This window comes from Enterocloster sp. (genome assembly GCF_057861365.1).
Genome location: NZ_DBMACH010000005.1, coordinates 57,672 through 115,342, shown reverse-complemented (window position 1 = coordinate 115,342; position 57,671 = coordinate 57,672). Strand labels below are relative to the sequence as shown.

Genomic DNA, 57,671 nt, shown 5'->3' with positions numbered 1-57,671 from the left:
AGAAGGGAAGCAGCTCCTGCGACCATGGGAGCTGCCATAGAGGTACCGCTCATATAGGCGTAGGTATCGGAGGGTACGGTGCTCAGGATATAGGTTCCCGGAGCGGCCAGGTCTACGTTTGTCTGCCCGTAGTTGGAGCTTTCATCCAGATGACCGTTAAAAAGCAGGTTTCCTACAGTGATAATATTATCATAAGGGAAGCTTGCGGGGTAAACCGGATGTGCGTCAATGTTATAGCCGATTTCGTACTGATTGCCGTTTCCGGCTGCGGCTACAAAAAGCATATTGGAATCCCGGATTGCAGCCTCAAATTCTGGGGAGGTCTGTCCGGAGCCGAAGCTTAAATTGCAGATCTGGGCGCCGTTGGCCTCTGCATAGCGGATTGCCTGGATGACGTTTTCGGGAGAACCCTTTCCTTCTTCGCCTCCCAGAGCCTTTAATACCATGATTTTTATATACCGGCTGTCTCCGATGCCAGCTACTCCGCCGTTTCCCTTTGCAGCCGCAATGGTACCGGCCCCGTGGGTGCCGTGGGTATCCTCATCGCCTGCGCAGAGCTGATTATTATTTGAAATAAAATTCCAGCCGTTTACATCGTCAACATAACCATTTCCGTCGTTGTCAATGGAATCTCCGGGGATTTCATCCTCATTGACCCAGATGGCGTCTTTTAAATCCTTATGGGAGGTGTCGATTCCTGTGTCGATTACAGCCACAGTGACAGGGCGTTTATTGGATTCCTGCTCATAGAGCTGCCAGGCTTCTTTTATGTTGATATCAATTCCAGCTACAGCGTCTGTCTGAATGGCGTCATAGTTACTGGGGCCAAGAGGCGGCAGGGCGATGCCGTCGACTCCGTTTTCGCCATAGTGTACATAGATGCTGTCTAAGGTTCTGATATTTAGTTTTCGCTCAGTTCTCTGCAGACGGCCTGTATTATGCAGTGCCCACTGATATTCCGAATATTCATCACCTGAAGAAACAGCTTCTACGCCGGGTCCACTGAAAAAAAGAGAAAATTCCCGGCTGTTTTCCTTTGCTCCCCAATAGGAAAGAGGGGAGGAAACGGCTGCTATAGAAATGGAAAGCACCGCTGAAAGGGCGGCTGCCGTAAAATGCTTCATATCTGAAATCTCCTTTCCTGAGGCTGTATTATACCATATTTTTAAGATATATGCCAAGATGGGTTCATCTGAACATTTTGTGAAAAATTCGCAGAAGCATAAGTCTGTGACAAGCTCACTTGACAAAATGGCAGAAATCAGAGTATAAAAGGAGTACACTTTAGGATTGGAGGTTATTTATGGGATTTACACTGGATGTAAGCATATCTGCGGTAACTGTATTTTTACAGGGATTGTTAAGTTTTTTTTCGCCCTGCGTACTGCCGCTGCTTCCCCTTTATATCGGCTATCTGTCCGGCGGAACAGCCGTAAAGGGCGAAGATGGAAGAATGCACTATAAACAGAGCAAGGTGCTGCTTCACACGGTTTTCTTTGTGACAGGGGTCAGCTTTGCCTTTTTCCTGCTGGGGCTTGGCGTGTCCGCAGTGGGTGGATTTTTCCACAGCTATCAGGCCATGTTTGCACGGACCGGAGGTATCCTTGTCATGCTGTTTGGCTTGTATCAGATGGGAATATTTGGAATATCTTCCGTTTTGGGAAAAGAGCACCGCCTGCCCTTCAGGCTGGATCGTTTTGCCATGTCGCCGGTTACAGCGCTGCTTATGGGCTTTACTTTCAGCTTTGCCTGGACGCCCTGCGTAGGACCGGCTCTTACAAGCGTCCTTTTGATGGCCGCATCTGCAGCGACCAAGGCTCAGGGCTTTGTTCTGATCGGCGTTTACACTATGGGCTTTGTTCTGCCCTTTCTGTTTGTGGGCCTCTTTACTACTCAGCTTCTGGAGCTCTTTAAGAAATACAGAGGTGTGGTGCAGTATACAGTAAAAATTGGCGGTATCCTCATGGTGCTGATGGGAATCCTCATGTTTACCGGGAAAATGAATGATGTGACCGGATATTTATCCCGTATTTCCGGAACTCAGGTGAGTCAGACAGAGAGTATGGAAGAAAGCACTGCGCCGGAGAAAGCAGAAGCAGATAACGAAGGCGGAAGTACAGAGCCCGGGACAGGCGGGTCTGAAAGCACAACTGCAGAGGAGGCTTCCGGTGAAACGGCAGCCGATGCGCGTCCCGTGATCCCGGCAGTTGATTTTGAACTGGAGGATCAGTACGGAAATATCCACAGACTGGAGGATTACAGAGGGAAGACGATTTTTCTGAACTTCTGGGCAACCTGGTGTCCGCCCTGTAAGGCTGAGATGCCGGATATTCAGAAGCTGTATGAAAAGTCCTCCACAGAGGGAGAGGATGCAGTAATTGTTCTGGGCGTTGCTGCGCCCAATATGGGACAGGAAGGCTCTGAGGAAGAAATTGCCGCATTCATGGAAGAAAAAGGATATACTTACCCGGTACTGATGGATACAGAGGGAGAGCTGTTTGCCTCTTATGGTATCATGTCCTTCCCAACCACCTTTATGATTGACAGAGATGGAAATGTATTTGGATATGTGAGCGGTATGCTGTCAGCGGATATGATGGACAGCATTGTGCGTCAGACGCTGGACGGGAAGATGGATCAGAGATAAAATATCTGCGGGAAAAGTATATACAGAAGCTATTCTGGATGTTGGGGCATAGGATTACAGGGATGCTCCAGCATCCTTTTTTTGTATTTTCCAGGCGTCATATTATATTTGTTTACAAAAAGCTGGTAGAAATAGCCTTTATTATGGTAGCCTACCTGTTCGGAGATTTCGGATATTGTTAATTCTGTTTCAATCAGAAGACGTTTTGCCTGTTCCAGACGGATGTTTTGAAGATATTCCGAATAGGTCATCCCTGTTTTTTTGCGGATCAGCCGGTTGAAATAATCTCTTTGAAAATGAAACCGTTCCATCAGTTCATGGGTTGTGACGGATTGATAGTGGGTCTGGATATAGCTGCATATTTCTTCAAAAACAGTCCAGTTTATATTTTTTTGCCGTTCTCTGGTAAGGGAAAAATCATAATGCGTGCTTAAAATTCTGAAAATACGCAGAAGAAGCCCGCGGCAGATGTGGGTGGAACCGATTTTATTTTCATACAGCTCTGTCAGGAGGAGGGAAAGGCAGGGCTCGATCTCTTTTCTGGCATCCCTTGTGGGGTGGAAATGAATATACTGTTGCAGATCGCTTTGTTTCATCAGTGCAGTTTGAAGAAAGGATATAATTTTGCCGGTTGTAATATGTTCATTCATTACCTCTTCAAACATGCTGTTTTCAATTCCGAAAAACAGTACAATGGAATCCTGGCAGGACAGATAATCCTGATGAATACAGTTTTTGTCAATCAGGCAGACGTCACCTTCTTGAAATATAATATCTTTCCCGGAAATTTTCTGTTTGAAGTTACCTTTTACAACGTATCCCAGTTCAATGTAGTCATGGGTGTGGAGCTGCGTTTTTACTCCGTCTTCAAATGTAAAGCAGCAGCAGAACCTGTCAGGTGCGGGATACATGGCGGCACGAAGCTGATTTCTGCCGCAGAAATCCCAGCACAGGAAGAAGATCCGCTGGGAAGAAAGCAGGGGATATGTTTTGATTTCTTTTGCAGATTTGGAATATTCGAATGAAATCATTCTGGCTCCAAGAGGATGACCGGGCTGCAGGTTCCTCCGGGCAGTGGATATAAGCTGTCTGCATGTTTCTAGCAGATTCAAAATTTTCACCTCGCATTTTGTGTTGACTTTCTGAATGTTTGATTCTGATATCATAAAATTATATCGTATTTTGGGAAAATAACAATGAAAAATGATCGAAATAGGTAACTTTAGAATAAGAGTGGCAAGATTATGGAATTGTACCGCTGATCCCTGTTTTGTAAAATAGAACCAGATCTTTATAATTTTATGCAATAGATGAAATGAAACATATGATATTTTACAGGTGACTGTTAAAGGAGGGCAGGAAATTGGAAGAAATCAGGATAGAGGACATAAAAAAACGGATTCAGTCAGGAAAAACGGTTTTGGGAATTGAACTTGGTTCCACCAGAATCAAGGGCGTTCTTCTGACAGAAGAGGGAGAATTGATAGCGGATGGCAGCCACCAGTGGGAAAACAGGCTGGAAAACGGGATATGGACCTATTCGATGGAAGCAGTCTGGAAGGGAATGCAGGAGTGCTATGGCGATCTTAAAACAAAGGTAAGAGAAGCATATGGGGCAGAGATAGAAACCATTGGCGGAATTGGAATCAGCGCCATGATGCACGGTTATCTGGCATTTGATGGAAATGATGAACTTCTGGTACCATTCCGCACATGGAGAAATACCATAACGGAGCAGGCGTCACGGGAACTGACAGAATGTTTCAATTACCCTATCCCCCAGCGCTGGAGTATCGCTCATCTGTATCAGGCGGTGCTGAACGGAGAAGCTCATGTAAAAGATATTAAATACATCACCACGCTGGCAGGCTATGTGCACTGGATGCTTACCGGAGAACGGGTACTGGGTGTGGATGATGCGTCGGGAATGTTTCCTGTTGACGCAAAAACAGGAAACTATTATACGGATATGCTGGACTGTTTTGACCAAAAGATTTCAGACCGGTCGTTTCCATGGAAAATCAGGGAAATCCTGCCCCGGCCTCTTCTGGCAGGGGAGCAGGCAGGCGTTCTTACAGAGGAGGGTGCAGGGCTTTTAGATCCGGAAGGAACATTGAAGGCCGGAATCCCCCTGTGCCCCCCGGAAGGAGATGCGGGAACAGGGATGGTTGCAACAAACAGCGTAAAGGCGCGCACAGGCAATGTATCCGCAGGAACCTCCATATTTTCCATGATTGTACTGGAAAAAGAGCTTTCAAATGTATATTCTGAAATTGACCTTGTGGCAACGCCTCAGGGGGCTCCGGCGGCTATGGTACACTGCAACAACTGCACCTCAGACCTGAACGCCTGGGTGAATATTCTGAAGGAATTCAGCGATACCTTTGGCTTTCATATAAGCGGGGATGAGCTGTATGGAGGGCTTTTCCGAAAGGCTCTGGAGGGCGATAAGGACTGCGGAGGACTGGTGGCCTGCAATTATGTTTCAGGAGAACCGGTTGCCGGCTTTGCAGAAGGCCGTCCGTTGTTTGTGCGCCGGCAGGACGGCCGGTTTAATCTGGCAAATTTTATAAGGACCCATTTATATGCAGCCTTTGGTACTCTTAAGATCGGAAATGACCTGCTGTTTGACAAAGAGGGCGTGAAGGTAGACGTGATATGGGGCCACGGAGGCATCTTTAAAACGGAGGGAACGGCTCAGAAAATCCTTGCGGCCGCTTTGAACACTCCCGTATCTGTTATGAAATCAGCCGGAGAAGGGGGCGCCTGGGGGATTGCAGTTCTGGCACTGTATATGATAAATAAAAAAGAAGGGGAAGCTTTAGAGGATTATCTGGAAAAACGGATTTTTCAAAAGGCAGAGAGCGTAACAGCAGCTCCGGAACCGGAAGATATAGAGGGCTTTAATCAGTTTATGGAAAATTATAAAAAAGGGCTGATGATTGAAAAAGCGGCTGTAGATGCATTATAAATAATAAAAATGCCGGCACCTTAACCTGTAAAATTACAAGCTAAGGCGTCGGCATTCTTTTATGCTCTGCTCTGGCGGAAAATCGTATATTTATAACGCTCCAGTATAGCTAAGAGGCCATTTCCCAGAACCCCAACGGCCAAAATCTCGCCAATCCCTACGGTGAGCATCATAAAAGGGATCAGATCTGGGGAACCGTAGGCATACCGCAGCACCCAGGGGATGATCAGGGTATTTGCCAGGATAGGGGGGAGGCATACCAGCCTCTTGTGATGCCGAAGGGCATAGGAGCCTGCTGCACCGATTAGTGTGGCAATACTGCCACAGATCACATCCATGAGCACGGCTGTACCTAAGAGGTTAGAGATCAGGCATCCTAAAAAGAGTCCCGGAACGGCTGCCGGTGTAAAGAAGGGAAGGATGCACAGCGCTTCAGAGATGCGAAACTGCACCGGTCCGAAGCTGATGGGAGCGAACATCATAGTCAGCGCCACATACACGGCTGCGATCAATGCACCGTGTACCAGAAAATCTGTTTTTTTCCTGTTCATATTTAGTTGTCTCCTTTAGTTTTGTTTTACGAGTGGAAGGTCTCGAACACTCGATTCATTTTACGCCGGAAATCGGCGGAAAGCCCCTTTAGACCTTATTTTTGGGCTTTACAGCGTCTCCTAGTTTAGCATGAGTTGCAGAGCAGGTCAAGAGGAATGTTTTAGTAACAGTTCAGCATTACATGTTTTATGGTATTCTCACAGCAAACTATGTTTTTTAATATGTTTATGATAAAATAGGATGAACAAAGGCAGCAGTATCTTCATCCTTTGGGATTGCTGCTGTGCCGGAGCATGACATTTAAAGATCTGGCCGATAAGGTGGATCAGATGCTGTATGAAATAAAACGCGGCAGTAAAAAGGCTATCGGGTATATGGAATGCTTTTATAATTTCATATGACATTTCCGGCGGACTTTGATATAATTATAAGGAAAGCAGACAAATACATACCGTATCACAGGGAAAGGGAATAATATATGTATCAGATAGATTTTGACAAACCGGAACACATTCACTTTATTGGGATCGGAGGCATCAGTATGAGCGGGCTGGCAGAGATCCTGCTGGACGCCGGATTTACCGTATCTGGCTCTGACGCCCATGAAACGGAGCTTACCAGACATCTGACAGAGAAGGGGGCGCGGATTTATTACGGCCAGCGGGCCGCCAATATTGAACAGGAGCCGGGGATTCAGGCCGTGGTTTACACAGCGGCGATCCATGGCGACAACCCGGAGCTTATGGCAGTGCGGGCAAAGGGGCTTCCGGAGCTTACCAGAGCGGAGCTTTTAGGGGAACTGATGCGTAATTATAAGCAGTCCATAGCCATAGCCGGTACGCACGGAAAAACGACCACTACCTCTATGCTGACAGATATTCTGTTAGCCGGCGGCACAGACCCTACGATTTCTGTAGGCGGTATCCTGAAGGATATCGGCGGAAATATACGGGTAGGCGGGCCTGAATTCTTTGTCACAGAGGCCTGTGAATATACAAACAGCTTTTTATCCTTTTATCCCACTATTGAGGTGATTTTAAATATTGAAGAGGATCATCTGGATTTCTTTAAGGATATCGCGGATATCCGTCATTCCTTCCGTCTGTTTGCAGAGAAGCTTCCGGCAGGAGGCCTTCTGGTGATCAACAAAGATATTGACCGGGTGGAGGAAATTACCCGGGGACTGAACTGCCGCGTAATCACCTTCGGAAAGGATCCGTCCAGTGATTATACAGCCGGAAACATTACATATGACGAACTTGGCAGACCGTCCTATGACCTGATTGTGCAGGGAGAGGTAGTAAACCGGATTTCTCTGGGAGTAACAGGGGAGCATAACGTATACAACTCTCTGTCAGCCATTGCTGTCGCTCTGGAATTAGGTGTAGGCTTTGACGGCGTAATTGCAGGCCTCAGAAAATTTACGGGAACAGACCGGCGGTTTGAGAAAAAGGGAGAGATCGGCGGAGTAACGGTGATTGATGATTATGCCCATCATCCACAGGAGATCAGTGCTACTCTGAAGGCGGCAGAGAATTATCCCCATAAGCGCCTCTGGGTAGTATTTCAGCCCCATACCTATACCCGTACAAAGGCATTTCTGGATGAATTTGCTCAGGCTCTGTCAGGTGCTGATGAGGTGATACTGGCAGATATCTTTGCAGCCAGAGAGACGGATACACTGGGAGTCAGCTCAAGGGATATTGCAGAACGGCTGGAAAAGCTGGGTACAAGCGTCCATTATATTCCGTCCTTTGATGAGATTGAAACATTTATTCTGGAACATTGTATACACGGGGATCTGTTGATAACTATGGGCGCCGGAGATATTGTAAAAGTGGGAGAAAAGCTCCTTGGGCTGTAGTTATCCACAATATCCACATAGTTTTCAACACGAAACAGAGCTAAAAACTGTGGATGAATCATCTGATATGAAAGGATGATAGGAGATTTGGAAAACCACGGTTTTATGCGGAAAATTGACAGCTTATGGGGGAATGAGACCAGATGGGGGATGGTTTTTCCACAATATCCACATTATCCACAGAATGAGCAGTGGAAAGAAGGCCCTATTTTCTTTTAGCAGTGGATATGATATACTGTCTGCAAACATTTCCCGGACAGAAAAAGGGAAAATGCAGCAAGGAGTGGTGAAAATGAGTATGAACTGGAAGGACCGCTGGAGCATAGGGGCTACCATGGTGGCAGATGCGTTTATAGATGAATATATGGCCGGTGCCAATGGGGAATATGTAAAAGTATATCTTTATATTCTGCGTCATCAGGGTGAAGAGCTTACCGTGGAGTCTATAGCGGATGCTCTCGATCATACGGAATCCGATGTGCGGCGTGCTGTAAGCTATTGGGAAAAACTGGGGATTCTTTCCGGGGCAGAAGATGAGAAAAAGCAGGAAGGGGAGCTTCCTTGGGCTGCGGATCCGGCTGCTTCCTGCGCAGAGGCTAAGGAGGAAACGGCTGCCAGCGCAGATCGTGCTCCGGTGTATTCTGCGGCTCAGGTAAACCGGCTTTGCGGAGATGAGGAGTTTTCCCAGCTTCTTTATATTGCGCAGAAATATTTAAATAAAGTTTTTACACCAAGAGACTGTCAGGTATTTGCATGGCTCTATGAGGGCCTTGGAATGAGCAGTGAGCTCCTGGAATATCTTGTGGAATACTGTGCCCAGAACGGCCACAGTTCGGTTCGGTATCTGGAGACGGTAGCAGTGAGCTGGCATGAAAAAGGGATTAAAACATCTCAGGAGGCACGGGAGCTGGGAGCAGCTTATTCGAAAGATTCCTTTGCGGTCATGCGGGCCTTTGGAATTAACAACCGCAAGGCAGCGCCTCCTGAGCAGGCCATGATCGACAAATGGTTTAAGGAGTACGGGTTTGCCAGAGAAATCGTTTTAGAGGCCTGCAGCCGGACCATTACCGCCATCCACAGCCCCAGCTTTCAGTATGCAGACCGTATTTTAAGAGACTGGAAGAAAGCCGGCGTAAAGAAAATGGAGGATGTCCGTGTTTTGGATGCCAGACGTCAGGCTCTGGTACAGGAAAATGGCGGAGATAAGGAAAAGCGGCTTCAGCGCTATAACAGCGCATCAAAGGATGGGGGAGGGAAAAAGAACTCTCAAAACCAGTTCCATAATTTTAAACAGAGGGATACAGATTACGATGCCCTGATGTTGAAACAGGTAAAGGAATGGGTGGGCGGAGGAAGACCCCGTACATAAGGAACCGCCCCGGGAGGGCGTTACAGACTGGAAGGAGAACAGGAGATGGCACTGAGTAATTCCCAGTACGACGCAATCATGCGGGAATATGGCAGGCAGCAGCTTGAAAACCAGCATCAGCTGGAAGCACGAAGAAATGAAATTTACCGGGTGATTCCGGCAGTCCGGGAACTGGAAGCGGAGATTGCCAGCCGTTCTGTGGCCGGGGCAAAGCGGCTTTTGGCCGGGGATACGGGAGCGTTAGCGGAGCTTAGAGAAGAACTGGCAGATTTAAGGGAGCAGAAGGCTATTTTAATTCGCGCCAAAGGATATCCGGAGGACTATCTTACGCTTCATTACAGGTGCCCGGACTGTGAGGATACAGGCTGGCGCCAGGGCCGCAAATGTCACTGCTTTCTCAGGGCTCAGATGAAGCTGCTCTATGCCCAGTCCAATCTGGATCATGTGCTGGATCAGGAAAATTTTTCCAGATTATCGTATGACTATTATGACAGCAGTGAAATCATTCCGGAGCTTGGGCTGACCAATGCAGATTATATGCGCAGGGTGGTGGCAGGCTGTCGGGAATTTGCTGCAGATTTTGACCGAAAAAAGGAGAATCTACTCTTTACAGGCAGTACAGGAGTGGGGAAAACCTTTCTTACAAACTGTATTGCAAAGGAGCTGATTGATTCAGGCCATTCGGTGATCTATCTGTCGGCAGGCGATCTGTTTGAGGTGTTTTCCAGAAATAAATTCGACTATGATACCCCGGAGGATATGAGGGACACATATCGCTATATTCTGGACTGCGACCTGCTGATCATTGACGATCTGGGAACGGAGCTCAATAACAGCTTTACCTCTTCGCAGCTTTTTTACTGCATCAATGAGCGTATGAATATGAGCCGTTCCACCATTATTTCCACCAATCTGTCTTTAAAGCAGCTTCGGGATTCCTACACGGATCGTGTGACCTCCCGGATCATGCGCTATCGGATCATTCCCCTTTACGGCAGGGATATCCGTGTTTTAAAGAGGGGATAGCTTGACGAAATGCATGCAAAGATGGTATAAAGATAATAATGAACGGCAGGTGCGTTTTTGGCGCGCAGTACAAACAGGAGGATAAAGAAATCATGTTATATGAAGAGAAAGTCATTGAGACCATTCCGGTGGGCCCTCTTGGGTTGATTCCCTTAAAGAGCTGTACGGAGCTGGGAAATAAGGTGGACAGGTATCTGGTAGACTGGAGAAGAGAGCGGGAGAGCGAGCATAAATCTACCATCGCTTTCACCGGTTATCAGAGAGATTCTTATATTATCAATGCATCTACCCCCCGCTTTGGTTCCGGCGAAGGAAAGGGAATTATTGAGGAATCCGTAAGAGGCGATGACCTTTATATCATGGTGGATGTATGTAATTACAGTCTGACCTATTCCCTTTTCGGAATGACAAACCATATGTCTCCGGATGATCATTTTCAGGATTTAAAGCGTATCATCGCAGCTGCAGCAGGAAAGGCACGCAGGATCAATGTGATCATGCCATTCCTCTATGAGAGCCGCCAGCACAAGCGTTCCGGCCGTGAGTCCTTAGACTGTGCTCTGGGACTGAAGGAGCTTGTAAATATGGGCGTGGAAAATATTATTACCTTTGACGCCCACGATCCCAGAGTTCAGAATGCAATCCATTTAAAGGGCTTTGAGACGGTACAGCCGATCTACCAGTTCTTAAAGCATCTGCTTAAAAATGAGCCTGATTTAAAGATCGACAGCGATCATATGATGGTAATCAGCCCAGATGAGGGCGGTACTGGCCGCGCTATTTATTTCGCAAATATGCTGGGACTGGATATGGGTATGTTCTACAAGCGTCGCGACTACACGAAGATCGTAAACGGAAGAAATCCCATCGTGGCTCATGAGTTTTTAGGCTCCAGCGTAGAGGGAAAGGATGTTCTGATCATTGACGATATGATCTCCTCCGGCGAGAGCATGCAGGATGTAGCCAAGGAATTAAAACGCAGAAAAGCCAGAAAGGTATTTATCTGCTCTACCTTTGGCCTGTTTACAAACGGACTTGCCAGATTTGACGAATATTATGAAAAGGGCTTTATTGACCGGATCCTGACAACCAATCTGGTATATCAGACGCCGGATCTTTTACAGCGTCCTTACTATATCAATGTAGATATGAGCAAGTATATTGCCCTTATCATTGACAATCTGAACCATGATGCTTCCTTAAGCGAGCTTCTCACACCTACCAGCCGTATTAACCGTCTGCTGGAGCAGTATAGAAGCTGATTTCTAAGGCGGCAATGTTTAGGGGCTGTTTCCTGCGGGAAGCGGCCCTTTTTGGTTCTGTATCTGAATTTCATCTATTTGAAGCAGATACAGGAGCTGACTTTGATCGACTTTTGTACACACCTTTAGGAGGCTGCGGGAAAATGGATGGTGGGAAAATGGAGGAACGGGTTCAAAACACAATTTCAGAAGAAGACTGGTTCAGAAATAAGGTGTATTGGCTCAGTTTTCTGTTCAGTCTTCTGGTCGTATGGGCCCACTCTTTAAATGGAGAACTTTTTGTAACAGGGGAACAGGAACTGGAAACGGTACAGCAGCTGGAACATCTGGCAGCCAGTCAGCTGGCTCAGATTGCAGTGCCGGGTTTTTTTATGATATCTGCGTATTTATTTTACAGAAATTTCCAGCTAAACAGCCTGTTTTCCAAATGGAGATCCCGGTCAAGAACAATCCTGCTTCCCTATCTTCTCTGGAATAGTTTGTACTATGGGGCTTATGCTGCGGCAACCAGGATTCCCGCCATCTGTCAGATCATTGGAAAGCCGCCGGTTCCGCTTACTGCCGGGGAGTTTCTTAAAGCTCTGCTGCACTATGGTTATAATCCTGTGTTCTGGTATCTGTTTCAGCTGATCCTGCTTATTCTCCTGGCTCCGGTTTTGTATGTTCTTTTGAAAAAAAACGTAAGAGGTCTCCTTTTTCTGCTCTTTTTGATCCTGTGTCTATGGAAGGGAGTGTCGTTTCCCTGGCTTAATCTGGATGCTCTTTTTTATTATTCTGCGGCAGCTTTTTTTGCTTTGAGAAGGGAACAGCTGGGAAATTATCTGGAGCGCCGGCCTGCGGAGTTTCTTAAGGAACGGTGGAAGCACTTATTCATCCAGATCACAATTCTGTCGTTTTTCTTTTGGCTGCTTCAGATTACAGGCCTTCCGGCTGCTCCTCTCCATGGCCATCCTCTTCACACGGTTCTTACACGCCTGTGGGGGGTATGCACGGCGGTATGCCTGATCCGCATCATTCCCCTTCCGCCTGCCGCAGACCTCATAAAAAACAGCTTCTTTCTTTATGCGGTTCATTTTCCCTGGGTCCGCCTGCTCAATAAAACGGCGGCCCTCATTCTGCCCTCCACACCTGCCAGCGCTCTTTTTATGTTCATGCTGATGCCTGTTTTTATCATTATCATCACCTGTATCATAAGCAGCTCAATGAAAAAAAATTTTCCGGGAACCTATTTTGTCCTTTCTGGAGGCAGAGGAAGATGAAAGGGAGATGAAAGGAAAACTTCCGGTCGGGAAGACCCTTGCAAAAACAGGAAATCTATGCTATTCTGAACCTGCAGCACAGGCCATCTGTCCTGTGCTGCAGCGTCATTTCACAGCTTTTCCAGTCTTTGGATGGAGAAACCATCCGTGTCAGGGTTCTTCGCCCGGATTTACCATACAGCACGCAGCCGTACATTCTGCCGTGCAGAATCAGATCACTCTCCCCGGTATTCTGCACCAGAACGTAATAATACACCCTAAAAATCCGTTGACATTTGGATGGTTCTATACTATGATTATATTAAAAGAACATTTGTTCGGAACGAAGCGTCGTCTCCGGTTTCAGACGGAAAGAGAGATTTCATTAGGAGGAAAATATGGGCAAGGAAGAAAAGATGAGCGTAAACAGAGATATGAATCAGGAAGAAAAGTTAAAGGCCCTGGATGCGGCCCTCACACAGATTGAAAAAGCCTATGGCAAGGGTTCTGTGATGAAGCTGGGGGAATCCGGTGTGAATATGAATATAGAAACGGTTCCCACAGGTTCGATCAGTCTGGATATTGCACTGGGATTGGGCGGTGTCCCCAAGGGAAGGATTATCGAGGTATACGGTCCGGAGTCTTCCGGTAAGACCACGGTTGCGCTCCATATGGTGGCAGAAGTACAGAAACGGGGCGGTATTGCGGGCTTTATTGACGCGGAGCATGCATTGGATCCGGTTTATGCCCGGAATATTGGCGTAGATATTGATAATCTTTATATTTCTCAGCCGGATAACGGAGAGCAGGCTCTGGAGATCACAGAGACCATGGTTCGTTCCGGTGCTGTGGATATCGTGATCGTGGACTCTGTTGCAGCTCTCGTTCCAAAGGCAGAGATTGACGGAGAGATGGGGGATTCCCATGTGGGACTTCAGGCCCGTCTGATGTCTCAGGCCCTTCGAAAGCTCACTGCCATTATCAGCAAGTCTAACTGTGTGGTTATCTTTATCAATCAGCTTCGTGAAAAGGTCGGCGTTATGTTTGGAAATCCTGAGGTTACTACTGGTGGACGCGCTCTGAAGTTTTATGCGTCTGTCCGTATGGACGTCCGCAGGATAGAGACCTTAAAGCAGGGAGGGGAGGTTGTAGGAAACCGGGTCCGCGTAAAGGTTGTGAAGAATAAGATTGCTCCTCCTTTTAAAGAGGCAGAGTTTGATATCATGTTTGGAAAGGGGATTTCCAAAACAGGCGATATCCTGGATTTGGCCGTAAAGGAAAATATCGTGGAAAAGAGCGGTGCATGGTTTGCATATGGCGGTTCCAAAATCGGTCAGGGACGTGAAAATGCCAAGCAGTATCTGGCAGAGCATCCTGCGATCTGTGCAGAGATCGAGGCACAGGTGAGAGTGCGCTATCAGCTTCCGGGAGCAGAGGAGGCTGAGGCAGAGGCCAGAAAGGCAGCGCAGGCAGAGAATGTCCGGCCTGCATCCTCTCAAAGTGAAGCAAAAGAAGATCCTGCGGCAGAACCGGCAGCGGATGAAGAAGCATGAGGGTCACAGCGGTGACCCCTGTGGATAAGAGAAAGTGCAAAGTCTTCCTGGAAGAGGAGGACTTTGCTTTTCCTTTATACAGAGGGGAGGTAGAGCGGTTTCATATTCAGGAAGGCTCTGAACTGCCGGAAACTGTATATCTCCGGATCCTAGAAGAGATTTTGGTTCCCAGGGCAAAAGAGCGGGCTCTTTACCTTCTGCAGGCTCAGGGAAGGACTGGAGCACAGATGGAAACGAAGCTTTCAGGTGACGGATATCCGAAAGAGGTTATAAACAGGGTGATGGAATTTCTGAAGGAATACCGTCTGATTGATGACAGAGTCTATACAGAGAATTTTATCCGTATGAATCAGGAGAAAAAAAGCCGCCGCCAGATAGCGTTTGAGCTGCAGCAAAAGGGAGTGGATCGCCAGGATATTTCCAGGATCCTGGAAGGAAGCGCTCAGGATGACCTTGCGGCTGCCAGAAATCTTTTGAAAAAACGCCTTCGAACTGCAGATCTTTCTGATCTCAAAGAGAAAAATCGCCTGGGGGCGTATTTGGGAAGACGGGGCTTTTCCTATGACGTGATCCGCAGGGTGATGCAAGAGGTTCAAAGTGGGCAAGAGGAGTAGAAGAAGCCGTAATTTCAGGAAAAATGTTTTACAGGATGCACAAAAGCCGGGGAAATCAAGACTTGACACTCTTTACAAAAAAGTATAAAATTAATATGTTGTATTTTGTACAATGAAAACTAAATAAGGAGGTGCTCCTGTGTTACAGATAGTGGTCACTTTGATGATCGGTGCGGCAATCGCGGCTGTGATCACCTGGTTTATTGCCCATTCCGCCGGTCGTTCCTATGAGCGCAAGCAGTATGAATTAAAGGTAGGAAGCGCGGAAGAAAAGTCCAGAGAGATCATTGACGAAGCCTTAAAGACCGCAGAGACAAAGAAGCGAGAAGCTCTCCTGGAAGCCAAGGAAGAATCTTTAAAGACAAAGAATGAACTGGAAAAGGAAACCAAGGAAAGAAGAGCGGAACTTCAGCGTTATGAAAAGCGTGTGCTGAGCAAGGAAGAAAACGTTGAAAAGAAGGCAGATGCCATGGAAAAGAAGGAGGCAGATCTGATCAGAAGGGAGAATATACTCGGCAAAAGAACGGCTGAGGTAGAAGCCCAGTATGAGCAGGGAATACAGGAATTGGAACGGATATCCGGTCTGACCTCCGAACAGGCAAAAGATTATCTTTTAAAATCTGTTGAAGAAGACGTAAAACATGACACAGCTAAACTGATCAAGGAACTTGAAAACAAGGCAAAAGAAGAAGCTGATAAGAAAGCCAGGAATCTGGTTGTCACAGCCATCCAGCGCTGTGCGGCAGACCATGTGGCTGAAACTACAGTATCTGTGGTACAGCTTCCCAATGATGAGATGAAGGGCCGCATTATCGGCCGTGAGGGACGGAATATCCGTACTCTGGAAACACTGACAGGTGTGGAATTGATCATCGACGATACTCCCGAAGCGGTTGTTTTATCCGGGTTTGACCCCATCCGCAGGGAAGTAGCAAGAATCGCATTGGAGCGTTTGATTGTGGACGGACGGATCCATCCGGCCAGAATCGAGGAAATGGTAGAAAAAGCACGGAGAGAAGTGGAAAACAATATGCGGGAAGAGGGCGAAGCTGCCTGTCTCGAAGTTGGTATCCACGGAATTCATCCGGAACTGGTAAAGCTGCTTGGAAGGATGAAATTCAGGACAAGCTATGGACAGAATGCCTTAAAGCATTCCATCGAAGTAGCGCAGTTATCGGGGCTTTTAGCATCAGAACTTGGGGTGGATGTGCGTTTGGCAAAACGTGCTGGATTGTTACATGACATTGGTAAATCCGTTGACCATGATATGGAAGGCACCCATGTACAGCTGGGAGCAGACCTGTGCAGAAAGTACAAGGAGTCTGCAGTTGTATTGAATGCGGTAGAATCCCATCATGGCGATGTTGAACCTACCAGCCTTATCTCCTGTATCGTTCAGGCGGCAGATACGATTTCTGCTGCAAGACCCGGTGCAAGACGTGAGACGCTGGAGACATATACAAACAGATTGAAACAGTTAGAAGATATCACAAACTCCTTTAAGGGAGTAGACAAATCTTTTGCTATTCAGGCAGGCCGTGAGGTTCGTATTATGGTTGTTCCTGAGCAGATCAGCGATGACGATATGGTATTGCTGGCAAGGGAAGTATCCAAGCGCATTGAAAGCGAACTGGAATATCCGGGACAGATCAAGGTAAATGTGATCCGTGAATCCAGGGTAACCGATTACGCGAAATAGGAAGAAAGCTTCGTCAGGAGAACAGCTGGCGGAGCTTTCTTTGTGTGGGAACGCGATAAAAAGGAATGACAGGCAAATGGAATTGTAAGGAAAAATTCATTGACACTCCATGTGAAAATTTATATTCTAGTGATAGGATCGCATCTAATATATACAAGAACAGGGAGGTTTGCATATGATACATTTAAAAAAGAGGCTGGCCTTTGGACTGGCTGCAGGACTTTTGGCAGCCTGTATAACAGTTCCTGTTTATGGAGCAAGCCGTAAAAAGATCACATCTATTTCACTGACAATCAAGGCGGATATTGAGGCAGATACAGATTATGGCGATGAGACGATTGAAATTGAAAGCAGCAGCAGCCGTTACAATGTAGACGGTTATGAGGTAATGAACGAAGGGTTTGGATGGACGGAGGATACGGTTCCGGAAATCCGGATTATGCTTACTGCCAATGACGATTATTATTTTACATCTCTTGGAACGGATAAGATTACCCTGAAGGGTGGAGCTGAGTTTAAAAAGGCTACCAGACAGGATTCCAGTGAAACACTGCTTTTGGATGTTACCCTTCCTTCCATGCAGAATTCCTTAAAGGATATGGAAGGTGTAACGCTTTCTCAGGAAGGGATTGCGTCATGGCCTGTCATCGGCACAGCGGGAAGTTATGAAGTGAGAGTATACAGGGGAGATAAAATTGTAGGAGCTTCCCTGACAACGGAGACAAACAGCATCAACTGCCGGGAGCGCATGTTAAAGCCAAATGAATCTTACATGGTAAAGGTCCGTGCTGTGAATAAGTTTGATCCGACCATTAAGGGCGAGTGGGTTTCCTCCAACACCATCTATGTAAATGGTGGGCAGGCCGCTGCCTTCCGGGAGAATCCGGATGGTGCAGGAGTAGAGGGAGGATCAGGAGCAGCCGGTGAGTGGAAACAGACAGAAGACGGAAGATGGTGGTATGATCAGGGAGACGGAACGTATCCTGCTGGAGGCTGGCTGGAAATTGGACATAAGTGGTATTTCTTTGACGCAGAGGGCTATATGCAGACAGGATGGATTCCCTGGAATGAAAAGGAGTATTATTGCTCTGAAAATGGAGATATGCTCACAAACTGCATTACTCCGGATCATTATCTGGTAGGAGAGGACGGAGCCAAAATTGCTCAGTAGAAGAGAGGCGGCTGTCAACAAAAATGGAACATCAGGTGCAGCAGGAGGAAACTCCGGCCGCGCCTTTTTTCCTTAAAGCGTTTACAAAACAGGCAAGAAGCAAGTGAGGTAACAGAAAATGGATAAATGGAAGAATTGGGAACAGAAGTTGATCGAAGCAGTCGATACAGAATATTCCTACCGTCTGGCAAAGAGGATGGAGGAACCAAAAACCAATCCTGTACTGGGATACCGGACTGCCGGATCCAAAGCAGAGCTTGAGACCGGGGATATTCTGTTTGAGGAAATGAAGCGTCTGGGGCTTTCGGATGTGCATAAGGATAAGATCTGCGTGGACAGCTGGGATTTCCACCATGCAGTGCTGCGCTATAAAGACCGTGAAGGAAAGGAGCATGAATTTCAGCTGGGAGCATACCAGACAGAGTTTCATACAGAAGGCTTTCAGAAGTTTTCCATGGTATATCTGGGCCGAGGAACGGCAGAACAGTATGAAAATATAGATGTCACAGGCAAACTGGTCCTCATTGATATCAATCAGAGAGAAGAGTGGTGGATTAATTTTCCGGTCTATCAGGCTCATTTAAAGGGAGCGGCGGCTCTGATCGCAGTTCAGGATAACGGATATGGGGAAATACATAATACGGCCTTAAATGCGCAGGATATCGCAGGACCGAAGGAGGCTGCTGCTTTTTCTATTTCTCAGGCGGACGCAGCTGTGCTCAAAGCAGATCTGGCGTTGGCGGCAGCGGAAGGACACCGGGCATATGGGGAGACAACGGTGCTGTTTGACGCCTGTTCTTCGGTCATCAGAGATCAGGAAACCTTTAATATTGTAGGAAGCATCCCAGGGCGTGAGACGGATTCCATGATCCTGCTATCGGCCCATTACGATTCCTATTTTACGGGCTTTCAGGATGATAATGCGGCAGTTGCCATGATGTTTGGCATTGCAAGGGCTATTTTAAAGACAGGATATAAGCCGAATAAGACGCTGGTGTTCTGCGCGCTGGCTGCGGAGGAGTGGGGCGTAGTGAATTCCAAATATGACTGGTCTGCCGGAGCCTATGAGCAGGTCTTCACAGCCCGGCCGGAATGGCAGGGAAAGGTGTTTGCAGACTTAAATTTCGAACTTCCGGCTCATGCTCACGGCCCGAAAGACGGAGTGAGGTGTACATATGAATATGCTTCGTTTATGGAAGAATTTGTAAAACGCATTAACAACATACCGACTGCTTATCCGGAAGGGCTGGAAGTGGTATATCCCATCCAGACCTGGTCAGATGATTTTTCCATGGCTATTGCGGGAATCCCGTCTATGGTAAATGAATTTAGTGCGGGAGAGTTTATGGAGACCCATTACCATTCCCAGTTTGACAATGAACAGTATTATCAGGAGGACGTATTCCGTTTCCACCATGAGCTCTATGGCAGACTGGTACTTGCCATTGACCGGGCGGCAGTGGTTCCGCTGGACTTTGGACGATTGTTTCAGGCAGTAAAAGCCAGTGTAGACCCGGATATGTGCGGCAGAACCGGAGCCGGTGAGGAAGAACTTTTAAAAAAGCTGAACCGGGCAGGGAAACTGGCAGAAGATTTGTACGACAGAGTAAAGGCTGTGAACCACAGATATGGTGAGCTTTTGGAAGCTGATAGGGAGAATGGACAGGGGGAAGGAACAGAGAACGATCTGCGGAAATTAGAGCGCTGCTGCCGGGAGTTTAACCGCCGCCTGCTTTATATATTCAGAAAGGAACAGGATTATTTTGTGCGTTTGAACTGGCATGACGAAGTGCTGTTTCCTCAGGAAGCAGCAGGAAGCAATCTGGAAGCTATTTACAAGGCACTGGATTGTCTGCGCCAGGGAGATGCTCAGGGCAGTCTGGATGCCGTATATGGGATTGACAATAATCGTTATGCCTTCCAATTTGACCGTGAGGTGTTCAGGTATTTTACGGAATATGTGCTTAATCAGCCGGCAGACCGGCTGAAATGGGGAGCAGGACGTATCATACGCCATGAAAATCTGTTTGAACTTGTGACTGATCTGAAGAACGCTCAGGAAACAGTTGGAGGCCATGGGGCAGATCTGAAGAATGAATATGAGAGACTTCTTAAGGTAGCAGGAAACCAGGAACAGTGCTACCGGGATGATATCCGGTATATGGAAGCTTCTGTGGAAAAGCTGATCGGACAGATGGAAGAGTGCCTGAAGGTTTTTGACAGGGAGGTGCAGTTTTCGTAATATGGAAAGTGATAAATTATACAGGGTAAAAAAAGAGGATCTGCCCAGGCTTCAGGAGCTTTTGGTGGAATGTTTTTCTGGAGATCCTCTGTACTGCCAGCTGATCCCGGATCAGGAAACAAGAAATAGGCTGCTTCCGGAGCTGTTTGAATGCGATCTCACGGAATTTTTTGAAACCTGTGAAATTTTTGCGGAAAGTCCTGATATGAATGCTCTGTTGGTCGTATCAGATGAATCGGAACCCTATAATCCTCTGACCTTTTATCTGGCAGAGGCCTGGGCCGGCCTGAGAACGGACGAGTATCTGATAAAAGAAGATCCCAGTTTAAAGACACTGTGGAATTTTGTAAAAGGGCGGGATTATTTAAATTCCCGCTGGACCGATCAGCTTCATCAGGAGGAACGCCTTCATGTGATCTATCTGGCAGTACGCCCCACTATGCAGCACCACGGGCTGGCGGCTGTTCTCATGGAAGAGGTGATCGAATACGCTCAGTCTCATCACCTGATGGTGTCTCTTGAAACACATAATCCGGCCAATGTTCCCATGTACGAGCATTTCGGCTTTAAGATCTTTGGAATTGTACAGAAAAACTTTGACCTTAAGCAGTACTGCATGATCCGGGAATTCAGGTAGAAGATAAATGCGGTATAACCTTTGATTATACAGGCAATTCCAAAATTGTATATTTGCAAGTACAAAAATTCAGACAGAACGGTTGAAATACACCCCTTTATGAGATATGATAAAAAGAAATTGTCAGCGATAGGAAAGATATAACCTGAGTGAATAGTAATAAAGGGGGAATGCTGGAATGGATTATAATGTAACTCTGATTCCCGGAGATGGGATTGGTCCTGAGATTGTAAGAGAAGCCAAAAAGGTGATGGATCGTGTGGGAGAAGTATATGGTCATTGCTTTCAATATAAAGAGATCCTGATGGGCGGCTGTTCCATTGACGCATATGGAGTGCCCCTTACAGATGAGGCGATGGAGACTGCCAGAGAGAGTGACGCAGTCCTTTTAGGAGCAGTGGGAGGAGATGTGGGAAATTCCCGCTGGTATGATGTGGCACCGGATAAGCGTCCTGAGGCAGGGCTGTTAGCCATCCGCAAGGGACTGGGACTCTTTGCCAACATCCGTCCGGCCTATCTCTACAGCCAGCTTGCAAAGGCCTGTCCCTTAAAGGAAGAAATCATCGGAGACGGCTTTGACATGGTGATCGTGAGGGAACTCACGGGAGGCTTGTATTTCGGAGCACGTCATACAGAAGAGGTAGACGGGGTTATGACAGCCGTGGATACCCTTACCTACAATGAGAAGGAAATCCGCCGTATTGCGGTAAAAGCCTTTGATATCGCCATGAAGCGGCGCAAAAAGGTTACCAGCGTGGATAAGGCCAACGTGCTGGATTCCTCCAGGCTCTGGAGAAAGGTAGTGGAGGGAGTGGCAAAGGACTACCCGGAGGTAGAGCTGTCCCATATGCTGGTGGACAACTGCGCCATGCAGCTGGTGATGAATCCGGGGCAGTTTGACGTGATCCTTACGGAAAATATGTTTGGCGATATTCTTTCCGACGAAGCCAGCATGATCACAGGCTCTATCGGTATGCTGTCCTCCGCCAGCTTAAATGAAACCCGCTTCGGCCTTTATGAGCCAAGCCACGGCTCCGCGCCGGATATTGCGGGAAAGGATCTTGCAAACCCCATTGCGACGATACTTTCTGCCGCAATGATGCTGCGGTATTCCTTTGACCTGGATCAGGAGGCTGATGCAGTGGAGGAGGCAGTCCGCCAGGTACTGGAGGACGGATACCGCACAGGCGATATTATGGCTGAAGGCTGCAAAAAGGTGGGTACCAGAGAAATGGGCGATCAGATTGCAGCGCGCATCTGCCGGACAGAGGCTTAAATACAGAAATAACCCCATAAAAGGAGATCGGACATATGAAAAGTGATGCAGTAAAGACCGGTATGCAGCAGGCGCCTCACCGCTCCCTGTTTAATGCCCTTGGAATGACGGAAGAAGAGATGAAAAAGCCCATGGTGGGTATTGTAAGCTCCTATAATGAGATCGTGCCGGGCCATATGAATCTGGATAAAATTGTGGAGGCTGTAAAACTGGGCGTAGCCATGGCAGGAGGTACTCCGGTGGTGTTTCCGGCTATTGCAGTCTGCGACGGCATTGCCATGGGCCATATCGGCATGAAATATTCTCTGGTAACAAGAGACCTGATTGCAGATTCTACAGAGTGCATGGCGCTGGCCCACCAGTTTGACGCCCTTGTTATGGTTCCCAACTGCGATAAAAATGTGCCGGGGCTTCTGATGGCTGCAGCCAGGATCAATGTGCCTACCGTATTTGTCAGCGGCGGCCCCATGCTGGCAGGCCACGTAAAGGGACACAAGACCAGTCTTTCCAGTATGTTTGAGGCAGTGGGTGCCTATACAGCCGGAACCATTACCGAGGAAGACGTAAAAGAATACGAGAGAAAAACCTGCCCTACCTGCGGCTCCTGCTCCGGCATGTATACAGCTAACAGCATGAACTGCTTAACAGAGGTTCTGGGAATGGGGCTTAAGGGCAACGGAACCATCCCGGCTGTTTACTCCGAACGTATTAAGCTGGCAAAGCACGCCGGCATGCAGGTTATGGAGATGTACCGCAGAAATATCCGACCAAGGGATATTATGACAAAAGAAGCCTTTATGAATGCTATGACTATGGACATGGCCCTGGGCTGCTCCACCAACAGTATGCTCCATCTTCCGGCCATTGCTCATGAGGCGGGCGTGGATTTAAACGTGGATATTGCCAATGAGATCAGCGCCAGAACCCCGAATCTCTGCCACCTGGCTCCTGCAGGCCCTACCTATATGGAGGACTTAAACGAGTCCGGAGGCATCTATGCGGTGATGAACGAGATCAGCAAGAAGGGACTTTTAAATCTGGACTGCATGACCGTAACGGGAAAGACCGTGGGAGAAAATATAAAGAATTGTCCAAACTTAAATCCAGAGGTGATCCGCCCGGTAGAAAATCCCTACAGCCAGACCGGCGGCATCGCCATCCTAAAGGGCAATCTGGCCCCGGATTCCGCCGTGGTAAAGCGTTCTGCCGTTGCGCCTGAGATGTTAAAGCATGAAGGTCCGGCCAGAGTCTTTGACTGTGAGGAGGATGCTATTGCAGCCATCAAGGGAGGAAAGATCGTTGCGGGAGATGTAGTTGTGATCCGCTATGAAGGCCCCAAGGGCGGCCCCGGTATGAGAGAGATGCTCAATCCTACCTCCGCTATTGCAGGAATGGGACTGGGCTCTACGGTAGCTCTGATCACGGACGGACGGTTCTCCGGCGCTTCCAGAGGCGCTTCCATCGGCCATGCATCCCCGGAGGCAGCAGTGGGCGGCCCTATTGCACTGGTGGAAGAAGGAGACCGGATTTCCATTGATATTGACAATCATTCCCTGAATGTCCTTGTATCCGATGAGGAGCTGGAAGCAAGAAGGGCAAAATGGCAGCCCAGAGAACCGAAGGTGACCTCGGGGTATCTGGCAAGATATGCCTCCCTTGTGACCTCCGCGGACAAGGGCGCTATTCTTCAGGTAAAGCAGTAAGAAGATAAAATCAAAATCCCTTTGAGAAGGAGTAACAGGACTATGAGTAAATTGACGGGGGCAGAAATCGTTATTGAATGTTTAAAGGAACAGGGAGTGGACACGGTGTTTGGCTATCCGGGCGGAGCCATCCTGAATATATACGATGCGCTGTATCAGCATCAGCATGAGATTACCCATATTCTTACCTCTCATGAGCAGGGCGCTTCCCATGCGGCAGACGGATATGCCAGAGCCACAGGAAAAGTAGGAGTGTGCCTGGCTACTTCCGGCCCCGGTGCGACCAATCTGGTAACAGGAATCGCCACCGCCTATATGGACTCCGTTCCCGTAGTTGCCATTACCTGCAACGTAGCTAACAGCCTGCTGGGAAAGGACAGTTTCCAGGAGATTGATATTACAGGCGTTACCATGCCCATTACCAAGTACAATTTCATTGTAAAAGATATAAATAAGCTGGCAAAGGTGATTCGCCGTGCTTTCACGATAGCCCAGACCGGCCGTCCCGGCCCGGTGCTGATCGATATCACAAAAGATGTGACTGCGGCTGTATGTGAATATGAGCCTCAGGCTCCGGAGCCTATTGTGCGTCAGAGCGATTCCATTTTAGAGGAGGATGTGGAGCAGGCTATTTCCATGATCCGCAAAGCTCAGAAGCCCTTTATTTTTGTAGGAGGCGGAGCTGTGATCTCCAATGCATCGGAGGAATTGCGGGCATTTGCCAAAAAAATACAGGCTCCAGTGGCGGACAGCCTGATGGGAAAGGGTGCTTATGACGGCACCGATGAGCTTTATACAGGCATGGTAGGCATGCACGGCACAAAAACCTCAAATTTCGGTATCACAGAGGCAGATCTGCTGATCGTAGTGGGAGCACGCTTCAGCGACCGCGTGACGGGAAATGCCTCCAAATTTGCAAAAAATGCCAAAATTCTCCAGATTGATATTGACCGTGCGGAAATCAATAAAAATATCCATGTGGATGCCCGTATCATCGGAGACGCCAAGGTCATCTTGAGAAAGCTCAATGCCAGGCTGGATCCCATCAACCATGACGAATGGATCGCCCATATTGAGCGGATGAAGGATATGTATCCTCTGCGTTACGACAAGTCTGTGCTTACAGGGCCGTTTATCATACAGACCATCAATGAGATGACAAAGGGAGACGCTGTGATCGTCACTGAGGTGGGACAGCATCAGATGTGGGCGGCCCAGTATTATGAATACCGCTATCCCAGATCCCTTTTAACCTCCGGCGGTCTGGGAACCATGGGCTATGGCCTGGGAGCAGCCATTGGAGCCAAGATGGGCTGTAAGGACAAGACGGTGATCAATATTGCCGGAGACGGCTGCTTCCGCATGAATATGAACGAGATCGCTACTGCCACCCGTTACAATATCCCTGTGATTCAGGTGATATTAAATAATCATGTGCTGGGAATGGTGCGTCAGTGGCAGACGCTCTTTTACGGAAAGCGCTATTCCCAGACGGTGCTCAATGATGCAGTGGACTTTGTAAAGATTGCAGAGGCCATGGGCGCAAAGGCGTACCGTGTGACCCAGAAGGAGGAGCTGGAGCCGGTTTTAAGAGAGGCCATCAGCCTGAATATTCCCGTTGTGATCGACTGTCAGATCGGCTGTGATGACAAGGTATTTCCCATGGTATCTCCGGGAGCACCCATTGCAGATGCCTTTGATGATACAGATTTGAAAATTGGATAGTAAATATACAGCCGGCAGGAAGGTATTAAGTCGCCTTCCTGATCTGGCTGTATTTTTTTGGAAATACTAAGAGAAAAGAAAAAATATTCTGAAATTTATGCTTGAAAATTTCGTAAAAAAGGAGTATAGTGTTTTCAACGCATTATCACTACATCATGATAAAGCGAATATAGGCGGACAGTCTGCATAGTGAAAAACTGTCTGCATATATATAAATACAGGTGCAGGGAAAAAAATGAAAGGCACCCAGAATAAGGAGGAGACAGGATGAGCAGAGTTTATAATTTTTCCGCAGGTCCGGCTGTGCTGCCGGAGGCTGTTCTGAAGGAAGCTGCAGCAGAGATGCTGGATTACAGAGGCACTGGAATGTCAGTGATGGAGATGAGCCACCGTTCAAAATCATACGATGACATTATCAAGGCTGCGGAATCAGATCTGCGGGACCTTTTACAGATTCCTGATAATTACCGGGTGCTTTTCATGCAGGGCGGCGCATCCCAGCAGTTCGCCATGGTTCCCATGAACCTGATGAAGAACCGGGTAGCAGATTACATTATCACCGGACAGTGGGCGAAAAAGGCCCATAAGGAAGCCGGGATGTACGGACAGGCAAATGCTGTTGCATCCAGTGCAGACAAGACATTTTCCTATATTCCTGACTGTTCCGATCTTCCCATTTCAGAAAATGCGGACTATGTGTATATCTGTGAGAACAACACCATTTACGGAACCAAGTTCTGGACCCTTCCCAATACAAAGGGCAAGGATCTGGTGGCAGACCAGTCTTCCTGCTTCTTATCTGAGCCGGTGGATGTGACGAAATACGGCCTTATTTTTGCAGGTGCCCAGAAAAATGTAGGACCTGCAGGAACGGTCATTGCCATTATCAGAGAGGATCTGATCCGAGAGGATGTACTGGATGGAACACCCACCATGCTGCGCTACAAGACCCATGCGGATGCAGGCTCCCTGTACAACACCCCCCCTACCTATGGCATTTACATCTGCGGCAAGGTATTTAAGTGGCTAAAGGAAATGGGCGGTCTGGAGGAAATGAAAAAGCGCAACGAGAAGAAGGCAAAGCTTCTCTATGATTTCCTGGATCAGAGCCGTCTCTTTAAGGGAACAGTGGAAAAGAAGGACCGTTCCCTTATGAATGTTCCTTTTATCACGGGAAATGAGGAAATGGATGCGCTTTTTGTAAAGGAGTCTAAGGCAGCGGGTCTTGAAAACTTAAAGGGACACCGTACCGTAGGAGGCATGAGAGCCAGCATTTACAATGCAATGCCCATGGAGGGCGTGGAGAAGCTGGTAGCCTTTATGGATGAGTTTGAGAAGAAATGGGGGCAGGGGAAATGAAAAAGATTCAGTGCTTAAATCCAATTGCTGCCTGCGGAACCGAGCTGTTCCCGGCAGATTATACCTTTACCGATCAGATGGCAGAGGCAGATGCGGTTCTGGTGCGCAGCGCCTCCATGCATGAGCTGGAGCTTCCGGAAGGACTTCTGGCCGTAGGCCGTGCCGGAGCCGGTGTGAATAATATCCCTCTGGATGAATGTGCCAAAAAGGGAATCGTGGTATTTAATACTCCGGGAGCCAATGCAAACGGCGTAAAGGAGCTGGTTTTGGCAGGGCTCTTCCTGGCTTCCAGAGATATTGCAGGAGGACTTGCATGGTGTAAGGAAAATGCCGCAGATCCCCAGATTGCGAAGACAACGGAAAAGAGCAAAAAGGCCTTTGCAGGCTGTGAAATAAAGGGAAAGAAATTGGGTGTCATCGGTCTTGGAGCCATCGGCGCAGAAGTGGCAAACGCAGCTACCCATCTGGGAATGGATGTATATGGCTATGATCCCTATATCTCTGTTAATGCCGCCTGGAGGCTTTCCAGAAATGTAAAGCATATTACCAATGTGGACACCATTTTCCAGGAGTGTGATTACATAACCGTTCATGTGCCGCTTATGGAGTCTACAAAGGGCATGATTAATAAAGAAAAGCTGGACATGATGAAGGATGGCGTGGTAGTATTAAACTTTGCCAGAGACACACTGGTAAATGATGACGATATGGCAGAGGCGCTGGCATCCGGTAAGGTGGCCCGCTATGTAAGCGACTTCCCCAATCCCAAAGCAGCCAATATGGATCGTGTGATCCTGACGCCTCATCTGGGAGCATCCACAAAGGAGTCTGAGGATAACTGTGCAGTGATGGCTGTTAAAGAGCTGACGGATTATCTGGAAAATGGAAACATCCGCAATTCCGTGAATTTCCCGGCCTGCGATATGGGTGTATGCCAGGCGGAGAGCCGGATCGCGGTGCTTCATATGAATATCCCAAATATGATCGGACAGATTACGGGAATTCTGGCAGCCCAGGGCGTAAATATTACGGACATGACAAATAAGAGCCGTGATAAGTATGCTTATACGCTTCTGGATCTGGAGCATAAGCCGGAAGCGGCTACCATTGAGAAATTAAAAGCCATCGAGGGTGTGCTCAGGGTGCGCAAGGTAAAATAAGTGATAATGAAGCCTGTGATGTTAAGGCATCGGCAGTGTGAATTGTAAGAGCCTTCATGGCCGGCCGGCTGTGGAGGCTTTTTGGTCTCTGCGATCAGCCGGATGGCTGTGAGGGCTTTTTGAGTCTCTGGCCTCTGCGGACAGGGAGAATAGAAAGAGGAGAAAAATTATGGCAGCAGTAAAACCATTTATCTGTATCAGACCCAGGGGGGAGATGGCGGCCCGTACAGCGGCCCTCCCCTATGATGTATATAATCGGCAGGAGGCCTGTGAGGCCGTCAAGGGGAACCCATATTCATTTTTAAATATTGACCGTCCGGAGACACAGTTTCCGGCAGAGGTAGACACATATGATGACCGGGTATATGAAAAGGCCAGGGAGCTTCTTGACAGCCAGATCAAAGAGGGCATATATGTAACAGATCCCGATCCTGCCTACTATCTGTATGAGCTTACCATGGATGGACGCAGCCAGACCGGGATCGTGGCCTGCTGCGCAGTGGATGACTATATAAACGGGGTCATCAAAAAGCATGAGAATACCAGAGAAGACAAGGAGCAGGACCGCATCCGCCATGTGGATGCCACCAACGCCCATACAGGCCCTATTTTTCTGGCTTACCGCAGGCAGGAGGAATTAAAACGCCTGGTGGAGCAGGCAAAAAAGGAGAAGGCTCTGTATGATTTTGTATCAGAGGACGGTATCCGCCACAGGGTATGGAAAATAGGTGATCCCGGGATGGTAAAGGCAGTAGAGGAGGCCTTTGAGAAGCTTCCTGCGGCCTATATTGCAGACGGCCACCACAGAGCGGCTTCAGCCGTCAAGGCGGGACTTAAAAGACGGCAGGAAAAACCGGACTACACGGGAAAAGAGCCCTTTAACTATTTTCTGTCTGTTCTGTTCCCCGATGATGAGCTGATGATCCTGCCCTATAACCGGGTGGTAAAGGACTTAAATGGTCTGGAAAAAGAGGGATTTTTAAAGAAAGCAGAAGAAAAATTTGAGATTCATCTTATGGGAAAGGAGGCCTTTGCCCCGGATCAGAAGGGAACCTTTGGAATGTATCTGGAGGGAGAATGGTACGGTCTGAAGATAAGGCCGGAATATGAGAGTGAAGATCCGGTCGCAGGGCTGGATGTATCCATTCTTCAGGATCAGCTTTTAGGACCTGTTCTTGGAATCGGTGATCCGAGAACAGACTGCAGAATTGATTTTATCGGAGGAATCCGGGGATTAAAGGAGTTGGAACGCAGAGCGGACAGCGATATGAAGCTTGCATTTTCCATGTATCCTACTTCCATTACAGAGCTTTTGGCGGTGGCGGATGCAGGACAGCTGATGCCGCCTAAATCCACCTGGTTTGAGCCAAAACTCAGAAGCGGGCTGTTTATCCACCGCCTGTCATAGAAGGAGCCAGAGAACTGCCTTCTTCCGGGGAACTGCCTTCTTCGGGGGGATTGCCGCCCCTTTGTGGATCCGCTTCCTTCATGCCATAGACGCGGATCCATTCCTTGGTGCCCTCTACCTTGACTGTTTCACAGCGGCTGCGTTCCAGAAACTGGATCAGCCCATAGCAGTCGATCCACACCTCCTTTCCCTCCTGGCGGCGGGCTTCGTCAAAGATCAGCTCCAGTCCGAAATGGAGGTGTGGTGTGTCGATGTTGTTGGTATTTTCCGTAGTGCTGTAGCCGGTGCGGCCCAGATAGCCGATCACGTCTCCGGCCTGGACATAGGAACCCTGAGAGAGATTGGACTGGTAGGGGTAGTTTTTGCGTAGATGGGCGTAGTAATAGTAACGTTTCTGATCCAGGCTGCGGATCCCAATCCTCCAGCCGCCATAGGGGTTCCAGCCAATGGCTTCCACATAGCCGGACTCTACGGCGATAATGGGGGTTCCTACCTGCCCCATCATGTCATGGCCCAGGTGCTGGCGCTTAAAGCCATAGCTTCTTGCTGCCCCGAAATCATCATAATCATTGTAGGGAAAGCCCTTGGCGATGGGAGAAAAGGCTTTCAGGCCGTATTTTGTGACCCAGATGGTGCCAGAGTCCTGATCCTGATTTTCAGAGACATATTCCGGCGGGGCTTCGCTTACAGGGATTTCCGCTTTAAATACTCCTACCATTCCGTCCAGGACGGCTCCGTATGCTTCTCTGTAGTAGTCAAAGTTCTTCGATTTTTCTTTCAGTGTGTCCATTGTCGTTTCACCCTTTAATACCGCTTCTGCCATGGCTTCCATATCCTTTGGCCGGTAGGAGGAAAAATCTCCGCCGTACCGGCTGCCAAGGAGAGCAAGAAGATCGACCCAGTTTAGATGAATCGGGCTTTGAACGGTATCTACATCATAGCGGAAGGCCTGATTTAAGGCTTCGGCTGTTACATTAAAATCCACCCACTTTATACTGCTTTTTGCCGGGGATTTTGAGGCATCGGAGGAAGATGCCAAAGGGCGGCCGGAAAGAACGTTTAAGGCTTTTTGGTGAAAGGCCGGAAAAAGGCCGGAGAACAGAAATACAAGTGCTGCAAGCTCTGCCCAAATGACCGCCTGGGAGTGCTTGTGGAAAAAACTGGAAATATGGGAAATAAAATGAGGGAAAAGCTTCATCAAAAGTACCTCTTTAGAATAAGGTCCTGAGAACAGTCTATGGGGCGGGATGGGAAAATATGATGGTGGGGAAGAGACGGCCAAATTAAATTGAGAAAATGATGCGTATGTGGTAAAATAAGGACAGAATGCGAGCCATGTGGGGTTGCATGAGGCGGCATAGGACAAGGAGGAGTAAACGTGGAAAATTTTGAATTTTATGCACCGACGCGGATGATTTTTGGAAAGGATACCCATCTTAAGGTGGGAAAGCTGATCCGGGAGTATGGCTTTAAGAAGGTTCTCATTCATTTTGGCGGAGGAAGCGTGAAGCGGACGGGTCTTCTTGATACGGTTTGCAGGTCATTGGAGGAAGAAGGAATCGGATATGTGCTGCTAGGAGGCGTTCAGGCCAATCCGGTTCTTTCCATGGCAAGAAAGGGTATTGAGCTGTGCCGGAGGGAACAGGTAGATTTTATCCTGGCAGTAGGCGGAGGAAGCGTGATCGATTCCTCCAAGTGCATAGCAGACGGCGTAGGGAATCCTGATGTGGATGTATGGAAATTCCATATGAAGGAAGCTGTTCCGAAGAAGGCCCTCCCTGTTGGTGTTATTCTTACATTGGCTGCCGCAGGCAGTGAGATGAGCGCCTCCTGCGTGATCACTAACGAGGAAAACGGCCTAAAGAGAGGTTTTAACAGTGTAACTCACAGGCCTTTATTTTCCATCTGTAACCCGGAGCTGACCTATACCGTAAATGCCTTCCAGACAGGCTGCGGCACAGTGGATATTATGATGCATACTCTGGAGCGGTATTTCAGTCTGGGACATGATACAAGCCTTACAGACCGTATGGCGGAGGGATTGTTAAAGGCTGTGATCGAAGCAGGAAGAATTGTCCATGAAAATCCGGAGGATTATGAGGCAAGAGCGGCACTGATGTGGGCTGGAAGCCTTTCCCACAATGACCTGACCGGAGCAGGAAGACAGGTATTTATGCCGGTTCATCAGTTAGAGCATGAGCTTTCGGGAATGGACGACCGGATCGCCCATGGTGCAGGCCTGTCGGCGCTCTGGGCTTCCTGGGCCAGATACGTATATCAGAATGATGTGAACCGTTTTGCGCAGTATGCAGTGAATGTATGGAATCAGGAGATGGATTTTGAACATCCGGAGCGTACGGCGCAGGCCGGTATCCGGGAAACGGAAGATTACTTTAAATCCCTGGATATGCCGGTGAGCTTAAAGGAGCTGGGCGTGGATCCTGCATCCTTTAAGGTGATGGCAGAAAAATGCTCCGGAGGTGGAGCACGCAGGCTGACAGGCATCCGGGAACTGGATGAGGAAGACATGATCCGCATCTATGAGATGGCTATGGGTGAGTGAGACCGTACAGTGATATAGGAAATGCTCCGGGCAGTTTATGAGACTGCCGGAGCATTTTTTCGCTGCTGTAACTTGTATCAAGGAGATCCTGCAGCCGGATTTACAGTGCGATGATCTCACGGTCATCCGGCACATACAGTTCTCCCCGGTAATAGGTATGTCCTTCTGCCGTATAGAGCGCCTTGCGTTCAGAGATCTGTTTATCTTCGGTGTGCCACAGAAGCAGATGGGGGATTTTAAGCTCTTCGGCCAGTTCACAGGCCTCCTTTACGGTGCTGTGATGCTTTTCATATGGTTTAAAGCGGTCTCTGTCTTTGTAGAGGCAGAAGGCTTCGTGGAGCAGCCAGGAGCTTCCCTTTACAATGGATACGCATTCGCGGTTTAATGGTTCATCTCCGGCGAATGTAAGCTTTTTCCCGTTTTTTAAAACCGTGGTGAAGCCGAATTGCTTTGCCTTGGTAGAGAGAATATCAAAAAATGTCACATCATAATCCAGAATGTGTACGGTTTCTCCATCCTCTACAGGAACAAGGAAAATCCGTTCTCCGATCATGTTGTAAAATTTCCCCTGCAATGTCAGGCGGCAGAGGGTGGAAATAGTTTCGGTAAGATCCGGATGGCAGTAGATCTGAAGCTGTCCCCGATAGGCATCTTTTTTCATGGCAGCAGCAATCATGCGGATCATCCATACGATCCCCAAAATGTGATCCGTGTGCTCATGGGTCACGAAAATATGGTGGATATGAGAAAGATCCACATTCATTTCTTCCAGAATCTTAAGGATTCCGTTTCCGCCTCCGGCGTCGACCATAAAAAATTCATCCTCATCTTTTAAGGCAAAGCAGGTATTGTAGCAGTGCACTGCCTGGGCGTTTCCGGTTCCGAATACATATAATTTTTCCATAGATTTTCCTTTCCAAAAGAGTTTGTCATAAATTTTTAAATCATGTTTTATGGGAAAAACTTTAAAATATGCTACAAATATGGTACTATAATCCTAGCGAAATTGCAATAAGTGTACAGTTTTGAGTTTCCGCATTTCGCACCGCACCAGACTCCAGGGCACACTGCAAAATGCGGAAACTCAAACAATCGACGTACGGGGGAATGTATTATGAGAGACGTGGCATATCTGCAGCTTCTGGCGCGGGAATTTCCTTCTGTGAAGGAAGCGACAGGGGAAATCGTAAATCTGATGGCAATTTGCAGTCTGCCTAAGGGAACGGAGTATTTTTTCAGCGATCTTCATGGAGAATATGAAGCCTTTATTCATCTGCTTCGGTCTTCCTCCGGCATTATCAGGGAGAAGATCAAGGAAACTTTTGGATATGTGATCCCGGAGGAGGAGCAGCTGCAGCTGGCAAACCTGATCTATTATCCGGAGCGCCATCTGCCCAGGATGATGAAGCAGGGCAGATATACGGAGGACTGGCAGCGTATCACCATTTACCGGCTGATACAGATTTGCCGGGAGGTGGCATCCAAGTATACCCGTTCCAAGGTTCGCAAAAAGATGCCGAAGGAATATGCATATACCATTGATGAACTGCTTCATGTGGATGGAAATGATGAAAATAAAAAGCTTTATTACAATGAGATTATCCATTCGATCATAGACACCAGTATTGCGGATAAATTTATAGCAGCGCTCTGCCGGCTGATCCAGAATCTTACCATTGATAATCTCCATATTATTGGGGATATTTTTGACAGAGGCCCCAGGGCGGATATCATTATGCAGGAGCTGATGAGCTTCCATGATGTGGATATCCAGTGGGGAAATCACGATATTTCCTGGATGGGGGCTGCTGCGGGCAATCTGGCCTGTATCTGCAATGTACTGCGGATCGCTATAAGCTACAACAGCTTTGATGTGCTGGAGGATGGCTACGGTATCAATCTGCGCCCGCTTTCCATGTTTGCGGCGCGGGTATATCAGGATGATCCGTGCGAGCGTTTTATGCCCAGGATCCTGGATGAAAATCTTTACGACGCAGTGGATTCCGGACTGGCTGCCAGGATGCACAAGGCAATCGCTGTCATTCAGTTCAAGGTGGAAGGAGCTATGATCATGCGCCATCCGGAGTATGGGATGGAGGACCGGCTCCTGCTTCCGGCTGTGGATTATGAAAAGGGAACCGTAACGATCGGAGGAAGGGCCTATCCCATGCTGGATACCAATTTCCCGACGATCGATCCAAGAAATCCGCTGGAACTTACAAGGGGGGAGAAGGAGCTTCTGCGGGTGCTGTCCGCCTCCTTCCGCCACAGCGAGGTTCTCCATCGTCATGTGCGCTTCCTCTATTCCCACGGGAGCATTTACACCTGCTGCAATTCCAACCTTCTTTACCATGGCTGTATTCCCATGAGAAAGGATGGTACCTTTGAAGGGCTTACCTTTGGAGGAAAGGAATACAGGGGAAAAGAACTGATGGATTACCTGGGCCGTCAGATCCACAACGCCTATTTTATGCCGGACGGACAGCAGGAAAAGCAGGAAGCACTGGATCTTATGTGGTACCTCTGGTGCGGAGCCAAGTCTCCTGTGTTCGGTAAGGATAAGATGACCACATTTGAACATTATTTTGTAGAAGATAAGGCAGCGCATAAGGAAAATATGAATCCTTACTATAAGCTCAGCGAGAGCGAAGAGGTCTGCTGCCGTATTTTAGAGGAGTTCGGCCTCCCAGTGGAGGGCTCCCATATTATCAACGGCCATGTGCCTGTAAAGCTGAAGGACGGTGAAAAGCCGGTAAAAGCAGGCGGAAAGCTCTTTATCATTGACGGAGGGCTGTCAAAGGCTTATCAGAGCACCACAGGCATTGCGGGCTATACGCTGATTTATAATTCCCATCAGCTGTCGCTGGCAGAGCATATGCCCTTTGATCCTAAAAAGGACAGTACGCCCAAGGTATCTATGGTTGAGAGGATGCCCCGCCGGATTATGGTGGCAGATACGGACAAGGGACGGGAGCTCAAGGCACAGATTGCGGATTTAAAAGAACTGGTGGCCGCATACCGGGAAGGCTTAATAAAAGAAAGGGCAGAATAGATGACCAAAAATGAATTTTTACAGGGATTAAAGGAAGAGCTTGAGGGACGTGTGACCCATTCAGCCATTCAGGAAAATATCCGATACTATGATGATTATATTTCTCAGGAGGTATTAAAGGGAAGCACAGAAGAGGAAGTGACAGAAAGCCTGGGAGGCCCCAGGATTATTGCCAGAACCATTGTGGATGCGGCATATGATACGGAGGATCGTCCGGACGGCTATGATGAATACGGCTCCGGTCCGGCAGAGGAAAGGGAAGCAGGCACCGGTTCCCGGAGTCCCTTTGGCAGTCAGGGAAACGGTCAGGAAAACCCCTATACCGGACACAGCCATATTCATTTTTTGGATTTCAGTAAGTGGTATGTGCGCCTGGGCGCAGGCCTTGTAGTATTTTGTGTGATTTTTCTTATAATGAGCGTCTTTTTCGGCATCGTAGGCCTGGCCGGCTTTATACTGGCCCACATCTGGCCGGTTCTTGTGATACTTATGATCATATGGATGTTCAGAGGGCCGAGGAGATAGATGGAAAATAGAGGTAATTCCACCATTTTCCATTGACAAATCCTGACAGAAAGAATATACTTTATTACGTTGTGTAACAATTTTGTAACAATTACAGCCGATTCAGGTATTCTAAAAGTCAGGGGAGTTAAGATTTGAAGCTGGATGTATTTCGCAGGCTTGCAGTGAAGGTTGCAGCAGGAGTATTTATTTTCGCAGGACTTATGATGATAGATCCGCAGGAGAGCATGGCGGCGGCCAGGACAGAGGTGCAGACCCGATCCTCTTATATGGTGACCATTGAGGCTCCATCTGTGGATGTATATACATATAAAAGCAAGGATTCCAAAACCGTAGGTCAGGTAAAAAGAGGACAGACTTATGAGGTGCTTAAAAAGGAACAGGACGGCTGGGTACAGATCCGCATGGGAAACCGGGAGGGATACATTTCTGCGGCAGGAAATGCCTCTCTGGTAGAAAAGAACCGTCAGACTGTGGACAGCGGGGCCAGACAGCGGCGGGAAGTAGTGGAATTTGCTCTTCAGTTTCTGGGAGGCGAATATAAATACGGCGGAACCGATCCGAACAAGGGAGTAGACTGCTCCGGTTTTACACGATATGTCATGAAGTATGGCGCTTCTGTGGAGATTCCTCATTCTTCCACAGGACAGGCTGCCTGCGGAACGGAAGTTTCCGAAGAAGAGATGCAGCCAGGAGACCTGATCTTTTACAGCAGTCCCTTTGGCAGGATCAATCATGTGGCTATGTATGCGGGAAACGGGCAGGTTGTTCATGCTTCTACAGAAGAAACAGGCATTAAGCTGTCTCCTTATAATTACCGGGAGCCTGTGAAGATTGTAAGTGTTTTGGAGTAAATCTTAAAAAAATATAAACAGGTTGACGAAAATCTTATGTATGTTATAATAAAATCGTAATGAACGTAACAAATATGTAACAATTCAAATCGGATTTGTAATAAACGGGGATGACGAAGAACATGCATAATTTTTTCAGGAAACTGGTTGGAACAGGTGTTGTGTGCGGGATGCTGGTATTTGCGGCTCCTCTTACTTCTATGGCAGCCATTGGGCCGGGGTTTGCAGCAGGTACGTATGTGGCGACCGTGACAGCGGAAAGCGTAAATATCAATAAGAACCGCGACAGCGAGGAGGTTCTTTTTACAGCGAAGGCCGGCAGTACATATGAAGTATTAGAGGACTGCGGAGACGGCTGGATGAAGGTTCGGGTTCACGATACAGAAGGATATCTTCCGGTTTCTGAAAATGCAGTGGTGGAAGAGGCAGAGGAAGGCGAGATCGCCATGATCCAGAAAGAGGCCAGGGAGTCATCCGCTTCCTATAAGAGACAGCAGCTTGCAGACTATGCCCTGCAGTTTGTAGGAGGCCCCTATCAATACGGAGGGAGCGATCCTCATACAGGTGTGGACTGCTCCGGCTTTACCAGATATGTGTATCAGCACGGTGCAGGCATTACATTAAACCGTTCTTCCAGAGGACAGGCTCTTCAGGGAAAAGAAATCAGTGCAGATCAGATGCGTCCGGGAGATCTTTTGTTTTACGGAAGCAAAAGCAACATTGACCATGTTGCCATGTATATTGGAGAAGGAAAGATCGTCCACGCTTCTACGGAGCGCACAGGCATTACGATTTCCAACTGGAATTACAGAAATCCGGTAAAGATCAGAAGTATTATGGAGTAGATTACGGGGGAAACCCACGCACGGTTCGGATTCCGTGCAAAGGATTAGGATAAAAAGATAGAGAGAAAGGCCGGGATAGGGGAGCTATCCTGGCCTTTTCTCAAAGGGGAGTATAAATAATTAATAAGGATGAGGGTGCAGCTTAAGGGAAACTGCATTACCTCATACTCATTTATAATACAAAAATTTCAAAAAAGCAACCGCTTTGAGGAATTTGTATAAAACCACAGTTTTCCGCCATACTAGAGGGTGTATCGTAAACCATCCCGGCGGCGGAAATTGTTTCGCCTGTCAGGAAAATCATTTCAGGAGGTATTTGCCATGTCAAGCAGAAATGACAACATGAACAGCTACAGCAACAGCCAGAATAACGCACAGAACAACAGCCGAAATAACTCTTCAAACAACGCATCAAACGGCCGTTCTAAAAATAACATGAAGAATTCCGCTGAGAATAAGTACGAGAACTGCGGAAGAAACAACGCAAGAAACGATTCTAACGACTGATCTTTGAGATCAGAAAGATAGGCATTCGCATAAAAATGGCATCTGCAGAGAGAACTCTTTTTGCAGATGCCGTTTTTTTAGGCTTCTTCGTGAGGAACCTGTCCGGAGCAGACGCATATACTACAGTAGGACACGCCACAGACAGAAGGAAAACAGAAAGCGGGGTGGAGTGATGAATGATTTTCCGATGATCTCGTACAAACAGCTTGATCAATGGCTGGAGCAGGGAAACGTCCGCCTCCTGGCAGATGTGAGAGAACCGTGGATGTATGGTGAGAACCGCATTTTGGGCAGTGTGAATATACCATATGAAGAGGTAAGAGAACGTTTGGAAGAGTTTCCCAGACAGGGCATGATCGTATGTTACTGCGACCGCGGCGCCAAGAGCATGGTGGTCTGCAGAGACCTCTGGCGCCTGGGATATGAGGTGTCTGATCTGGCAGGAGGAATGTTGGATTACAGGGGGAAATACGTTGACAGAAGACCTCTGTGGGATTTAAAATAGAGGAAACACTTCAGGACGGCGTGAAAACAGGCGGGAGCCCGTGCGTCAAGCTCGCTTGTAAGCACGGGTTCCCGCCTGTTTTCACATCGGATGAACATTCGATGCTTCTTGTCCGGCCCACAGCCGGACAAGAAGCCCCATCCTGAAATGCCTCACCTTATTACTAAAAAAGAAAGGAACCATCATCTCATGAAATTATTATTCGCATCTGATATTCACGGCTCTGCTTTTTACTGCAGGAGACTGTTAGATATTTATAAAGAATCCGGTGCCTCCCGGCTGGTGCTGCTGGGAGACATTCTGTATCATGGCCCAAGAAATGACCTTCCAAAGGAATATGCTCCCAAAGAAGTCATTGCCATGCTGAATCCATTAAAGAACCAGATCTATGCTGTTCGGGGAAACTGTGATACGGAGGTCGATCAGATGGTTCTGGAATTCCCCATTCTGGCAGATTATGCCCTTTTTTCTGTGGAGGGAAAGACCCTTTATGCTACCCACGGACACATTTTTAATCAGGACAATCTTCCGCCTATGCAGGAAGGTGATATTCTCATACACGGCCATACCCATCTGTTAAAGGCTGAGGAGACAGAGGGAGACTGCGGCAGGATCAGGGTGTTAAATCCCGGTTCCGTGTCCATTCCCAAGGGAGGAAATCCGCATACATATGGTATTTTGGAGGACGGCGTATTTACCATCCGTACACTGGACGGTGAAGCGGTTAAGGAAATGAAATTGTAAAAGAGAGGAGAACCAGTTGAAGCAGACCTATGAACTGATCGCCCCCTGCCATTTCGGCCTGGAGGCAGTACTAAAAAAAGAAATCCTGGATCTGGGATATGAGATCGCTTCTGTAGAAGATGGAAGAGTAACCTTTATCGGAGATGACGAGGCAATCTGCAGAGCCAATGTATTTTTAAGGACAGCAGAACGCATTTTATTGAAAGCAGGCAGCTTTAAGGCAGAAACCTTTGAAGAACTGTTTCAGGGCACCAGAGCCATTGCATGGGAGGAACTGATTCCGGAAGATGGAAAATTCTGGGTGGCAAAGGCGTCTTCCATCAAGAGCAAGCTGTTCAGCCCCTCCGATATTCAGTCTATTATGAAAAAAGCCATGGTAGAGCGGATGAAGAGCCATTATAAGGTGACTTGGTTCCCGGAAAATGGAGCCAGCTTCCCTCTGAGGGTTTTTCTGTACAAGGATATTGTAACCATTGGAATTGACACCAGCGGAGATTCCCTTCACAAAAGGGGGTATCGTACTCTTACCAGCAAGGCACCAATTACGGAAACACTGGCGTCGGCCCTGATCCTTTTAACACCCTGGAATAAGGATCGGATCCTGGTAGATCCTTTCTGCGGCAGCGGCACCTTCCCTATTGAGGCTGCTATGATCGCCGCCAATATAGCTCCGGGCATGAACCGGTCTTTCCTGGCAGAGGACTGGAAAAATATTATCGGGCGCAAATGCTGGTATGAGGCTATGGATGAGGCAAACGATCTGGTGGATGACAGCGTGCAGGTCGATATTCAGGGCTATGATATTGACGGGGATATCGTAAAGGCCGCCCGCTTAAATGCCCAGTCTGCAGGCGTGGACCATATGATCCATTTCCAGCAGCGGCCTGTAAGCGCTTTAAGCCATCCGAAAAAATATGGCTTTATTATTTCTAATCCTCCTTACGGAGAGCGGATTGAAGAGAAGAAGAATCTTCCGGTTCTCTACAGGGAAATCGGAGAGCGGTTTGCCGCTCTGGACGCCTGGTCTATGTACCTGATCACATCCTATGAGGATACGGAAAAATGCATTGGGCGCAAGGCGGATAAGAACCGAAAGATCTATAACGGCATGCTGAAAACCTATTTCTATCAGTTTATGGGGCCGAAGCCTCCCAGACGCAGTCAGGAGAAGAAAATTGATAAACAGGAATAGGAGGGCTTTGGGGGCTGTTTTGGCCGTTTGCATAGCTGTTATGACGGCAGGCTGCGCTGTTTTGGCAGATAAAAGGAGTCCAGATAGTTCGTTCGGATATGAAGATGTCCGCGAGCAGGAAACAGAACAAACGGAGCAGAGCCTTTCTGCCCTTCCGGAGGTGGGAGAGAAGGATGCTTCCTGCCAGATTTGGAACCGGGGGCTTCCTGAGGATACAATTCTGCCCCGTTCCTATGATTACAGGGAGGAAGGACGTGCGCCCCAGATTGGAAATCAGGGCTCTCTTGGAACCTGCTGGGCCTTTGCCTCCCTGACGGCACTGGAATCGTCGCTTCTTCCTGAGAAGAATGAGTCATTTTCAGTGGATCATATGTCCATGCATAATAATTATACGCTGGGACAGGATGAAGGCGGAGAATATACCATGTCCATGGCATATCTTCTGGGCTGGCAGGGACCCGTGTGGGAATCCGAGGACCCTTATGGAGACGGCGTTTCCCCCTGCGGCCTGAAGCCCAGGCTTCATGTACAGGAAATCCAGATCCTTCCGTCTAAGGATTATGAGGCGATCAAGAGGGCTGTATATCTGGAGGGAGGAGTTCAAAGTTCCCTTTATACTTCCATGCAGGATTATGACAGTGAATCCGTGTATTACAACCGGGATACGAATTCCTACTGCTATGTGGGAACGAACGAGCCGAACCATGATTCTGTTATCATTGGCTGGGATGATGATTATCCAAAAGAAAATTTCAATATGGATCTGGAGGGTGACGGAGCATTTATCTGTACCAACAGCTGGGGAGAAAACTTTGGCGATGAAGGCTATTTTTATGTGTCCTATTACGATACCAATATCGGCGTTCACAACATTGTATACACCGGGGCAGAGTCCGCCGGGCTTTATGAAAAGATCTATCAGAGCGACCTGTGCGGCTGGGTAGGGCAGATCGGCTATGGTCAGGATACCGTCTGGGCGACCAATACCTTCCGGGCAGGTGAGAAGGAAGAACTGGAAGCCGCCGGATTTTATGCGACCGGACCCGATACGGAGTATGAAATGTATCTGGCCAGATATCTGCCGGAAGTACAGGAGGGGATTTCCGGGGCTGAAAAGGAAAGCCAGAGCGCCCGTATGGATCGGGCTTTGAATGACCGAAGGTCCATAGCCAGGGGAAAACTGATGTATTCCGGCTATTATACGGTTCCTTTTGATGAAAAAATACTATTGGATGCAGGAGAAAAATTTGCTATAATAGTTAAAATAAAAACTCCGGATACCGTTCATCCGGCAGCGATCGAATATGATGCCGGAGACGGGATCGCCAGAGTCGATCTTACAGACGGAGAAGGATATCTGAGCCATGACGGCAGTCTCTGGGAGCGTGTGGAGGAAACTCAGAAATGCAACCTCTGCCTGAAGGCATATACCAATACAAAAGGATAGAGGATTATGGAACAGAAGATCATTTTTGCAACAGGGAATCAGGGAAAAATGAGGGAGATCCGGGCCATTTTGTCCGATCTGGGGCTTCCTGTGCTGTCCATGAAGGAGGCAGGAGTTTCTCTGGATATTACAGAAGATGGAACGTCTTTTGCCGAAAATGCCCGTATCAAGGCCAGAGCTGTCTGGGAGCATACAGGCGGGATCGTATTGGCAGATGATTCCGGTCTGGCAGTGGATTATATCGGCGGCGAGCCGGGCGTTTATTCTGCGCGGTATATGGGAGAGGATACCTCCTATGAGATTAAAAACAGAAATATCATAGACCGGCTTTTGGGGGCAGAGGGAAAGGAGCGGAGCGCCCGCTTTGTCTGCAATATTGCAGCTGTGCTGCCCGATGGACGAGTGATCCAGACAGAGGCATATATGGAAGGTGTGATCGCAAAGGAACCTGCCGGAACGGGCGGCTTTGGTTATGATCCTATCCTGTATCTTCCTGAATTTGGAAAAACCTCTGCGGAACTTACCATGGAGGAGAAAAACAGGATCAGCCACAGAGGAAAGGCATTAGAGGCCATGAAGAGCGCGCTGAAGCAGGAGATTGCGGTGACAGGTGGGAGAATAGCGTAAGATAAAGGAAGGAAACAGGGGATGAAAATACTGATTGTCAGTGATACGCACAGAAAAGATGGAAATCTCCAGTGGGTCATGGAAAAGGAAAAGCCCTTTGATATGCTGATCCATCTGGGAGATGCCGAAGGAAGCGAACAGTACATCGCTCATTGGGCAGAACCGGGCTGTGAACTGGAGATGGTTCTGGGAAACAATGACTTCTTTTCCCATCTGGAGCGGGAACGGGATCTTATGATCGGAAAATACAAAACGCTTTTAACCCATGGCCATTACTATCATGTGTCTTTAAGCACAGAGTATTTAAAAGAAGAGGCAAGGTCAAGAGATTTTGATATCGCTATGTTCGGTCACACCCACCGGCCTTTTTTTGAGATTGACCGGAAGAAGGGACAAAAAGATCTGATCGTGCTTAATCCCGGAAGCCTGTCTTACCCCAGGCAGGAGGGCAGGCGGCCGTCCTATATGATCATGGAGATCGGGGAGGACGGAGAGGCGGCATTTAACCACTATTATCTGTAAACAGGAGAGAACTGCTTTTTAGGGAGCGGTTCTTTTTTGTAGAAATGATAGTAAGGGCGGCTGCTTCCACACGAACAGGTATTTGCTTGCAGTCAGGGAACAGCGTCTGAAAAAAAGGAATATTTTTAAGAGTTGACGATACAATACTTGTGTGATATGATTAAAAAAATAAAAGAAATGGAACGTGAATAGTTGAATTTTGACAAGGCTTATATATGCTCATAATTGGTTGAGCGTTTCTACCAACTACCGCAAATAGTTGTCTATAAGTTTTCACAGCGGGAGTGTCTGTGAAAGCATGAAGGCAGCGGTGGTTTTTTTGTGCGGATAGAGAGTAAAAATCTGGAAAATGGTGTTTCAGAGCGCAGAAAGGAGGCACAGAGCTTCATGGAAGGAAAGAGCAGTAGACAGGACAGCAGCTCCTTAAGAGAGCGGATTCTGGCGGCTTCGGGTGAAAAAAGGGCAGGTCTGGTGTTAAAGGGCGCCAGGGTAGTGAATGTATTTACCGGGGAGCTGGAGGAAGCCGATGTGGCAATAGAAGCTGGATACATCGCAGGAGTCGGTTCCTATGAGGGAGAAACGGAGGTGGATCTGTCAGGAAAGATTATCTGCCCGGGCTTTATAGACGGCCACATTCATTTGGAAAGTTCTATGGTAAGGCCGGCTGAGTTTGAACGGGCGGTTCTGCCCCACGGTACCACGGCAGTGATTACAGATCCCCATGAGATTGCCAATGTAGCAGGCACAGAGGGAATCGATTACATGCTTTATGAAACAGAAAATCTGATGCTGGATGTGTTTTTTATGCTTCCATCCTGCGTACCGGCAGCCGATTTAGAGGAGTCCGGGGCTGTGCTCCGTGCAGAGGATCTGAGAGCCTACTATGAAAATCCCAGGGTGCTGGGGCTGGCAGAGATGATGAATGCTCCCGGTACTGTAAAGGCAGAGGAAGGCGTTCTGGCTAAGCTTAAGGACTGTTCGGACAGGGGAAAACGGATTGACGGCCATGCTCCCGGACTTTCAGGATATCAGTTAAATGCTTACTGCGCTGCGGGAGTGGCTTCGGATCACGAATGCTCCGAAGCAGAGGAAGCGCTGGAAAAGCTGCGGCGGGGACAGTGGATCATGATCCGCGAGGGAACAGCAGCCAGAAATCTGGAAGGACTTATTTCATTATGCAAGCAGCCTTATGTAAACCGATGTATGTTTGTTACGGATGATAAGCATCCGGGAGATCTGCAGAGAAAGGGCCATATGGATGGGATCATCCGAAAAGCAGTCCGGCTGGGAGCAGATCCGGTGACAGCGATTCAGATGGCAACGCTTCATCCGGCCCGGTATTTTGGTCTTCGTGAAAATGGGGCAGTAGCGCCGGGCTATCGGGCAGATCTGGTGGTTTTAGAGGATCTGGAGCAGATAAAAGCAGTGCAGGTCTATAAAAACGGGAAGCTGGCGGCGCAGATGGGAGAGCTGATCTCACAAGAGAAGCGCAGAGAGAAATCCGAAAGCCCGTCCTTTGACCGCGTGCATCATTCCTTCCATATGAAGGAAGTTTGTGAGCAGGATTTCAGGCTGGAGCCGGAGGGGGCCTACTGTCGGGTGATTGAGCTTACACCAGGAGAACTTTTGACAAAGGAGCGGAATGCAGCCTGGGTACAGCTTCCTGGCTTTGCTCCCGGGGTAAATCCTCAGAAGGATATTATAAAGCTGGCTGTTCTGGAACGCCATAAAGGAACCGGACATAAGGGGATTGGATTTCTGGGAGGCTATGGCTTAAAGGCCGGAGCAGTGGCGACCAGTGTAGCGCATGATTCCCATAACCTCATTGTAGCCGGCGTCAGTGACCGGGATATGGCTCTGGCCGCGGAGACGGTGAGAAAGGCGCAGGGAGGGATTGCCGTAGTAAAGGACGGAGCGGTACTGGGGCTTCTTCCTCTTCCAATCGGCGGACTTATGAACCCAATGGCAGCAGAAGCAGTAGATGAAAAGCTGGAGGAACTTAAGAGACTGGCGGCCGGTCTGGGTGTCAGAGAGGGGATCGATCCCTTTATGACTCTGGCATTTGTAAGCCTTCCCGTAATTCCAAAGCTGCGTTTAAATACCTGTGGCCTGATAGATACACAGCTGCAGGAAATCCGGGCTGTTTCTTTTTCATAAAAGAGCGGCAAAACGGAACATGGAATGAAAAAGTAGGAGGAAACTTGTATGGATCTGGAGAAAATATTTCACCTGAAGGAAAATAAGACAGATGTAAAAACAGAGGTCATCGCAGGAATTACCACTTTTATGACAATGGCCTACATTCTGGCAGTTAATCCCAGTGTACTGAGCGCCTGTGGAATGGACAGCGGCGCTGTATTTACCGCTACCGCTCTGGCGGCTCTTATCGCGACGCTCTTAATGGCGGCATTTTCCAACTATCCCTTTGTACTTGCTCCTGGTATGGGCTTAAATGCGTATTTTTCCTATACCGTTGTTTTGCAGATGGGGTATAGCTGGCAGACCGCTCTGGCAGCCGTATTTATTGAAGGTATCGTATTTATCCTTCTGTCTTTGACAAATGTACGCGAGGCGATTTTCAATGCCATCCCTATGAATTTAAAACATGCGGTATCTGTGGGTATCGGACTTTTCATTGCATTTATCGGCCTGCAGAATGCGCATATTGTAGTAGACAGCGCGACTTTGGTAGGCGTGTATTCTTTTAAAAGCTCCGTAGAAAATGGTCTGTTTAACAGTGAAGGGATCACAGTCGTTCTGGCTCTAGTGGGTATTCTGGTTACAGGTATTCTGGTTGTAAAGGGCGTAAAAGGAAACATCCTCTGGGGTATTCTGATCACATGGGGCCTTGGCATTCTCTGCCAGTTTCTTGGAATCTATCAGGTAAATCCTGAGATTGGCATGTACAGTCTGCTGCCTGATTTTTCCAATGGAATCAGCGTTCCCAGTCTGGCGCCTACCTTAATGCAGATGGACTTTTCCGGTATTTTATCCCTGGATTTCTTTGTAGTCATGTTTGCATTCCTGTTCGTAGACCTGTTTGATACCCTTGGAACCCTCATTGGCGTGGCTTCCAAGGCAGATATGCTGGATAAGGATGGAAAGCTCCCAAGGATCCGCGGCGCCCTGTTATCCGACGCCATCGGAACCTCTGTGGGCGCTATGCTTGGTACCTCCACCACTACCACATTTGTAGAGAGTGCATCCGGCGTGGCAGAGGGCGGACGTACGGGACTTACCGCAGTTGTAGCTGCAATCCTTTTTGGACTGTCCCTGTTCTTGTCCCCGATTTTCCTGGCCATCCCGTCCTTTGCAACGGCTCCGGCTCTGGTAGTAGTAGGCTTTCTGATGCTGACCTCTATTACAAAGATTAACTTTGATGACTTCACAGAAGCCATTCCCGCATACGTTGCCATCATCGCAATGCCCTTCATGTACAGCATTTCCGAAGGAATTGCAATGGGCGTTATCTCCTACGTTGTAATCAATGTAGTGACCGGAAAAATGAAGGAAAAGAAGATCAGCCCGCTGATGTATGTGCTGGCGGTGCTGTTTATCGGGAAGTACATTATGCTGTAAGATACATAAATTTATAGTTCAGTTGCAGCACTGCAAAAACAGGCAGGAAAGGAGGCCGCAGACCTTACTCGCCTGTTTTTGCGTGAATTTAGTAACAGTTCAGACTAGCCATAGATAAACGTGAGAAATTGAAAAAAGATTTTTTCTTTTTGGTTTATTTCTGGTAAAGATGAGGGAATTTTGAAAAAACAGTTGACAATTCCCTCATCCTGTTTTATAATACTTCTTGTTCGTGCAGGTGTAGTTCAATGGTAGAACACTAGCCTTCCAAGCTAGATACGTGGGTTCGATTCCCATCACCTGCTTTTTTTGTGCCTAAAAACAGCTTGACTAAATGCCCTGACGGGAGTATACTGACATCAGATACATTCTTCGGGGCAGGGTGAGATTCCCTACCGGCGGTAGAGTCCGCGACCCGCATATGCGGTTGATCCGGTGTGATTCCGGAACCGACAGTTACAGTCTGGATGAGAGAAGATGGGCAGAGCAGACCTGGATGCAGATTTGCTGTATAAAATGCGTATTTTATCCCGGAGGATCCAAGATCAGCCGGGATTTTTTTGTCAGTGGGAGAGAAAGCGGAGATGTTTTGGTTAAGCCTGCTGCTGGCATTCTTTACCCCGGCAGATTACATCAAAACAGGAGGATCTGACAATGAAGATGAAAACAAAGCAGGTAGTATTGATGGGAATGTTTGGAGCTCTGGCGGCAGTTCTGATGCTGTTTGAGGTGCCTCTTCCTTTTATAGCTCCCAGTTTTTACGGCCTTGATATTTCTGAAGTTCCGGTACTTGTGGGAACTTTTGCTATGGGACCTGTAGCAGGTGCTGTGATGGAGGGAGTGAAGATCCTGGTAAAGCTTCTTCTCAAACCGACTTCTACCGGTTTTGTGGGAGAGTTTGCTAATATTGTGATCGGCTGTTCTATGGTCGTGCCTGCAGGAATGATCTACCGTCTCCGTAAGACGAAAAAAGGAGCAATTGAGGCAATGGCAGTGGGGACTATTTTAATGGCTACAGTGGGGGCGATGATCAATGCCCTTGTAATGATTCCGTTTTATTCCCGGTTCATGCCTCTGGATAATATCCTGGAAGCGGGGGCTGCAATTAATCCGGCGGTAAGCAGTGTGTGGGGATTGGCGATTTTCTGTGTAGCTCCGTTTAATTTATTAAAAGGAGTGATCGTTTCTCTTCTGACTGCCCTGGTATATAAGAGGATCAGCTGTATGATCCATAGCGCAGACCGGGAAATATGTGGAGACATGTAAGTGAAATCCTGGTTAAAAGCGGGATAAAATTTCAGAATAAAAAAACTAAAAAAATATAAAAAAAGTGCTTGCATTTCTTGATAAAGTATGATAAAGTATAACACGTTGATGCGGCAAGCATCACGGATGAGTCTGTAGCTCAGTTGGATAGAGCAACGGCCTTCTAAGCCGTGGGTCGGGGGTTCGAATCCCTTCAGGCTCATTGAGCGTAAGCTCTAATTGAATGATATATGGTGGGTATGGCGAAGTTGGTTATCGCGCCAGATTGTGGCTCTGGAGGCCGAGGGTTCGAATCCCTCTACTCACCCTTTCCTCTTTTCGTGATGATGAGAAGAGGATTTTTTAATATAATGGGCTGTCGCCAAGCGGTAAAGGCACAGGACTTTGACTCCTGCATACGAGGGTTCGAATCCCGCCAGCCCAGTAAAAAAGCGCCGTAGTTTCCATAGCAGATAGGAAGCGACGGCGCTTTTTGTAATTCTGGTTTCAGAACAGATTATTTCTCATCCATATAGGCAGAGGGGGCGGGTTCTACACCGCGGCTCCATTCGATGGCATTTACAAGGAAAAATACAGCTACGCTGACTGCACAGCCGAATACCACAGGAAGAATGCCAAATTTAAAGCCTCCGCCGCTGAGATACTGCCAGAAGCAGAAACCGATCGTTCCGCCGATCAAAGAGAGAATACCGGAATTTTTAGTCGCCTTTGGTACGATCAGGCCAAGTCCGTAGGCTGCAAAGGGGCCCGCGCACCGGATGCCAAAGGCAAAGGTGTTCATAGTTACGATGGGGATTCCTGCCATGGAGATGATCATGGCAATGATTGCTGCCACAACGTTGCAGGTACGGGTGTAGGCGATAACCTGCTTATCCTTAAGCTGTTTGCCGCCGTATTTCAGATACAGGTCATTCATCAGCATGGTGGACATACATAACAGATTAGAGTCCGCAGAGGACATGGTGGCGCAGATGATAGCGGCAGAGATGATGCCGACGATGGCTCCGGGAGCATGGGCGGAGGTAACGGCCATCATGGCATTTTTTCCGCCGTCGGCCAGTTCCGGCATGGTAGCCAGAGCTGCCAGGCCCAGAAGTGTCGGGAAAATGGACATGGCCGCCATCAGTACAGCAGAAAGCCAGGCGGCTTCCTTTGCGACCTTTTCACTTTTTGCAGTTTCAAAACGTGATACCATCTCAGGGCCTGCGAGGAAGGTGCAGAAATAGTTGAAGATGTATCCGATGATCGTTACCCAGCCGATTTTCGTAAAGCTTAAATGAGCAGGAGGAAGAGCCGCAGAAATGGCGTCCCATCCGCCGCATCCGTGGATTACGATGGGGGTGGCAACAGCAAGACCGATCAGTATGATGCCGAACTGGACCAAATCTGAAATCTGGTCTGCGATCATGCCGCCAAAGGTAGTATAGAGAATCACTACAGCGCCTGCGATCAGCAGAGCTACATTGGTAGGAATTCCGGTCAGGCTGGCTACTACAGTGCCGGAGGCTGCAATCTGGGATGAGGTAAGGCAGAAAAGGGACAGGATACTCAAAACCGCAGTCAGAGTACTGGATGTTTTTCCGAATCTGCGTCCTACAACCTCAGGAATGGTCACAGCCATGGTTTTGCGGATCTTCGGGGCGAAATAAGCCAATGGGATCATAGCGATGGATGCGGTCAGTACATACCAGATCGCACTCATTCCCCATTCGCCGTAGGCTTTCTGCGCCAGTCCTGTAGTAGAACCGCCGCCGATATTGTTGGCTGACAATGAGAATGCCACCATAAAAAGTCCCATACGCCGTCCGGCCAGCATATAGTCGCTGCTGTCTTTGATCTTCAGTTTCCCCACGATGAAGCCAACCAACAGCATGCCGATCAGATAGGCAGCTACGATAATAAGAGCTTGTGTTTGCAGTACCATAAGAAACCCTCCTTAAAATATTAAAAAAATATAAATAAATTATAAATGATTCAGAAAAGAATGTAAATAAAGATTCTGTGTCAAAATAAATCAAATGAAAGAAAATATCTGCTGCAGCTGTCGGAAAACAACTTTTTATGGAGATGTAAAACTGACAAAAAACAAAAAATAAAATAAATGAAAAAAGTAGTTGACATTTTGAGTTTTATCGCATATAATAATCTACGTTGCTGAGGCAGACAAGCCAAAGTAATGAAAGATGCGTCAGTAGCTCAGCTGGATAGAGCATACGGCTACGGACCGTAGTGTCGGGAGTTCGAATCTTCTCTGGCGCATGATAAAAACCTCGTAGGTGTTTTGCTTACGAGGTTTTTTGCAATTATTCTATCTTTTTCTTTACATCACTGTAGCCTTCCAGCTGTCGTTCGATTTCTTCCAAAATATCCGCATAAATTTTAAAATCCCGGCTCAGCTGTTCCCGGCCATGAGGATTCTTTTTGTAACAGATACGGTGTTCCATACTGGCCCAGAAGTCCATGGACATAGTGCGCAGCTGAACCTCTACGGGAAAATATTCCATTGTATCAAGGCAATAAACCGGGATTCCGGCGATATCTAACAGATAATCTCTGGCATTGGCAATGCTGTTTGTTTTTCCCGAGCGCTTAAGCTTTTCCTCAATACTGTCTTTTGACTTGATCCGGCTTTGGATGGTATGGACAGGCCCGCTTTCGGTATGGTTCCCATACAGGCTGTGATCCAGTATTTCCAGTCGGGAAATCAGGATTTTTCTGGCATACTCATAGGACTGGATCAGGCTGTAATACTGTTCATTGGTCATAATCTGGTGTTCCCTCACTTTAATGTAGTTCATATACCAGAATAGAATACGATTAAACTGTGACAGAATTGTGTAAAAACTGTGTAGGAATTTTACCTGCAGGAATTTTGCCGCAGTTGAAACCTGCCCCGGAATATGGTATGATGATAAGAAGCTCTGCAGATATTTTTGCAGGCAGCGGCGATAAAAAATGACGCAATCGGATACAGAACAGGTGGAGATTTATGACAATACAAAAGCTTTCCATCCAGAATCTGCTTCTGGTAGGATTTACTTTATTTTCGATGTTTTTCGGTGCGGGAAATCTGATCTTTCCTCCGGATCTGGCTGCACGGGCAGGCGCTCAGGTGATTCCGGCTATGGCCGGCTTTTTGATCAGCGCAGTGGGGCTTCCGGTTCTGGGAGTGGCTGCGGTGGCTGTTTCAGGAGGACTTGAAAAGCTGGCGGGAAAAGTGGGCGGGAGATTTTCGCTTTTATTTACTTTAACCGCGTATCTGGCGATCGGCCCCTTCCTGGCGATTCCCAGAACTGCAAGCACTTCCTTTGAGATGACGCTGCTTCCTGTTCTCAGCGGTGCGGGAGTCCAGCTGGGAGATTATCTGGGCCATACGGGCATGACGGTTCAGTTTTGGGCTCAGTTGGGATATTCCTTTGTGTTTTTTGCCATTGCCCTTCTTTTGTCCGTTCATCCGGAAACCCTTTCAGAACGTTTGGGCAAGGTGACCTGTCCGGCACTGTTGATCCTGATTGCAGTATTATTTACGGGAAGGCTGATCTGGCCCATGGAGGGAGTGGGCGAGACAGTGGCAGAATTTGCGGCAGGAGCTTCGGTGAGAGGCTTTATGGAAGGGTATCAGACCATGGATACGCTTGCGGCTTTAAATTTTGGCATTATCATTTCTCTTAATATAAGAAATAAGGGGATTTCCAGAGAGGATTCCGTAATCCGGGAAACGATAAAGGCCGGACTTATGGCGGGGATCCTTTTATCTCTGGTCTATGGTGCTTTGGCCTATATTGGAGGCCCTGTAGGACAGCAGGCGGGAGCAGGCACCAACGGAGCCAGAATCCTGACCTTTGTGGCCGGAGATCTTTTTGGCATTTCGGGAATGGTGATTTTGGGGATTATCTTTTTTATCGCCTGCCTGAATACCTGTGTGGGACTGATCTGCTGCTGCAGCCAGTTTTTTTCTACTCTGGCGCCATGCGTTGGATATCGGATATGGACGGTGGTTTTTGCAGTTATCAGCCTTTTGATTTCCAGCGCGGGACTGGACCGTATTTTGAAATATTCCGTTCCTGTTTTAAATGCCGTTTATCCGATCGCGATTGTTCTCATTGCTCTAGCTTTTATGGAGCGGTTTACAGGGCGCAGGATCTGGGTGTACCGTCTGTCGATCCTGTTTACGGCGGCGGTAAGCGTTGTCTGGACCATGGATCAGGCAGCTCTTGCGATTCCGGGCATAACGGAAGGTATGAGGCATCTTCCAGGCTATGCTCCCGGTCTTGGATGGCTGCTGCCGGCTGTGATTGGCGGGCTGCTTGGAAGGATGATTCCCGGAGGAAATGAAACGGGGGATGGGCAGGGGTAAGAAAAATCCCCAGAAATGACATAAGAGAAAGGACAGCAGGATGACAGGATCAATCTGGATGCTTCATGCAAAAAAAGCTGATTTTAACGCTCTGTCAGGACGGTTTCACATCAGTCCGGTGACAGCCAGAATTATACGAAACAGGGATATTGAAAGCGAAGCGGAATTTGACCGCTATCTGAATGGAAGCCTGGAGGATCTTTATTCCCCCGGGCTTTTGCCCGATATGGAGGAGGCGGTCCGACGGATCAGCAGGGCAGTACAGGAAAAACGGCGTCTGCGGATCGTGGGTGATTATGATATCGACGGCGTATGCTCCACTGCTATTTTATATAAGGGATTCAAACGGATTGGAGCCTGTGCGGATTATGTGATCCCGGAGCGGATCCGGGACGGCTACGGTATCAACGAGCATATCATTGAGGCTGCGGCAAAAGACGGGATACAGACTATTGTAACCTGTGACAACGGCATTGCCGCCATCAGCCAGATTGCCCTGGCAAAGGAGCTGGGGCTGGAGGTGATCATTACAGATCACCACGATATCCAGACCAATGAGGAAACAGGGGAAGACCTGATGCCTCCCGCAGATGTAATTGTAAATCCCAAGCGCAGGGATAGCCGGTATCCGTGGCCGGAGATCTGCGGAGCCATGGTGGCCTTTAAGCTTGTTGGCGCTCTCTATGAAGCATACGGCATCAGCCGTAAGGAATGGCTGGAATTTCTGGAGCTTGCTGCCATTGCTACGGTGGGAGATGTGATGAAGCTGAAGGATGAAAACAGGATTGTGGTAAAGGAGGGCTTAAAGCGTCTGGCTGTGACCGGAAATCCGGGCCTTAAAAGCCTGATTTATAAAAATGCGCTGGATCCGGCAAATATCAGTGCGTACCATATCGGTTTTGTCCTGGGGCCCTGTTTAAATGCCAGCGGACGGCTTCAGACGGCCAGACTGGCCATGGAGCTTTTGCTGTGCGAAGATACTGCAAGGGCGGATTCTATTGCAGAGGAATTAAAGGAATTAAACGACCGGAGAAAGGCTATGACGCAGGAGAATGTGGATGCGGCGGCGCTTCAGGTGGAAACAGAGCTTAAGGATGACAAGGTTTTAGTGGTCTTTCTGCCCGACTGCCATGAGTCCCTGGCTGGAATTGTAGCCGGACGGATCAGAGAGCGGTACAATAAGCCTGTTTTTGTCCTTACAAGGGCAGAAGGATGCGCCAAGGGATCCGGCCGTTCTATCGAGGCCTACCATATGTTCCATGCCCTGGTAGAGGTAAAGGATCTGCTGCTGAAATTCGGAGGCCATCCCATGGCGGCCGGTTTTTCACTGGAAGAAGCAGATGTAGGAGAATTCCGCAGACGGCTCAATGAAAATGCGGCAGATAAGCTTACGCCTGATGATTTTATCCCCAGAGTATGGATTGATGTGGCAATGCCCTTTGAATATATTTCAGAGGAGCTGATCTGCGATCTGGAACGGCTTGAGCCTTTTGGACAGGGCAATGAAAAGCCCCAGTTTGCTCAGAAGGCCATGGGGATACGAAGCGCCCGTGTAATGGGAAAAAACCGCAATGTAGTGCGTCTTTCCCTTGTAAATGAACGGGGCTTTTCCATGGATGGGATTGTGTTTGGGGATGGAGATGCCTTTATGGAGGAAATGGGTTCAAACCGTCAGATTGACATTATTTATTATCCCACTGTAAATGAATATAACGGAAACCGGAGCCTTCAGGTAGTGATAAAAGCATGGAAATTTAAGAATTGACAGTTATTTTGCAGACAAAACCGAAAATGTGTCCGTATCAGGGAGTATTGCATTTTATAATCAGATAGGTTATAATCGCAGAAAAGAGCGGAAAGGACGGTAGGCTGCAATGGTAAATACAGTTATGGATTTTATTACAGGCTATGACAAGGAAGTGGGCGAGGCGATTCAGGCGGAGTGCAGACGCCAGAGACAGAATCTGGAGCTGATCGCTTCTGAAAATATTGTTTCGGAGCCGGTAATGATGGCAATGGGAACAGTTCTTACAAATAAGTATGCGGAAGGATACTCAGGAAAGCGCTATTACGGCGGCTGCCAGTGTGTGGATGTAGTGGAGGATCTGGCAATCGAACGTGCAAAGAAGCTGTTTGGCTGTGATTACGCCAACGTACAGCCCCATTCCGGCGCACAGGCCAATATGGCGGTATTTGTAGCCATGTTAAAGCCGGGAGATACGGTTATGGGTATGAATTTGGATCACGGCGGCCATCTGACCCACGGAAGTCCTGTAAACTTTTCCGGCCTTTATTTTAATATTGTACCCTACGGCGTAGACGATCAGGGATTCATTGACTATGACGAGGTAGAGCGCAAGGCCAGGGAATCGAAGCCAAAGCTGATCGTGGCGGGAGCCAGTGCCTATGCAAGAACCATTGACTTTAAGCGCTTCCGTGAGATTGCGGACGAGGTAGGCGCCTATCTGATGGTGGATATGGCCCATATTGCAGGTTTAGTGGCAACGGGAGAGCATCCAAGCCCCATTCCATACGCAGACGTAGTGACTACTACCACCCATAAGACGCTCAGAGGTCCCAGAGGCGGCATGATCCTGGCAAATAAGGAGGCGGCAGAGAAGTTTAACTTCAATAAGGCCATTTTCCCGGGAACCCAGGGCGGTCCCTTAGAGCATGTGATCGCAGCCAAGGCAGTGTGTCTGGGCGAAGCCTTAAAGCCTGAATTTAAGGAATATGCCCATCAGGTTGTTTTAAATGCAAAGGCCCTTGCAGAGGCTCTTAAAAAGCAGGGCTTCAAACTTTTAACCGACGGTACGGACAATCATCTGATGCTGGTTGACCTGCGCGGTCTGGATATTTCCGGAAAAGAGCTTCAGAACCGCTGTGATGAGGTATGCATTACATTGAATAAAAATACCGTTCCCAATGATCCCAGAAGCCCCTTTGTTACCTCCGGCGTCCGCATCGGTACACCGGCTGTCACCACCAGAGGTTTAAAGGAAGAGGACATGGAAAAGATCGCAGAATGTATCTGGCTGACTGCAACGGATTTTGAAAATAAGAAAGAGTATATTAAGGCTGAGGTTGCAAAACTTTGCGATAAGTATCCGCTGTATGAAGGGTAAAATAAAAGATTAACATACAAAAGAAAAAGAGGATCCTGCCATATCCATCGGGTGCGGCAGATCCTCTTTAATTTTACACCTGAACCTTCGGTTCCATCTCTTTTTTCAGATTTTTATGCGCCGTTGCTAGCATAAGCTTGATGCGGTTTAACTGGTTGACCTCGCTGGCACCGGGATCGTAGTCTACGGCAATAATATTGGAGTCGGGATAATTCCTGCGAAGCTCTTTGATCACGCCCTTTCCTACGATATGGTTTGGCAGGCAGCCAAAGGGCTGGGTGCAGACGATGTTTTTCACGCCGCTGTGGATTAGCTCCAGCATTTCTCCTGTAAGGAACCATCCTTCTCCGGTCTGATTGCCCAGGGATACAAAGCCCTTTGCCATATCAGCCAGCTCATTGATGGCTGCGGGAGGTGCAAAATGTCTGCTTGCAGCCAGCTCTTTTCTGGCCGTCCGGCGGAAGTATTCCAAAAGGGCAATTCCCGCATTGCACAGCCGGGCAGTGGACTTCTTCTTGCCCAGATGCTCTGCCTTGAAATTGTTGTTGTAGAAGCAGTAAAGCAGGAAGTCCATCAGATCCGGCATCACGGCTTCCGCTCCTTCGGCTTCCAGAAGCTCTACGATATGGTTATTTGCCAGGGGAGAGAATTTGACAAGGATTTCTCCTACGATTCCTACCTTTGGCTTTTTGATATCCCTTCGCTCCAGACGGTCAAAATCGCGGATGATTCCCTTGATGTTCCGGCCAAACTCCATCATAGCTGCAGAGCGCTTGGACAGGGAGGCGATACAGCGTTTCTTCCATTTTTCATGGAGCGCATCTGCGCTTCCCGGAACTGCTTCATAAGGTCGGGTCGCGTAGAGAACCCGCATAAAGATATCGCCGTATACCACCGCCTGCATAGCCTTTGTAAGCAGAGGAAGGGTGATGGAAAAGCCCGGATTGGTTTCCATGCCGTTTGCATTGATGGAAACCACAGGAATCTGGCTCATGCCGGCTTTTTCAAGGGCACGGCGGATAAAGCCTATGTAGTTGGAGGCGCGGCATCCGCCTCCGGTCTGGGTCATAAAGATGGCTGTACGGTTTAAATCGTATTTTCCGGACAGAAGTGCATCCATGATCTGCCCAATGACGATGAGAGAGGGATAGCAGGCGTCGTTATTCACATAGCGAAGCCCCACATCTACTGCATTTTTATTGTGGTTCTGAAGGATTTCGATATTGTAGCCAAAGGCCCGGATCGCGGGCTCTACCAGATCAAAGTGGATGGGCGACATCTGGGGGCAGAGAAGGGTGTAGTCCTTCTTCATTTCCTTTGTAAATACCACGCGGTTATAGGCGCTGGAAATGATCTTGCGCTCATAATGGCGCTGGTCTCTTACACGGATGGCCGCAATGAGGGAGCGGATCCGGATGCGGGCAGAGCCAAGGTTATTCACCTCGTCGATTTTAAGCACAGTGTAAAGCTTTCCGGACCGTGTGAGGATGTCGGAAACCTGGTCTGTGGTAACGGCGTCCAGACCGCAGCCAAAGGAATTGAGCTGGATCAGATCCAGATTGTCCTGGGTTTTTACAAAGCTGGCTGCCGCATAGAGGCGGGAATGGTACATCCACTGGTCTGTTACCACTAAAGGCCGTTCTACCTTTCCCAGATGGGAAACAGAATCTTCCGTGAGCACCGCAAAGCCATAGGAGGTGATCACATCCGGGATTCCGTGGTGGATTTCCGGATCCACATGGTAGGGACGTCCTGCCAGAACAATGCCGCGCCTGCCGTGTTCCTTCATCCATTTCAGGGTTTCTTCGCCCTTTCTCTTGATATCCTCTCTGGAGGCGGTTAATTCCTGCCAGGCAGCATGGGCTGCCATACGGATCTCAGCCGCAGGGATCTGGAAAGAACTGGAAAACTCCTTTACCAGCGCATCTGTAAGGATTTTTTCGTTTGTAAATGCCATAAAGGGGTTCATAAAGCGAACCTGTTCCTCTTCCAGGGCTTCTACGTTATTTTTAATGTTTTCCGCATAGGAGGTGACCATGGGGCAGTTATAATGGTTTCCGGCCTCAGGGCTTTCGTTGCGTTCATAGGGGATGCAGGGATAGAAGATAAACTTCACACCCTGGCGGATGAGCCATGATACATGGCCGTGGACCAGCTTGGCAGGATAACACTCCGATTCGCTGGGAATGGATTCAATACCCAGCTCATAAATCTGCTTTGTGGACTGGGGAGAGAGGATCACATGGTAGCGCAGCTTACGGAAAAATACAGCCCAGAAGGGGAAATTTTCATACATATTTAAAACTCTGGGGATCCCTACGCAGCCCCGGTCTGCCTCATCCATGGGAAGGGGCTCATAGTCAAACATCCGGCGGTATTTATAGTCAAAAAGGTTCGGAATTTCCTTTTTGGCTTTTTCCATTCCAAGGCCACGTTCACAGCGGTTTCCGGAAATATACCGGCGGCTGCTTCCAAACTGGTTCAC

The 57,671-nt window shown here is 48.2% G+C and carries 46 protein-coding genes, 5 tRNA genes and 2 riboswitches (2 of these 53 cut by a window edge); of the genes, 43 read left to right on the top strand and 8 right to left on the bottom strand.

Annotated elements, in window-relative coordinates:
• On the bottom strand, positions 1-1,124 hold the 5' portion of the coding sequence (locus ACZM6M_RS07195; RefSeq protein WP_417045305.1) for a S8 family peptidase. The gene continues 142 nt to the left of window position 1, outside the view; only the first 1,124 of its 1,266 coding nucleotides appear in the window; the start codon lies at positions 1,122-1,124; the stop codon falls past the left edge of the window.
• 179 nt (positions 1,125-1,303) lie between these two features.
• Between ACZM6M_RS07195 and ACZM6M_RS07190 the strand changes: the two genes are divergently transcribed.
• Entirely contained in the window at positions 1,304-2,647 is a 1,344-nt protein-coding gene (locus ACZM6M_RS07190) for a redoxin domain-containing protein (RefSeq protein WP_337434274.1), read from the top strand.
• Between the two features lie 29 nt (positions 2,648-2,676).
• Here ACZM6M_RS07190 and ACZM6M_RS07185 read toward each other — a convergent pair whose 3' ends face one another.
• Positions 2,677-3,678, bottom strand: coding sequence for an AraC family transcriptional regulator (locus tag ACZM6M_RS07185; RefSeq protein WP_417045306.1), 1,002 nt, complete (start codon positions 3,676-3,678; stop codon positions 2,677-2,679).
• 332 nt (positions 3,679-4,010) lie between these two features.
• Here ACZM6M_RS07185 and ACZM6M_RS07180 point away from each other — a divergent pair, with 332 nt between their 5' ends.
• Complete coding sequence (locus ACZM6M_RS07180; RefSeq protein WP_489490031.1) at positions 4,011-5,618, top strand: xylulokinase; 1,608 nt, start codon at positions 4,011-4,013, stop codon at positions 5,616-5,618.
• 59 nt (positions 5,619-5,677) lie between these two features.
• Here the strand turns inward: ACZM6M_RS07180 and ACZM6M_RS07175 are convergent, their stop codons facing one another.
• The gene (locus tag ACZM6M_RS07175; protein ID WP_066544597.1) at positions 5,678-6,169 is read right to left on the bottom strand and encodes a QueT transporter family protein; all 492 of its coding nucleotides are present in this window, start codon (positions 6,167-6,169) and stop codon (positions 5,678-5,680) included.
• Between the two features lie 479 nt (positions 6,170-6,648).
• Here ACZM6M_RS07175 and murC point away from each other — a divergent pair, with 479 nt between their 5' ends.
• From murC to ACZM6M_RS07085, 18 genes are all read left to right on the top strand, one after another.
• On the top strand, positions 6,649-8,034 hold the full coding sequence (gene murC / locus ACZM6M_RS07170; RefSeq protein WP_066544595.1) for a UDP-N-acetylmuramate--L-alanine ligase: 1,386 nt from the start codon (positions 6,649-6,651) through the stop codon (positions 8,032-8,034).
• A gap of 292 nt (positions 8,035-8,326) precedes the next feature.
• Positions 8,327-9,403, top strand: a complete 1,077-nt coding sequence (locus ACZM6M_RS07165; RefSeq protein ID WP_489490028.1) for a DnaD domain protein — start codon at positions 8,327-8,329, stop codon at positions 9,401-9,403.
• A 45-nt stretch (positions 9,404-9,448) separates the two neighbouring features.
• The gene (locus ACZM6M_RS07160; protein ID WP_317437755.1) at positions 9,449-10,429 is read left to right on the top strand and encodes an ATP-binding protein; all 981 of its coding nucleotides are present in this window, start codon (positions 9,449-9,451) and stop codon (positions 10,427-10,429) included.
• A 92-nt stretch (positions 10,430-10,521) separates the two neighbouring features.
• A complete protein-coding gene (locus ACZM6M_RS07155) occupies positions 10,522-11,691 on the top strand; it encodes a ribose-phosphate pyrophosphokinase (RefSeq protein WP_066544590.1) in 1,170 nt (389 codons plus the stop codon).
• Between the two features lie 143 nt (positions 11,692-11,834).
• A complete protein-coding gene (locus ACZM6M_RS07150) occupies positions 11,835-12,950 on the top strand; it encodes an acyltransferase family protein (protein ID WP_337434325.1) in 1,116 nt (371 codons plus the stop codon).
• 7 nt (positions 12,951-12,957) lie between these two features.
• Positions 12,958-13,416, top strand: a complete 459-nt coding sequence (locus ACZM6M_RS07145) for a hypothetical protein (RefSeq protein ID WP_296036193.1) — start codon at positions 12,958-12,960, stop codon at positions 13,414-13,416.
• Positions 13,328-14,482 (top strand): recombinase RecA, encoded by a 1,155-nt coding sequence (gene recA, locus ACZM6M_RS07140; RefSeq protein ID WP_066544588.1) that lies wholly within the window; start codon positions 13,328-13,330, stop codon positions 14,480-14,482. The genes ACZM6M_RS07145 and recA overlap by 89 nt, the downstream gene beginning before the upstream one ends.
• Positions 14,479-15,096 (top strand): regulatory protein RecX, encoded by a 618-nt coding sequence (locus ACZM6M_RS07135; protein ID WP_337434324.1) that lies wholly within the window; start codon positions 14,479-14,481, stop codon positions 15,094-15,096. The genes recA and ACZM6M_RS07135 overlap by 4 nt, the downstream gene beginning before the upstream one ends.
• 139 nt (positions 15,097-15,235) lie before the next feature.
• Positions 15,236-16,795, top strand: a complete 1,560-nt coding sequence (gene rny / locus ACZM6M_RS07130) for a ribonuclease Y (RefSeq protein WP_066544583.1) — start codon at positions 15,236-15,238, stop codon at positions 16,793-16,795.
• Between the two features lie 175 nt (positions 16,796-16,970).
• On the top strand, positions 16,971-17,966 hold the full coding sequence (locus tag ACZM6M_RS07125) for a hypothetical protein (protein ID WP_066544581.1): 996 nt from the start codon (positions 16,971-16,973) through the stop codon (positions 17,964-17,966).
• A gap of 118 nt (positions 17,967-18,084) precedes the next feature.
• On the top strand, positions 18,085-20,208 hold the full coding sequence (locus ACZM6M_RS07120) for a M28 family peptidase (RefSeq protein WP_337434323.1): 2,124 nt from the start codon (positions 18,085-18,087) through the stop codon (positions 20,206-20,208).
• A gap of 1 nt (position 20,209) precedes the next feature.
• Entirely contained in the window at positions 20,210-20,845 is a 636-nt protein-coding gene (locus ACZM6M_RS07115; RefSeq protein WP_489490026.1) for a GNAT family N-acetyltransferase, read from the top strand.
• 178 nt (positions 20,846-21,023) lie between these two features.
• On the top strand, positions 21,024-22,121 hold the full coding sequence (gene leuB / locus ACZM6M_RS07110; RefSeq protein WP_337434322.1) for a 3-isopropylmalate dehydrogenase: 1,098 nt from the start codon (positions 21,024-21,026) through the stop codon (positions 22,119-22,121).
• Positions 22,122-22,156: 35 nt separating this feature from the next.
• A complete protein-coding gene (gene ilvD, locus ACZM6M_RS07105) occupies positions 22,157-23,824 on the top strand; it encodes a dihydroxy-acid dehydratase (protein WP_418926215.1) in 1,668 nt (555 codons plus the stop codon).
• Positions 23,825-23,866: 42 nt separating this feature from the next.
• The gene (ilvB, locus tag ACZM6M_RS07100; RefSeq protein WP_066544572.1) at positions 23,867-25,549 is read left to right on the top strand and encodes a biosynthetic-type acetolactate synthase large subunit; all 1,683 of its coding nucleotides are present in this window, start codon (positions 23,867-23,869) and stop codon (positions 25,547-25,549) included.
• Between the two features lie 267 nt (positions 25,550-25,816).
• The gene (serC, locus tag ACZM6M_RS07095) at positions 25,817-26,908 is read left to right on the top strand and encodes a 3-phosphoserine/phosphohydroxythreonine transaminase (RefSeq protein WP_066544571.1); all 1,092 of its coding nucleotides are present in this window, start codon (positions 25,817-25,819) and stop codon (positions 26,906-26,908) included.
• Entirely contained in the window at positions 26,905-28,068 is a 1,164-nt protein-coding gene (locus ACZM6M_RS07090; RefSeq protein WP_066544567.1) for a phosphoglycerate dehydrogenase, read from the top strand. Before serC ends, ACZM6M_RS07090 begins: the two co-directional genes overlap by 4 nt.
• A 169-nt stretch (positions 28,069-28,237) precedes the next feature.
• The gene (locus tag ACZM6M_RS07085; RefSeq protein ID WP_418494108.1) at positions 28,238-29,476 is read left to right on the top strand and encodes a DUF1015 domain-containing protein; all 1,239 of its coding nucleotides are present in this window, start codon (positions 28,238-28,240) and stop codon (positions 29,474-29,476) included.
• Here the strand turns inward: ACZM6M_RS07085 and ACZM6M_RS07080 are convergent.
• On the bottom strand, positions 29,457-30,674 hold the full coding sequence (locus tag ACZM6M_RS07080; protein ID WP_489490022.1) for a M23 family metallopeptidase: 1,218 nt from the start codon (positions 30,672-30,674) through the stop codon (positions 29,457-29,459). The genes ACZM6M_RS07085 and ACZM6M_RS07080 overlap by 20 nt on opposite strands.
• A gap of 180 nt (positions 30,675-30,854) precedes the next feature.
• Between ACZM6M_RS07080 and ACZM6M_RS07075 the strand changes: the two genes are divergently transcribed.
• Positions 30,855-32,039 (top strand): iron-containing alcohol dehydrogenase, encoded by a 1,185-nt coding sequence (locus tag ACZM6M_RS07075; protein WP_296036162.1) that lies wholly within the window; start codon positions 30,855-30,857, stop codon positions 32,037-32,039.
• 100 nt (positions 32,040-32,139) lie between these two features.
• Here ACZM6M_RS07075 and ACZM6M_RS07070 read toward each other — a convergent pair whose 3' ends face one another.
• Entirely contained in the window at positions 32,140-32,943 is an 804-nt protein-coding gene (locus ACZM6M_RS07070; protein WP_066544560.1) for an MBL fold metallo-hydrolase, read from the bottom strand.
• Positions 32,944-33,153: 210 nt separating this feature from the next.
• On the opposite strand from ACZM6M_RS07070, the gene ACZM6M_RS07065 reads away from it, so the two are divergent.
• The 18 genes from ACZM6M_RS07065 to ACZM6M_RS06980 all read left to right on the top strand — a co-directional run bounded on the left by ACZM6M_RS07065 (position 33,154) and on the right by ACZM6M_RS06980 (position 48,128).
• Positions 33,154-35,091: a fructose-1,6-bisphosphatase gene (locus tag ACZM6M_RS07065; RefSeq protein WP_417301480.1), complete on the top strand. Its 1,938-nt coding sequence runs from the start codon at positions 33,154-33,156 to the stop codon at positions 35,089-35,091.
• Positions 35,092-35,616 carry a DUF1700 domain-containing protein gene (locus ACZM6M_RS07060; protein ID WP_337434316.1) on the top strand — a complete coding sequence of 175 codons (525 nt, stop codon included), beginning with the start codon at positions 35,092-35,094 and terminating at the stop codon, positions 35,614-35,616.
• Positions 35,617-35,822: 206 nt separating this feature from the next.
• Positions 35,823-36,470: a C40 family peptidase gene (locus tag ACZM6M_RS07055; RefSeq protein WP_489490081.1), complete on the top strand. Its 648-nt coding sequence runs from the start codon at positions 35,823-35,825 to the stop codon at positions 36,468-36,470.
• Positions 36,471-36,592: 122 nt separating this feature from the next.
• Positions 36,593-37,315 carry an NlpC/P60 family protein gene (locus tag ACZM6M_RS07050; RefSeq protein WP_296036135.1) on the top strand — a complete coding sequence of 241 codons (723 nt, stop codon included), beginning with the start codon at positions 36,593-36,595 and terminating at the stop codon, positions 37,313-37,315.
• A 321-nt stretch (positions 37,316-37,636) separates the two neighbouring features.
• Positions 37,637-37,822, top strand: coding sequence for a hypothetical protein (locus ACZM6M_RS07045; protein ID WP_337434315.1), 186 nt, complete (start codon positions 37,637-37,639; stop codon positions 37,820-37,822).
• A 172-nt stretch (positions 37,823-37,994) separates the two neighbouring features.
• On the top strand, positions 37,995-38,327 hold the full coding sequence (locus tag ACZM6M_RS07040; protein ID WP_337434314.1) for a rhodanese-like domain-containing protein: 333 nt from the start codon (positions 37,995-37,997) through the stop codon (positions 38,325-38,327).
• A 189-nt stretch (positions 38,328-38,516) separates the two neighbouring features.
• Positions 38,517-39,071, top strand: a complete 555-nt coding sequence (yfcE, locus tag ACZM6M_RS07035; protein WP_066544546.1) for a phosphodiesterase — start codon at positions 38,517-38,519, stop codon at positions 39,069-39,071.
• A 16-nt stretch (positions 39,072-39,087) separates the two neighbouring features.
• Entirely contained in the window at positions 39,088-40,263 is a 1,176-nt protein-coding gene (locus ACZM6M_RS07030; protein WP_066544544.1) for a THUMP domain-containing class I SAM-dependent RNA methyltransferase, read from the top strand.
• Between the two features lie 40 nt (positions 40,264-40,303).
• Positions 40,304-41,710, top strand: a complete 1,407-nt coding sequence (locus tag ACZM6M_RS07025) for a lectin like domain-containing protein (protein ID WP_489490080.1) — start codon at positions 40,304-40,306, stop codon at positions 41,708-41,710.
• 6 nt (positions 41,711-41,716) lie between these two features.
• The gene (gene rdgB, locus ACZM6M_RS07020; protein ID WP_418926213.1) at positions 41,717-42,337 is read left to right on the top strand and encodes an RdgB/HAM1 family non-canonical purine NTP pyrophosphatase; all 621 of its coding nucleotides are present in this window, start codon (positions 41,717-41,719) and stop codon (positions 42,335-42,337) included.
• Positions 42,338-42,358: 21 nt separating this feature from the next.
• Positions 42,359-42,859: a metallophosphoesterase family protein gene (locus tag ACZM6M_RS07015; RefSeq protein WP_337434312.1), complete on the top strand. Its 501-nt coding sequence runs from the start codon at positions 42,359-42,361 to the stop codon at positions 42,857-42,859.
• Positions 42,860-43,048: 189 nt separating this feature from the next.
• Positions 43,049-43,145: riboswitch (purine riboswitch) on the top strand.
• 101 nt (positions 43,146-43,246) lie between these two features.
• Complete coding sequence (gene ade, locus ACZM6M_RS07010; RefSeq protein WP_489490018.1) at positions 43,247-45,016, top strand: adenine deaminase; 1,770 nt, start codon at positions 43,247-43,249, stop codon at positions 45,014-45,016.
• 48 nt (positions 45,017-45,064) lie between these two features.
• A complete protein-coding gene (locus ACZM6M_RS07005) occupies positions 45,065-46,438 on the top strand; it encodes an NCS2 family permease (protein WP_340274809.1) in 1,374 nt (457 codons plus the stop codon).
• A 234-nt stretch (positions 46,439-46,672) separates the two neighbouring features.
• Positions 46,673-46,743: transfer RNA gene (locus ACZM6M_RS07000), tRNA-Gly, on the top strand.
• 59 nt (positions 46,744-46,802) lie between these two features.
• Positions 46,803-46,921: riboswitch (FMN riboswitch) on the top strand.
• Between the two features lie 171 nt (positions 46,922-47,092).
• Positions 47,093-47,704 (top strand): ECF transporter S component, encoded by a 612-nt coding sequence (locus tag ACZM6M_RS06995; RefSeq protein ID WP_066544524.1) that lies wholly within the window; start codon positions 47,093-47,095, stop codon positions 47,702-47,704.
• Between the two features lie 128 nt (positions 47,705-47,832).
• Positions 47,833-47,906, top strand: a tRNA-Arg gene (locus ACZM6M_RS06990).
• Between the two features lie 31 nt (positions 47,907-47,937).
• A tRNA-His gene (locus ACZM6M_RS06985) sits at positions 47,938-48,011 on the top strand.
• A 44-nt stretch (positions 48,012-48,055) separates the two neighbouring features.
• A tRNA-Gln gene (locus ACZM6M_RS06980) sits at positions 48,056-48,128 on the top strand.
• A gap of 72 nt (positions 48,129-48,200) precedes the next feature.
• Here the strand turns inward: ACZM6M_RS06980 and ACZM6M_RS06975 are convergent.
• Entirely contained in the window at positions 48,201-49,628 is a 1,428-nt protein-coding gene (locus ACZM6M_RS06975; RefSeq protein ID WP_066544522.1) for a sodium:solute symporter family protein, read from the bottom strand.
• Between the two features lie 261 nt (positions 49,629-49,889).
• Here ACZM6M_RS06975 and ACZM6M_RS06970 point away from each other — a divergent pair.
• Positions 49,890-49,963 (top strand) — tRNA-Arg (locus ACZM6M_RS06970).
• A 44-nt stretch (positions 49,964-50,007) separates the two neighbouring features.
• On the opposite strand, the gene ACZM6M_RS06965 is transcribed toward ACZM6M_RS06970, so the two are convergent.
• A complete protein-coding gene (locus ACZM6M_RS06965) occupies positions 50,008-50,469 on the bottom strand; it encodes a GTP pyrophosphokinase (protein ID WP_489490017.1) in 462 nt (153 codons plus the stop codon).
• 224 nt (positions 50,470-50,693) lie between these two features.
• On the opposite strand from ACZM6M_RS06965, the gene brnQ reads away from it, so the two are divergent.
• The 3 genes from brnQ (at position 50,694) to glyA (ending at position 55,186) form a co-directional block, all read left to right on the top strand.
• Entirely contained in the window at positions 50,694-52,061 is a 1,368-nt protein-coding gene (brnQ, locus tag ACZM6M_RS06960; protein ID WP_418926784.1) for a branched-chain amino acid transport system II carrier protein, read from the top strand.
• Between the two features lie 40 nt (positions 52,062-52,101).
• Positions 52,102-53,826, top strand: a complete 1,725-nt coding sequence (gene recJ, locus ACZM6M_RS06955) for a single-stranded-DNA-specific exonuclease RecJ (RefSeq protein ID WP_418926785.1) — start codon at positions 52,102-52,104, stop codon at positions 53,824-53,826.
• A 109-nt stretch (positions 53,827-53,935) separates the two neighbouring features.
• Entirely contained in the window at positions 53,936-55,186 is a 1,251-nt protein-coding gene (gene glyA / locus ACZM6M_RS06950) for a serine hydroxymethyltransferase (RefSeq protein WP_337434308.1), read from the top strand.
• 73 nt (positions 55,187-55,259) lie between these two features.
• On the opposite strand, the gene ACZM6M_RS06945 is transcribed toward glyA, so the two are convergent.
• Positions 55,260-57,671 carry the 3' portion of an acyl-CoA dehydratase activase-related protein gene (locus ACZM6M_RS06945; protein WP_489490014.1) on the bottom strand. Its footprint extends 1,863 nt past the window's final position, so 2,412 of the gene's 4,275 nt are visible here — the last part of the coding sequence; the start codon falls outside the window, past its right edge — the gene reads right to left on this strand; it ends in the stop codon at positions 55,260-55,262.

Bases quoted from the DNA above. Each gene is read 5' to 3' on its own strand.
- ACZM6M_RS07190 (WP_337434274.1), top strand. From the start codon at position 1,304: ATGGGATTTACACTGGATGTAAGCATATCTGCGGTAACTGTATTTTTA.
- ACZM6M_RS07185 (WP_417045306.1), bottom strand. From the start codon at position 3,678: ATGATTTCATTCGAATATTCCAAATCTGCAAAAGAAATCAAAACATAT.
- ACZM6M_RS07175 (WP_066544597.1), bottom strand. From the start codon at position 6,169: ATGAACAGGAAAAAAACAGATTTTCTGGTACACGGTGCATTGATCGCA.
- murC (WP_066544595.1), top strand. From the start codon at position 6,649: ATGTATCAGATAGATTTTGACAAACCGGAACACATTCACTTTATTGGG.
- ACZM6M_RS07165 (WP_489490028.1), top strand. From the start codon at position 8,327: ATGAGTATGAACTGGAAGGACCGCTGGAGCATAGGGGCTACCATGGTG.
- ACZM6M_RS07160 (WP_317437755.1), top strand. From the start codon at position 9,449: ATGGCACTGAGTAATTCCCAGTACGACGCAATCATGCGGGAATATGGC.
- ACZM6M_RS07155 (WP_066544590.1), top strand. From the start codon at position 10,522: ATGTTATATGAAGAGAAAGTCATTGAGACCATTCCGGTGGGCCCTCTT.
- ACZM6M_RS07150 (WP_337434325.1), top strand. From the start codon at position 11,835: ATGGATGGTGGGAAAATGGAGGAACGGGTTCAAAACACAATTTCAGAA.
- ACZM6M_RS07145 (WP_296036193.1), top strand. From the start codon at position 12,958: ATGAAAGGAAAACTTCCGGTCGGGAAGACCCTTGCAAAAACAGGAAAT.
- recA (WP_066544588.1), top strand. From the start codon at position 13,328: ATGGGCAAGGAAGAAAAGATGAGCGTAAACAGAGATATGAATCAGGAA.
- ACZM6M_RS07135 (WP_337434324.1), top strand. From the start codon at position 14,479: ATGAGGGTCACAGCGGTGACCCCTGTGGATAAGAGAAAGTGCAAAGTC.
- ACZM6M_RS07125 (WP_066544581.1), top strand. From the start codon at position 16,971: ATGATACATTTAAAAAAGAGGCTGGCCTTTGGACTGGCTGCAGGACTT.
- ACZM6M_RS07120 (WP_337434323.1), top strand. From the start codon at position 18,085: ATGGATAAATGGAAGAATTGGGAACAGAAGTTGATCGAAGCAGTCGAT.
- ACZM6M_RS07115 (WP_489490026.1), top strand. From the start codon at position 20,210: ATGGAAAGTGATAAATTATACAGGGTAAAAAAAGAGGATCTGCCCAGG.
- leuB (WP_337434322.1), top strand. From the start codon at position 21,024: ATGGATTATAATGTAACTCTGATTCCCGGAGATGGGATTGGTCCTGAG.
- ilvD (WP_418926215.1), top strand. From the start codon at position 22,157: ATGAAAAGTGATGCAGTAAAGACCGGTATGCAGCAGGCGCCTCACCGC.
- ilvB (WP_066544572.1), top strand. From the start codon at position 23,867: ATGAGTAAATTGACGGGGGCAGAAATCGTTATTGAATGTTTAAAGGAA.
- serC (WP_066544571.1), top strand. From the start codon at position 25,817: ATGAGCAGAGTTTATAATTTTTCCGCAGGTCCGGCTGTGCTGCCGGAG.
- ACZM6M_RS07090 (WP_066544567.1), top strand. From the start codon at position 26,905: ATGAAAAAGATTCAGTGCTTAAATCCAATTGCTGCCTGCGGAACCGAG.
- ACZM6M_RS07085 (WP_418494108.1), top strand. From the start codon at position 28,238: ATGGCAGCAGTAAAACCATTTATCTGTATCAGACCCAGGGGGGAGATG.
- ACZM6M_RS07080 (WP_489490022.1), bottom strand. From the start codon at position 30,674: ATGAAGCTTTTCCCTCATTTTATTTCCCATATTTCCAGTTTTTTCCAC.
- ACZM6M_RS07070 (WP_066544560.1), bottom strand. From the start codon at position 32,943: ATGGAAAAATTATATGTATTCGGAACCGGAAACGCCCAGGCAGTGCAC.
- ACZM6M_RS07065 (WP_417301480.1), top strand. From the start codon at position 33,154: ATGAGAGACGTGGCATATCTGCAGCTTCTGGCGCGGGAATTTCCTTCT.
- ACZM6M_RS07060 (WP_337434316.1), top strand. From the start codon at position 35,092: ATGACCAAAAATGAATTTTTACAGGGATTAAAGGAAGAGCTTGAGGGA.
- ACZM6M_RS07055 (WP_489490081.1), top strand. From the start codon at position 35,823: ATGATAGATCCGCAGGAGAGCATGGCGGCGGCCAGGACAGAGGTGCAG.
- ACZM6M_RS07050 (WP_296036135.1), top strand. From the start codon at position 36,593: ATGCATAATTTTTTCAGGAAACTGGTTGGAACAGGTGTTGTGTGCGGG.
- ACZM6M_RS07045 (WP_337434315.1), top strand. From the start codon at position 37,637: ATGTCAAGCAGAAATGACAACATGAACAGCTACAGCAACAGCCAGAAT.
- ACZM6M_RS07040 (WP_337434314.1), top strand. From the start codon at position 37,995: ATGAATGATTTTCCGATGATCTCGTACAAACAGCTTGATCAATGGCTG.
- yfcE (WP_066544546.1), top strand. From the start codon at position 38,517: ATGAAATTATTATTCGCATCTGATATTCACGGCTCTGCTTTTTACTGC.
- ACZM6M_RS07025 (WP_489490080.1), top strand. From the start codon at position 40,304: ATGACGGCAGGCTGCGCTGTTTTGGCAGATAAAAGGAGTCCAGATAGT.
- rdgB (WP_418926213.1), top strand. From the start codon at position 41,717: ATGGAACAGAAGATCATTTTTGCAACAGGGAATCAGGGAAAAATGAGG.
- ACZM6M_RS07015 (WP_337434312.1), top strand. From the start codon at position 42,359: ATGAAAATACTGATTGTCAGTGATACGCACAGAAAAGATGGAAATCTC.
- ade (WP_489490018.1), top strand. From the start codon at position 43,247: ATGGAAGGAAAGAGCAGTAGACAGGACAGCAGCTCCTTAAGAGAGCGG.
- ACZM6M_RS07005 (WP_340274809.1), top strand. From the start codon at position 45,065: ATGGATCTGGAGAAAATATTTCACCTGAAGGAAAATAAGACAGATGTA.
- ACZM6M_RS06995 (WP_066544524.1), top strand. From the start codon at position 47,093: ATGAAGATGAAAACAAAGCAGGTAGTATTGATGGGAATGTTTGGAGCT.
- ACZM6M_RS06975 (WP_066544522.1), bottom strand. From the start codon at position 49,628: ATGGTACTGCAAACACAAGCTCTTATTATCGTAGCTGCCTATCTGATC.
- ACZM6M_RS06965 (WP_489490017.1), bottom strand. From the start codon at position 50,469: ATGACCAATGAACAGTATTACAGCCTGATCCAGTCCTATGAGTATGCC.
- brnQ (WP_418926784.1), top strand. From the start codon at position 50,694: ATGACAATACAAAAGCTTTCCATCCAGAATCTGCTTCTGGTAGGATTT.
- recJ (WP_418926785.1), top strand. From the start codon at position 52,102: ATGACAGGATCAATCTGGATGCTTCATGCAAAAAAAGCTGATTTTAAC.
- glyA (WP_337434308.1), top strand. From the start codon at position 53,936: ATGGTAAATACAGTTATGGATTTTATTACAGGCTATGACAAGGAAGTG.